General features: G+C 66.6%; 53 protein-coding genes and 1 tRNA gene (2 of these 54 only partly in view). 40 read left to right on the forward strand and 14 right to left on the reverse strand.

Annotated elements, in window-relative coordinates; genetic code table 11:
• The 9 genes from WC597_RS03535 to WC597_RS03575 all read left to right on the forward strand — a co-directional run.
• Window positions 1-143, forward strand: partial view of a TVP38/TMEM64 family protein gene (locus WC597_RS03535; RefSeq protein WP_372691861.1) — the 3' end only. 571 nt of this gene lie to the left of the window's left edge; 143 of the gene's 714 nt are visible here — the last part of the coding sequence; the start codon falls outside the window, past its left edge; its stop codon occupies window positions 141-143.
• A gap of 96 nt (window positions 144-239) precedes the next feature.
• On the forward strand, window positions 240-695 hold the full coding sequence (locus WC597_RS03540; protein WP_372691863.1) for a hemerythrin domain-containing protein: 456 nt from the start codon (window positions 240-242) through the stop codon (window positions 693-695).
• A gap of 223 nt (window positions 696-918) precedes the next feature.
• Window positions 919-1,959, forward strand: a complete 1,041-nt coding sequence (locus tag WC597_RS03545; protein ID WP_017504801.1) for a rod shape-determining protein — start codon at window positions 919-921, stop codon at window positions 1,957-1,959.
• A 150-nt stretch (window positions 1,960-2,109) separates the two neighbouring features.
• Window positions 2,110-3,258 (forward strand): rod shape-determining protein MreC, encoded by a 1,149-nt coding sequence (gene mreC, locus WC597_RS03550; protein WP_372691865.1) that lies wholly within the window; start codon window positions 2,110-2,112, stop codon window positions 3,256-3,258.
• The gene (locus WC597_RS03555) at window positions 3,255-3,773 is read left to right on the forward strand and encodes a hypothetical protein (RefSeq protein ID WP_372691867.1); all 519 of its coding nucleotides are present in this window, start codon (window positions 3,255-3,257) and stop codon (window positions 3,771-3,773) included. Before mreC ends, WC597_RS03555 begins: the two co-directional genes overlap by 4 nt.
• A complete protein-coding gene (gene mrdA / locus WC597_RS03560) occupies window positions 3,770-5,800 on the forward strand; it encodes a penicillin-binding protein 2 (RefSeq protein WP_372691869.1) in 2,031 nt (676 codons plus the stop codon). Before WC597_RS03555 ends, mrdA begins: the two co-directional genes overlap by 4 nt.
• Window positions 5,797-6,951, forward strand: coding sequence for a rod shape-determining protein RodA (gene rodA / locus WC597_RS03565; protein WP_372691870.1), 1,155 nt, complete (start codon window positions 5,797-5,799; stop codon window positions 6,949-6,951). Before mrdA ends, rodA begins: the two co-directional genes overlap by 4 nt.
• Window positions 6,952-7,082: 131 nt before the next feature.
• Window positions 7,083-8,264 (forward strand): acyl-CoA dehydrogenase family protein, encoded by a 1,182-nt coding sequence (locus tag WC597_RS03570; RefSeq protein ID WP_372691872.1) that lies wholly within the window; start codon window positions 7,083-7,085, stop codon window positions 8,262-8,264.
• A 4-nt stretch (window positions 8,265-8,268) separates the two neighbouring features.
• Window positions 8,269-9,387 (forward strand): acyl-CoA dehydrogenase family protein, encoded by a 1,119-nt coding sequence (locus WC597_RS03575; RefSeq protein ID WP_372691874.1) that lies wholly within the window; start codon window positions 8,269-8,271, stop codon window positions 9,385-9,387.
• 7 nt (window positions 9,388-9,394) lie between these two features.
• On the opposite strand, the gene WC597_RS03580 is transcribed toward WC597_RS03575, so the two are convergent.
• Together WC597_RS03580 and WC597_RS03585 are read right to left on the reverse strand one after the other, a co-directional pair.
• Complete coding sequence (locus tag WC597_RS03580) at window positions 9,395-10,714, reverse strand: Hsp70 family protein (RefSeq protein ID WP_372691876.1); 1,320 nt, start codon at window positions 10,712-10,714, stop codon at window positions 9,395-9,397.
• A gap of 80 nt (window positions 10,715-10,794) precedes the next feature.
• Complete coding sequence (locus tag WC597_RS03585) at window positions 10,795-11,247, reverse strand: NINE protein (RefSeq protein WP_372691877.1); 453 nt, start codon at window positions 11,245-11,247, stop codon at window positions 10,795-10,797.
• Between the two features lie 87 nt (window positions 11,248-11,334).
• Here WC597_RS03585 and WC597_RS03590 point away from each other — a divergent pair, with 87 nt between their 5' ends.
• The gene (locus WC597_RS03590; protein ID WP_372691879.1) at window positions 11,335-11,586 is read left to right on the forward strand and encodes a hypothetical protein; all 252 of its coding nucleotides are present in this window, start codon (window positions 11,335-11,337) and stop codon (window positions 11,584-11,586) included.
• Window positions 11,587-11,686: 100 nt separating this feature from the next.
• Here WC597_RS03590 and WC597_RS03595 read toward each other — a convergent pair.
• Window positions 11,687-11,776: transfer RNA gene (locus WC597_RS03595), tRNA-Ser, on the reverse strand.
• A 106-nt stretch (window positions 11,777-11,882) separates the two neighbouring features.
• On the opposite strand from WC597_RS03595, the gene WC597_RS03600 reads away from it, so the two are divergent.
• The 5 genes from WC597_RS03600 to WC597_RS03620 are packed head-to-tail and all read left to right on the forward strand — an operon-like array spanning window position 11,883 to window position 15,975.
• A complete protein-coding gene (locus tag WC597_RS03600; protein WP_372691880.1) occupies window positions 11,883-12,731 on the forward strand; it encodes a septal ring lytic transglycosylase RlpA family protein in 849 nt (282 codons plus the stop codon).
• A gap of 49 nt (window positions 12,732-12,780) precedes the next feature.
• On the forward strand, window positions 12,781-13,413 hold the full coding sequence (gene tmk, locus WC597_RS03605; RefSeq protein ID WP_372691881.1) for a dTMP kinase: 633 nt from the start codon (window positions 12,781-12,783) through the stop codon (window positions 13,411-13,413).
• On the forward strand, window positions 13,410-14,402 hold the full coding sequence (locus tag WC597_RS03610) for a DNA polymerase III subunit delta' (RefSeq protein ID WP_372691882.1): 993 nt from the start codon (window positions 13,410-13,412) through the stop codon (window positions 14,400-14,402). The genes tmk and WC597_RS03610 overlap by 4 nt, the downstream gene beginning before the upstream one ends.
• Window positions 14,402-15,184: a TatD family hydrolase gene (locus WC597_RS03615; RefSeq protein ID WP_372691883.1), complete on the forward strand. Its 783-nt coding sequence runs from the start codon at window positions 14,402-14,404 to the stop codon at window positions 15,182-15,184. The genes WC597_RS03610 and WC597_RS03615 overlap by 1 nt, the downstream gene beginning before the upstream one ends.
• On the forward strand, window positions 15,181-15,975 hold the full coding sequence (locus tag WC597_RS03620) for an MBL fold metallo-hydrolase (protein WP_372691884.1): 795 nt from the start codon (window positions 15,181-15,183) through the stop codon (window positions 15,973-15,975). The genes WC597_RS03615 and WC597_RS03620 overlap by 4 nt, the downstream gene beginning before the upstream one ends.
• A gap of 51 nt (window positions 15,976-16,026) precedes the next feature.
• Here the strand turns inward: WC597_RS03620 and WC597_RS03625 are convergent, their stop codons facing one another.
• On the reverse strand, window positions 16,027-17,640 hold the full coding sequence (locus WC597_RS03625) for an NAD(P)/FAD-dependent oxidoreductase (RefSeq protein WP_372691885.1): 1,614 nt from the start codon (window positions 17,638-17,640) through the stop codon (window positions 16,027-16,029).
• An 89-nt stretch (window positions 17,641-17,729) separates the two neighbouring features.
• Window positions 17,730-19,817 carry an ATP-dependent DNA helicase RecG gene (gene recG, locus WC597_RS03630; protein ID WP_372691886.1) on the reverse strand — a complete coding sequence of 696 codons (2,088 nt, stop codon included), beginning with the start codon at window positions 19,815-19,817 and terminating at the stop codon, window positions 17,730-17,732.
• A 189-nt stretch (window positions 19,818-20,006) separates the two neighbouring features.
• Between recG and WC597_RS03635 the strand changes: the two genes are divergently transcribed.
• Both WC597_RS03635 and mfd read left to right on the forward strand, forming a co-directional pair.
• Window positions 20,007-20,300: a succinate dehydrogenase assembly factor 2 gene (locus WC597_RS03635; protein ID WP_372691887.1), complete on the forward strand. Its 294-nt coding sequence runs from the start codon at window positions 20,007-20,009 to the stop codon at window positions 20,298-20,300.
• Complete coding sequence (mfd, locus tag WC597_RS03640; RefSeq protein WP_372691888.1) at window positions 20,300-23,749, forward strand: transcription-repair coupling factor; 3,450 nt, start codon at window positions 20,300-20,302, stop codon at window positions 23,747-23,749. Before WC597_RS03635 ends, mfd begins: the two co-directional genes overlap by 1 nt.
• Before the next feature lie 4 nt (window positions 23,750-23,753).
• Here the strand turns inward: mfd and WC597_RS03645 are convergent, their stop codons facing one another.
• A complete protein-coding gene (locus WC597_RS03645; RefSeq protein WP_372691889.1) occupies window positions 23,754-25,061 on the reverse strand; it encodes a diguanylate cyclase domain-containing protein in 1,308 nt (435 codons plus the stop codon).
• A 298-nt stretch (window positions 25,062-25,359) separates the two neighbouring features.
• Here WC597_RS03645 and WC597_RS03650 point away from each other — a divergent pair, with 298 nt between their 5' ends.
• Window positions 25,360-26,208: a YihY/virulence factor BrkB family protein gene (locus WC597_RS03650; RefSeq protein ID WP_372692045.1), complete on the forward strand. Its 849-nt coding sequence runs from the start codon at window positions 25,360-25,362 to the stop codon at window positions 26,206-26,208.
• On the opposite strand, the gene WC597_RS03655 is transcribed toward WC597_RS03650, so the two are convergent.
• A complete protein-coding gene (locus WC597_RS03655) occupies window positions 26,162-26,416 on the reverse strand; it encodes a sulfurtransferase TusA family protein (RefSeq protein WP_372691890.1) in 255 nt (84 codons plus the stop codon). The genes WC597_RS03650 and WC597_RS03655 overlap by 47 nt on opposite strands.
• On the reverse strand, window positions 26,413-26,901 hold the full coding sequence (locus WC597_RS03660) for a CinA family protein (protein WP_372691891.1): 489 nt from the start codon (window positions 26,899-26,901) through the stop codon (window positions 26,413-26,415). The genes WC597_RS03655 and WC597_RS03660 overlap by 4 nt, the downstream gene beginning before the upstream one ends.
• Window positions 26,902-26,941: 40 nt before the next feature.
• Here WC597_RS03660 and WC597_RS03665 point away from each other — a divergent pair, with 40 nt between their 5' ends.
• A complete protein-coding gene (locus WC597_RS03665; RefSeq protein ID WP_372691893.1) occupies window positions 26,942-29,230 on the forward strand; it encodes a spermidine synthase in 2,289 nt (762 codons plus the stop codon).
• Here WC597_RS03665 and WC597_RS03670 read toward each other — a convergent pair.
• The gene (locus tag WC597_RS03670) at window positions 29,227-30,366 is read right to left on the reverse strand and encodes a bifunctional 2-C-methyl-D-erythritol 4-phosphate cytidylyltransferase/2-C-methyl-D-erythritol 2,4-cyclodiphosphate synthase (RefSeq protein ID WP_372691894.1); all 1,140 of its coding nucleotides are present in this window, start codon (window positions 30,364-30,366) and stop codon (window positions 29,227-29,229) included. The genes WC597_RS03665 and WC597_RS03670 overlap by 4 nt on opposite strands.
• A 95-nt stretch (window positions 30,367-30,461) precedes the next feature.
• Here WC597_RS03670 and dusB point away from each other — a divergent pair, with 95 nt between their 5' ends.
• From dusB to WC597_RS03705, 7 genes are all read left to right on the forward strand, one after another.
• A complete protein-coding gene (gene dusB, locus WC597_RS03675; protein ID WP_372691896.1) occupies window positions 30,462-31,517 on the forward strand; it encodes a tRNA dihydrouridine synthase DusB in 1,056 nt (351 codons plus the stop codon).
• Window positions 31,514-33,784, forward strand: coding sequence for an ATP-binding protein (locus tag WC597_RS03680; RefSeq protein WP_372691897.1), 2,271 nt, complete (start codon window positions 31,514-31,516; stop codon window positions 33,782-33,784). The genes dusB and WC597_RS03680 overlap by 4 nt, the downstream gene beginning before the upstream one ends.
• A gap of 9 nt (window positions 33,785-33,793) precedes the next feature.
• A complete protein-coding gene (locus WC597_RS03685) occupies window positions 33,794-35,200 on the forward strand; it encodes a sigma-54-dependent transcriptional regulator (protein WP_372691898.1) in 1,407 nt (468 codons plus the stop codon).
• Entirely contained in the window at window positions 35,200-36,060 is an 861-nt protein-coding gene (locus WC597_RS03690) for a D-amino-acid transaminase (protein ID WP_372691899.1), read from the forward strand. The genes WC597_RS03685 and WC597_RS03690 overlap by 1 nt, the downstream gene beginning before the upstream one ends.
• Before the next feature lie 103 nt (window positions 36,061-36,163).
• Complete coding sequence (hfq, locus tag WC597_RS03695; protein ID WP_003164861.1) at window positions 36,164-36,409, forward strand: RNA chaperone Hfq; 246 nt, start codon at window positions 36,164-36,166, stop codon at window positions 36,407-36,409.
• The gene (gene hflX, locus WC597_RS03700; protein WP_372691900.1) at window positions 36,410-37,723 is read left to right on the forward strand and encodes a GTPase HflX; all 1,314 of its coding nucleotides are present in this window, start codon (window positions 36,410-36,412) and stop codon (window positions 37,721-37,723) included.
• Window positions 37,724-37,729: 6 nt separating this feature from the next.
• Entirely contained in the window at window positions 37,730-39,367 is a 1,638-nt protein-coding gene (locus WC597_RS03705; protein ID WP_372691901.1) for a Na+/H+ antiporter, read from the forward strand.
• Between the two features lie 3 nt (window positions 39,368-39,370).
• On the opposite strand, the gene WC597_RS03710 is transcribed toward WC597_RS03705, so the two are convergent.
• Genes WC597_RS03710 through WC597_RS03720 form a run of 3 tightly spaced genes read right to left on the reverse strand, consistent with a single transcriptional unit; the run spans window position 39,371 to window position 42,187 of the window.
• Window positions 39,371-40,027, reverse strand: coding sequence for an HAD family hydrolase (locus WC597_RS03710; protein WP_372691902.1), 657 nt, complete (start codon window positions 40,025-40,027; stop codon window positions 39,371-39,373).
• A gap of 7 nt (window positions 40,028-40,034) precedes the next feature.
• Window positions 40,035-40,829, reverse strand: a complete 795-nt coding sequence (gene mazG / locus WC597_RS03715; protein ID WP_372691903.1) for a nucleoside triphosphate pyrophosphohydrolase — start codon at window positions 40,827-40,829, stop codon at window positions 40,035-40,037.
• The gene (locus WC597_RS03720) at window positions 40,826-42,187 is read right to left on the reverse strand and encodes an MFS transporter (RefSeq protein WP_372691904.1); all 1,362 of its coding nucleotides are present in this window, start codon (window positions 42,185-42,187) and stop codon (window positions 40,826-40,828) included. The genes mazG and WC597_RS03720 overlap by 4 nt, the downstream gene beginning before the upstream one ends.
• Before the next feature lie 105 nt (window positions 42,188-42,292).
• On the opposite strand from WC597_RS03720, the gene WC597_RS03725 reads away from it, so the two are divergent.
• From WC597_RS03725 to ygiD, 4 genes are all read left to right on the forward strand, one after another.
• On the forward strand, window positions 42,293-43,150 hold the full coding sequence (locus WC597_RS03725) for a D-alanyl-D-alanine carboxypeptidase family protein (RefSeq protein ID WP_372691905.1): 858 nt from the start codon (window positions 42,293-42,295) through the stop codon (window positions 43,148-43,150).
• Complete coding sequence (locus WC597_RS03730; protein WP_372691906.1) at window positions 43,126-43,584, forward strand: hypothetical protein; 459 nt, start codon at window positions 43,126-43,128, stop codon at window positions 43,582-43,584. Before WC597_RS03725 ends, WC597_RS03730 begins: the two co-directional genes overlap by 25 nt.
• 97 nt (window positions 43,585-43,681) lie before the next feature.
• Window positions 43,682-44,284 carry an NAD(P)H:quinone oxidoreductase gene (wrbA, locus tag WC597_RS03735; RefSeq protein ID WP_372691907.1) on the forward strand — a complete coding sequence of 201 codons (603 nt, stop codon included), beginning with the start codon at window positions 43,682-43,684 and terminating at the stop codon, window positions 44,282-44,284.
• A 4-nt stretch (window positions 44,285-44,288) separates the two neighbouring features.
• Window positions 44,289-45,047 carry a 4,5-DOPA dioxygenase extradiol gene (ygiD, locus tag WC597_RS03740; RefSeq protein WP_372691908.1) on the forward strand — a complete coding sequence of 253 codons (759 nt, stop codon included), beginning with the start codon at window positions 44,289-44,291 and terminating at the stop codon, window positions 45,045-45,047.
• Here the strand turns inward: ygiD and WC597_RS03745 are convergent, their stop codons facing one another.
• Window positions 45,048-46,601, reverse strand: a complete 1,554-nt coding sequence (locus WC597_RS03745; protein ID WP_372691909.1) for an AMP-binding protein — start codon at window positions 46,599-46,601, stop codon at window positions 45,048-45,050.
• 183 nt (window positions 46,602-46,784) lie between these two features.
• Between WC597_RS03745 and lipA the strand changes: the two genes are divergently transcribed.
• Genes lipA through WC597_RS03765 form a run of 4 tightly spaced genes read left to right on the forward strand, consistent with a single transcriptional unit; the run spans window position 46,785 to window position 49,861 of the window.
• The gene (lipA, locus tag WC597_RS03750) at window positions 46,785-47,747 is read left to right on the forward strand and encodes a lipoyl synthase (protein WP_372691910.1); all 963 of its coding nucleotides are present in this window, start codon (window positions 46,785-46,787) and stop codon (window positions 47,745-47,747) included.
• A gap of 7 nt (window positions 47,748-47,754) precedes the next feature.
• Window positions 47,755-48,207 (forward strand): type II toxin-antitoxin system RatA family toxin, encoded by a 453-nt coding sequence (locus WC597_RS03755; protein ID WP_372691911.1) that lies wholly within the window; start codon window positions 47,755-47,757, stop codon window positions 48,205-48,207.
• Window positions 48,204-49,319 carry an NAD(P)/FAD-dependent oxidoreductase gene (locus tag WC597_RS03760; RefSeq protein WP_372691912.1) on the forward strand — a complete coding sequence of 372 codons (1,116 nt, stop codon included), beginning with the start codon at window positions 48,204-48,206 and terminating at the stop codon, window positions 49,317-49,319. Before WC597_RS03755 ends, WC597_RS03760 begins: the two co-directional genes overlap by 4 nt.
• On the forward strand, window positions 49,316-49,861 hold the full coding sequence (locus WC597_RS03765; protein WP_372691913.1) for a sugar O-acetyltransferase: 546 nt from the start codon (window positions 49,316-49,318) through the stop codon (window positions 49,859-49,861). The genes WC597_RS03760 and WC597_RS03765 overlap by 4 nt, the downstream gene beginning before the upstream one ends.
• On the opposite strand, the gene WC597_RS03770 is transcribed toward WC597_RS03765, so the two are convergent.
• A complete protein-coding gene (locus tag WC597_RS03770) occupies window positions 49,858-50,817 on the reverse strand; it encodes a hypothetical protein (RefSeq protein WP_372691914.1) in 960 nt (319 codons plus the stop codon). The genes WC597_RS03765 and WC597_RS03770 overlap by 4 nt on opposite strands.
• A 251-nt stretch (window positions 50,818-51,068) precedes the next feature.
• Between WC597_RS03770 and rpmF the strand changes: the two genes are divergently transcribed.
• The 6 genes from rpmF to WC597_RS03800 all read left to right on the forward strand — a co-directional run.
• Window positions 51,069-51,251, forward strand: a complete 183-nt coding sequence (rpmF, locus tag WC597_RS03775; protein ID WP_026108365.1) for a 50S ribosomal protein L32 — start codon at window positions 51,069-51,071, stop codon at window positions 51,249-51,251.
• Window positions 51,252-51,361: 110 nt separating this feature from the next.
• Window positions 51,362-51,979, forward strand: coding sequence for a hypothetical protein (locus WC597_RS03780; protein WP_372691916.1), 618 nt, complete (start codon window positions 51,362-51,364; stop codon window positions 51,977-51,979).
• Between the two features lie 88 nt (window positions 51,980-52,067).
• Complete coding sequence (gene eno, locus WC597_RS03785; protein WP_372691918.1) at window positions 52,068-53,345, forward strand: phosphopyruvate hydratase; 1,278 nt, start codon at window positions 52,068-52,070, stop codon at window positions 53,343-53,345.
• Window positions 53,346-53,483: 138 nt separating this feature from the next.
• A complete protein-coding gene (locus WC597_RS03790) occupies window positions 53,484-53,783 on the forward strand; it encodes a septum formation initiator family protein (protein ID WP_135195658.1) in 300 nt (99 codons plus the stop codon).
• 133 nt (window positions 53,784-53,916) lie between these two features.
• Window positions 53,917-54,945: a pyruvate dehydrogenase (acetyl-transferring) E1 component subunit alpha gene (pdhA, locus tag WC597_RS03795; RefSeq protein ID WP_135195511.1), complete on the forward strand. Its 1,029-nt coding sequence runs from the start codon at window positions 53,917-53,919 to the stop codon at window positions 54,943-54,945.
• A 3-nt stretch (window positions 54,946-54,948) separates the two neighbouring features.
• Window positions 54,949-56,255, forward strand: partial view of a pyruvate dehydrogenase complex E1 component subunit beta gene (locus tag WC597_RS03800; protein ID WP_372691919.1) — the 5' portion only. 64 nt of this gene lie beyond the right edge of the window; the window shows 1,307 of its 1,371 coding nt (coding positions 1-1,307); the start codon lies at window positions 54,949-54,951; its stop codon lies beyond the right edge, outside the window.

The raw sequence follows: 56,255 nt of genomic DNA on the forward strand, positions 1-56,255 counted from the left end.
TCGGCGGGTCGTTCATGACGGCGGTCAGCGGCGATGGGATCTGGACCTCGGCCATTCTGGCGGGCGTGGCGTTGGCGTGGCTGGTGCTGATGCTGGTCGTGCGAGAACTGGTGAAGCGGCGCGAGATCGCGCGCGGCGAGTGAGGCCGGACACTGCGTTTACTGAGGGGTTTTGCGTAGTTTTCCCTTTAGACGACCTCCATTCATCGGAGGCATGATGAAGCTTCAGGAGGTGTCGCGATGGATGTCGAGATACTGAAGGCTCAGCATCGTCGGATCATCCGCCTGGCCAGCGCGCTGGGCGGGGTGGCCGAAAGCCTGAAGACGACTGAAGACGCCGGCCGCGCCCGCGAACTGATGGGAGCGCTGAACGCCGCCTTGATCGAACATCTCGTGATAGAGGATGGCGAACTGTACCCGGTGCTGATGACGTCGCACGACCCTGCGGTTCGTCAGTTAGCGCAGGACTATGTCGATGACATGGGCGCGGTCAGCGGGGCCTGGACGCATTATTTCAACGAGTGGACGCAGGCCAAGATCGTTTCGGACCGGAGCCGGTTCGCGACGGCGACCAAGGGCCTGATCGGCGCCCTGGCGCACCGTGTCGCGCGAGAGGACGACACGCTTTATCCGGCGATGGAGGCGGCCGACGCCGGTTCCGGCTCCGTGCGGGGCGAGGGCGTGGGGGAGGCGTGAGGTTTGCATCCACAGGCGGTCGGTCGCCCGATGCGAACCCTATATGACGAGACCGTCATCAGGGCTTGTAATCCCGGTTTCATACAGGCACACCCGCCGCTAGTAGGCGTGGCGAAGACGATCAGGAACTGTCCGGCGTGGGGATGTCGAGACAGTTGGGGCGTCGCCAGGTCGACTGTGAAATCAGAAGACGCCCTGCCAGCTAAGAACGGTATCGATTCCCATGAGTTTTTCCCTTTTCGGCGCGATCTCCAATGACATCGCGATGGACCTGGGCACCGCCAACACCCTGATCTACATGAAGGGCAAGGGCATCGTCCTGAACGAGCCGTCGGTCGTGGCGCTGCGCAATGTCGGGGGACGCAAGGTCGTTCACGCCGTGGGCATAGAGGCCAAGCAGATGCTGGGCCGCACCCCCGGCCACATGGAGGCCATCCGCCCCATGCGCGACGGCGTCATCGCCGACTTCGAAGTCGCCGAAGAGATGATCAAGCACTTCATCCGCAAGGTTCATAACCGCAAGGGTTTCGTGAATCCCAAGATCATCGTCTGCGTGCCGTCGGGCGCCACGGCGGTCGAGCGTCGCGCGATCAACGACAGCTGCCTGAACGCCTCGGCCCGCCGCGTGGGCCTGATCGACGAGCCGATGGCCGCCGCGATCGGCGCCGGCCTGCCGATCCACGAGCCGACCGGTTCGATGGTCGTGGACATCGGCGGCGGCACCACGGAAGTCGCCGTCCTGTCGCTGTCGGGCATCGTCTATTCGCGTTCGGTCCGCGTCGGCGGCGACAAGATGGACGACAGCATCATCAGCTATATGCGTCGCAACCATAATCTGCTGATCGGCGAAACGACCGCCGAGCGCATCAAGAAGGACATCGGCACCGCCCGTATCCCGGCCGACGGCGAAGGCCTGTCGATCGAGGTCAAGGGCCGCGACCTGATGCAGGGCGTGCCGCGCGAAGTCCGTATCTCGGAACGTCAGGCCGCCGAAGCCCTGGCCGAGCCGGTCACCCAGATCATCGAGGCCGTGAAGGTCGCGCTGGAAGCCACGCCGCCGGAACTGGCCGCCGACATCGCCGACAAGGGCATCATGCTGACGGGCGGCGGCGCTCTGTTGCGTGGCCTGGACGTCGAGATCCGCGACCACACCGGCCTGCCGGTCTCGGTGGCGGACGATCCGCTGTCGTGCGTCGCCATCGGTTGCGGCCGCGTGCTGGAACACCCGCGCTGGATGAAGGGCGTGCTCGACTCCGCGCTCTGATCCGTTCGTTGCGGCCAGGCGAAAGCTTGGCCGCAAATCCTTGTCAGGCCTGCGTGATCACGGTTCCATTCCGGCCTTGATTTTGCGATAGGCAGGCTGAGCGGCAGGGGGCGTCCTGCCGATTCCAACCCTTTGAGTGGAAGGTCGCCCGTGGCGTTTCGCGACGGCCCTTTTGAAAACATCAAGGTGCCGCTGGCGTGGACCGCTGCGGTAGTCGTCGTCGTGGCTGTCATCGGGGCGATCGTCCTGTTGCTGGGCGACCGAGCGACGCCCGAGGGCGGCTCCAGCATGGGCGCCGCGCGTGGCGGATTCGAAGCGGCGGCCGGGCCGGTGGGTGGTGTCTTCGCCGCGCCGGTGCGCTGGGCGGGGGCCGCCAGGGACTATGTCGGCGGCTATTTCTTCGCGATCGGCGAGAACCGCCGGCTGAAGGCCGAGATCGTCGAATTGCGCGGCTGGCGCGACGAGGCGATTGCACAAAAGAACATCAATGGTCGGTATGAGGCCCTGCTGGGTCTGCGCACCGAGCCGGCGGTCGCCATGGCGACGGGGCGGGCGATTTCCGACGCCCGCGGGCCGTTCAATCGCGCCAAGCTGCTGGACGTCGGCTCGGCCAAGGGCGTGCGTATCGGCAATCCGGTGATCAGCGAACACGGCCTGGTCGGGCGCATTTCCGGCGTGACCAGCGGCGTCAGCCGGATGGTTCTGCTGACGGACGTGGCGTCGCGCACCCCGGTCATGATCGAACGCACCGATGCGCGGGCCATGCTGACAGGCGACGGTGGCGACAGCCCCCGTCTGGAGTTCATTCGCGGCGTCGGTTCGATCCAGGCGGGCGACCGCGTCCTGAGTTCGGGCGACGGCGGCGGTCTGCCGCGCGGTCTGCCGGTCGGGGTGGCGGCGAAGGGCATCGACGGCGCCTGGCGTGTCAAACTGTTCAGCGACCATGGTGCGGTGGATTATGTCCGTGTGCTGTTGTTCCAGTCCTTTGGTCAGTTGGTCAGCCCCGACGCGCTGAATGCGCCGCCTCTGGCGGGCCTGACGACGGCGCCTGAGCCGAACGCGGCCGAGGTCGGCGCCATCCGCGACGCCGCCGCGCGTCGCCTGACGGCCCAGCAGGCCCAGTCCGAACGGGCGCGTGCTGCAAACGCTGCGGCCGCAGCGGCTGCGACGCCTGCCGCAACGCCGCCGACCGCGACACGCCCGGCAGCGACCACGCCGAGACCGGCGGCCGTGACGCCGCCTCCAGCGCCAGTGGCGACCGCCCCGGCCCCGACTGCGGCTCCGGGAGGCGCGGCGTGAGACGGCCGGTCGCGGTCCGCGTCGTCGGACCTCTGCAATGGATCATCTATCCGGCGCTGATCACCCTGGCCGCCACGGTCGTGCTGGGAACGCCGTTTCATCTGTTCGGCCTGCATCTGCCCGAGCCGGTCATTCCCATGGTGCTGGCCTTCGCCTGGCCGTTGATCCGGCCGTCGATGACCGCGCCGGCGGTGCTGTTCCTTGTGGGGCTGTTTCTCGACCTGTTCTGGAACGGTCCGTTGGGTTTGTGGCCGCTGTGCCTGATGGCGGTCTATGGCGCGGTTCTGCTGTCGCGCAATCTGCTGGCGGGCCACGAAGGCCTGATCCGGTTTTTCGCCTATGCCGCCTGCACCCTGAGCGCCTTCGCCATGGCCTATCTGATCGTGACGGTTCGTGTGACCAATGCGCCAGCGATCCTGCCGCTGATCGGTCAGATCGTGCCGACGCTTCTGCTGTTTCCGATCGCCAACTGGATGCTTGAGCGGTTCGACGACGGGGATATTCGGTTCAGATGAGCGGCGAACCCTCCATCTTCTTTGCGGACGTGAACGAGCGGCAGGGGTCGTTCCTGCGGCGCACTTTCGTGCTGGGCGGGGCGACGGCCCTGGGCATCACGGCGCTGATCGGGCGGTTGGGCCAGCTCCAAGTCGTGCAGGCTCAGGAATATGCGACCCTGTCGTCGCAGAACCAGTTCAACTTCCGCATGGTCCCGCCGCCGCGCGGCCTTATCAAGGATCGCAATGGCGTGGTGATCGCCGGCAACCGGCCCAGTTTCCGGGTGCTTGTCGTGCGCGACGAGACCAAGGATCTGGACCAGACGCTGGACCTGCTGGGGCGGGTGCTGCCCGACACGCTGGAGCGGCGACGGGCCATCATCCGCGACGTCAATGCCGCCTCCAAGTTCAACCCCGTGCCGGTCAAGAGCGACCTGACCTGGGAAGAGTTCGCCAAGGTCAATCAATACGCCAACGAGCTGCCCGGCGTGATGGTCGATATGAACGAGGCCCGATACTATCCGTTCGGCGGGTCGTTCGCCCACGTCATCGGCTATGTGGCAAAGGTGTCGGACCGGGACGTCAAGGCGATCCGCGACAAGGGCGAACAGCCGCCGGCCCTGTTGTTCAACCCCAGTTTCCGCATCGGCCGCCAGGGCGTCGAAAAGGCGCTGGACCTGTCGCTGCGCGGCGAGCCGGGCGGCAACCGGGTCGAGGTCGATGCACGCGGGCGCGTGGTCGCTGAGGACATCGGCGGGTCGCGACCGGCGGTCGCCGGCAAGGAAGTGATCCTGACGCTGGACGCCGACGTGCAGAACCGGGCGCTGGAGGTGTTCGACGACGAGTCGGGCGCCTGTGTCGTCATGGACGTGCGCAATGGCGACATCCTGTGCATGGTCTCGGCGCCGTCGTTCGATCCCAACCTGTTCGTCGGCGGGGTGCCGACCAAGACCTATCGCGCGCTGGCGGACTATGAGCGCAAGCCGCTGCTGGACAAGACGCTGAACGGCACCTTCCCGCCGGGATCGACCTTCAAGCCCACGACGGCGTTGGCCCTGCTAGAGGCGGGCGTCGATCCGAACCTGACGGTCTTCTGCTCGGGTTCGTATCGGACCGGCAACAGGACGCAGCGTTGTTGGGGGCGGCATGGCACCCAGAACATGCACAACGCGATCAAGAACTCCTGCGACGTCTATTTCTACGCCATGTGCAACCGCGCGGGCGTCGACAATATCCGTAAGGCCGGTCTGGCCCTGGGCTTCGAGCACGAGTTCGACATCGGCGTGGGCAACCAGCGCAAGGGCCTGTTGCCGTCCACGGAATGGAAGGCGCGGACCTTCCCGCGCGATCCCGTCTGGCATCCGGGCGAGACGACGTCGGTCGCCATCGGGCAGGGGGCGATCACGGTCAACGCCCTGCAGCTGGCGGTCATGACCTCGCGCCTGGCCAACGGCAAGAAACAGCTTCAGCCGCGCCTGATCAAGTCGATCGGCGGCGTCGAGCAGCCCAGCGGCGCCGAGGCGCCGGACCTGCCGTTCGATCCCGCCCACGTCGAATATGTTCGCCAGGGCATGATCGCCGTGGCCAACGACCGTTCCGGCACCGCCTATCGGCAGAGCCAGCTGGGGCTTGGCGACATCCAGATGGCGGGCAAGACCGGCACGGCCCAGGTCCGCAACTATGGCACCGGGTCGCGAAAGAGCGAGATATGGGCGCTGAAGGACCACAACCTTTTCGTCGCTTTCGCGCCGGTAGATGCGCCGCGATACGCCGTCGCCGTCATCGTCGAGCATGGCGGCAAGGGCGGGGCCACGGCCGGCGCGCCGCGCGCCCGCGAGGTGATGCGCACGGTCCTGTTGAAGGATCCCGACATGCGCGCGCGGATCGAACGGCCGCTGCCGCCCGAACCGACCGGCGCCGCCACCATCGACGAGGGTCTGGTCGGCGCCGCGCCCGAGCCGGATGTTGTCGTGACGCCTCAGGCCGCGCGCCCTGCGCCCTCCGCGACCAGCGGGCCACGTCCCTATCTGTCCGAGCCCGGCCGTTGACCGCCTCGGCTCTTTCACGGCCCGGCGAGCGCGAACGCGTTTCGACCAAGCTCAGTCAGATCGACTGGCGGCTGACGGCGCTGCTGTGCGTCGTGTCCGGCACCGGCGCCCTGATGCTGTATTCGGTGGCGGGCGGGTCGTGGTCGCCGTGGGCGGCGAAGCACCTGATCCGGTTCGGCATGTGTCTGGCGCTGATGCTGGCGCTGTCGATGATCAACATCCGCTACTGGTTCGCCCTGGCCTATCCTATCTATGGGATGGCGTTGTTCCTGCTGGCCTTGGTGGAGACGCCGCTGGGCTATCACGCCCTGGGGGCGACGCGCTGGCTGGACCTGGGGTTCACCCGCATCCAGCCGTCCGAGATCATGAAGATCGGCGTCGTTCTGGCCCTGGCGCGCTGGTATCACGGCGCTTCGGCCAAGGAGGCGAGCCTTCACTGGAAGCTGATCTTCCCGGTCGGGATCATCGGCCTGCCGTTCCTGTTGGTGGCGCACCAGCCAGACCTGGGCTCGGCCATGCTGATCGGCATGACGGGTGCGGCGATGATGTTCGTCGCCGGACTGAGCTGGCGGATCATCGTGCCGCTGATCGTGGCGGCGGCCGTCCTGGTGCCGCCCTATGTCATGTTCGGCATGCACGATTATCAGCGCCACCGCGTGCTGACCTTCCTGAACCCCGAGGCCGACATGTCGGACAAGGGCTATCAGATCGTGCAGTCCAAGATCGCGATGGGATCGGGCGGGCCGCTGGGGCGCGGGTTCGGCCTGGGCAGCCAGAGCCAGCTGGAGTTCCTGCCCGAGCGCCAGACCGACTTCATCTTCGCGGCCTTCGCCGAGGAGTTCGGCTTCGTGGGCACCTTCACCCTGCTGGCCTGTTATGCGGCCATAATCCTGATCTCGTTGAGGATCGCCTCTCTGTCGCATAGTCACTTCGGGCGATTGGCGGCGTCTGGCGTGACGGCGACGTTCGCGCTGTATGTGCTGATCAACGGGGCGATGGTGATGGGGCTGGCGCCCGTGGTGGGCGTGCCGATGCCGTTGTTGTCCTATGGCGGCACCGTCATGCTGACCGTCATGATCGGGTTCGGCCTGGTGATGGCGACGCGGGTTCACCGCTACGCCGAACTGCCCAAGGGCCACGGGCTGATCTGACGTTACGTCAGCTAAGTGATCGGCATTCAGGTTTCGCTTTCTAAGGCGAGGATTTCCCGGATAAGGTCGCGTCCAACGCTGTCTCGCATCGGCTTCGGTCGATCAGCGATGCACGCCAAGGGAGACGACGGATGACTGAGCTGGAGCAATTCCGCGCCGAGACGCGCGCCTGGCTGGAGGCGAACTGCCCGGCCGAATGTCGCGGCCCGTTGGGCGACGACGAGATGATCTGGGGCGGGCGTGACGCCACGTTCAAGACGCCGGCGCACAAGCTGTGGCTGGAGCGGATGGGCGCGCGCGGCTGGACGGCGCCGGAATGGCCGGCGGAGTATGGCGGCGGCGGGCTGAGCCGCGAGCATGCCAAGGTGCTGGCGTCCGAACTGCGGCGCATCAAGGCGCAGCCGGCCTTGGCCAGCTTCGGTGTCTGGATGCTGGGCCCGGCGCTGCTGGCCTTCGGGACCGAGGAACAGAAGAAACGGTTCCTGCCCGAGATCGTGCGGGGAGAAATCCGCTGGTGTCAGGGCTATTCCGAACCCGGCGCGGGGTCGGACCTGGCCGCGATCCAAACGAAAGCTGAAGACAAAGGCGACCACTGGATCGTCAACGGCCAGAAGATCTGGACCTCCTATGCCGACAAGGCCGACTGGATCTTCTGCCTGGTGCGGACGGACCCCGATGCGCCCAAACATCTGGGGATCAGCTTCGTGCTGTTCGACATGAAGACGCCGGGCGTGACGACGCGGCCGATTACCTTGATCAGCGGCAAGTCGCCCTTCTGCGAGACCTTCTTCGATGATGTGCGGGTGGAGAAGGCGAACCTGGTCGGGACGCTGAACCGGGGCTGGGACGTGGCCAAATATCTGCTGGCGCACGAGCGGACCATGATCGGCGCCATGGGCGAGGTCGGGGGCGGGCGGCCCGTGGGGCAGGTGGCGCTGGACGCCATCGGCGCGGACGAGGCCGGGCGGCTGGACGAGCCCATGCTGCGCGCCCGGATCGCCGACCTGGAGATCGACGCCGCCGCCTTCCGCCTGGCGATGGAGCGGGTGGGCGATCAGGTAAAGGCCAAACAGGCGCATCCGGCGATCGCTTCCATGCTGAAATACTATGGGTCCGAGATGAACAAGCGGCGGCACGAGCTGCTGATGGCGGCGGGCGGGGCCGATGCGCTGGAATGGGAGGGCGAGCGGTCGCACGACGGCAAGACGGCTCGCGACTGGCTGCGGACCAAGGCCAACTCCATCGAGGGCGGCACCAGCGAGGTTCAGCTGAACATCATCGCCAAACACCTGCTGCAACTGCCGGGAGCGTGAGACGATGCCGCTGATCCTGACCGAAGAACAGACGATGTTGCAGGACGCCGCCGACGGCTTCCTGAACGAACGGGCGCCGATCGCCCACATGCGCAAGCTGCGGAACGAGCGCGACGCCGACGGGGTGTCGCGCGACCTGTGGCGGGCGTTCGGCGAGATGGGTTTCGCCGGCGTCATCATTCCAGAGGCCCTGGGCGGCATGGGTCTGGGCGCCGTGGAGGCCGGAGTGATCGCCGAGAGCCTGGGGCGCACCCTGACGCCGTCGCCGTATCTGGGGTCGTCGATCCTGTCGGCCAAGGTGCTGATCGAGGGCGGGTCGCAGACGCAGCAGGCCTGGTTGCCCAGGATCGCGGCGGGTGACGCCATTCTGGCGCTTGCAGTGGACGAGGGCGCCAAGCACGCGCCGTCGCGGATCACCACGCGGGCCGATCGGGCCGGCAACGGTTTCAAGCTGAACGGGGCCAAGGCCTTCGTGCTGGACGGCCATGTGGCGGACGCCCTGATCGTTGTGGCCGAAGCGGATGAGGGAACGACGCTGTTCCTGGTCGATCCGGCGACGGCGGGCGTCGTGGTCGAGCGCACGATGATGGTCGATGCGCACAACGCAGCGCGGGTCACGCTGACCGACGTGGCGGTCGATGCGGACGCGGTGATTGGTGCGGTCGGGGGCGGGGAGGCGCTGCTGGACGGGGCGCTGAACCTGGGACGGGCCTGTGCGGCCTCCAGCCTGACCGGCGCGGGGGATCAGGCGTTCAAGACGACGCTGGACTATCTGCGGACCCGCAAACAGTTCGGCAAGCTGATCGGCGAGTTCCAGGCGCTGCAGCACCGGGCCGCGCACCTGTTTTCCGAGCTGGAGCTGGCGCGAGCGGTGACGATCGGCGCCCAGCTGGCTATCGACGAGGGGCGCGAGGATGCGTCGCTGGCGGCCTCCATCGCCAAGGCCAAGGCGGGGCGTGTCGCCGAGCTGGCGGTGCAGGAGGCGGTTCAGATGCACGGCGGCGTCGGCATGACCGACGAGTTCGACGTGGGCCTGTTCATGAAGCGGGTGCGGGTGCTGAACGAACTGCTGGGCGACGCCGGTTTCCATGCCGAACGGGTGGCGCGGGCGCAGGGCTTCTAGTTAGGTTCTAACCCGCCTTCTCGCTCCACAAATCCAGATCCGGCTCGCGGCCGATCAGGGCCAGGCCGGCGGCGATGGATTCGAACTCTCCGCCGGTCTCGATCCGCTCTGCGCCGAAGCGGCTCTGGAAGATCGCGCGCACGGCCGGCACGAAGGAGGTGCCGCCGGTCAGGAAGACCCGGTCGATGGCGTCGGGGCCCAGGCCGCTGCGGCTCATGGCCTCGTCCACCGCGCCTTCGATGGCGGCCAGTTCCGGCGCAATCCAGCGTTCGAAGTCGGCGCGGGCGACCGGTTTTTCGATATGGACGCCGCCGGCCTGGAACAGGAAGGTGGCGGTTTCGTCGGCCGACAGGGCCATCTTCAGCGTGGACACGGCGCGGTAGAGGTCGTGGCCGTGGTTGTCGTCCAGCACCTCGATCAGGCGCTCGATCTTCTCCGGCTCCAGCGCCGTGCGGGCCAGGGAGCGGATGTCGCGCATGTCCCGTGACGCGCGCAGCAGGGCCAGCTGATCCCAGCGCGCAAAGGCGGAATAATAGCGCTGCGGGATCGGCAACTGTTTGCCGACCGAGCTGTAGAGACCGCCCTTGCCCAGTTCGGGCGAGACCAGCTGGTCGATGATCCGATAGTCGAAGGCGTCGCCCGCCACGCCCACGCCCGAGCGGGCCAGAGGCGTCGAACGCAGGCCGTCGTCCGTCCGCTCGAACCGGATGATGGAAAAGTCGCTGGTGCCGCCGCCGAAATCGGCGACCAGAACCGTGGCGTCCTGCTTCAGCGTGCGCGCGAAATAGAAGGCCGCGCCGACCGGCTCGTGCGCATAGCGGATGTCGGTGAAGCCCAGCCGCTCGAACGCCGTCTGATAACGTGACAGGGCCAGAGTCTCGTCAGGATTGCCGCCCGCAAAGGTCACGGGGCGGCCGACGATGACGGCGGGCGGGGTGTTCGCCAACTCGTCGCCCGCATGGTGGCGCAGGCGCAGGAGGAAGGCGGCCAGCAGGTCCTCGAACGCATAGCGACGGTTGTCGATACGGGTCTCGGTGAAGGCGGCGCTGGCGGCGAAGGTCTTGAACGACTGGATGAAGCGGGTCTCCAGCGGATCCTCGACATAGGCGGCGATGGCCCAGGGCCCGGCCTCGACCACGCGCTCGGGCGGCTGACCATCCACGCCCTGATGGATCTGGAAGCTGAGCGCCGAGCGGAATGTGGTGGTCTGGCCCTCGACCGCGTCGAAGGTCACCAGCCGGGCGAGGCCGTCCGCATCGGTCAGGGCCACGACCGTATTGGTCGTGCCGAAATCGATCCCGATCGTCATCGGTTTCGTCGCCGTCATGGCAGGGCTCCAGGCAGGGGAGCCGGGTTCCTAACGTCAGGCGAGGCAATAGCAAGCGTTAATGAGGGCACCCGCCTGTGTCAGACGATGGCGTTGCCGGGGGCGCCCAGAATGCGACGCTTCTGGGCTTCGTATTCGTCGCTGGAGATGGCGCCGCTGTCGCGCAGGGCTGCGAACTTCGTCAGATCGTCCACGGACGCGCTCTCTCGGCGTGGCGTCGCATTTAGCCGCAGCATAAGGTCCGCATTGTAGGCGCTGATGATGCCGCCCAGCAGGAAGACATCGATCAAAAGCCACAGGCCGAGCGCGCCCAAGAAAAAGAAGCCGATACCCAGCAGGATGGTTGTCCAGCCCAGGATCGCCAGAATCAGCTGGCCGACGGCAGAGCCTGTCCGACCCGCATAGAAGCGGTGCCCGCCGATACCGCCCGTGAAGAACCAGAGCAGATAGGCGACGCCTGCCGACTTCTTGTTCGACTCGAACGCCATCAGCGCCTGTGTGTCGGCGCTCAGGCCGTTCGATTGATGTGACATATCCACCCCCGTGAAGAAGAACGTCATTCAACCTGTGGGGCTTGTAGTCAAGACTTTTGGATTGTGTCGAGCGGTCGAGGCAGGTCTATGAACCTGGACCATCGTTGTGGCTTCGTTCTGCGAGGGGAAATCGAAATGGCAAGAGTGGCGACAGAGACGGATTATCTGCAGGTTGAAGGGGACTATGGCTATGTCGATGGAGTCGAAGTGACGTGCAAAAGATGCATGCACTCTGAACAGAGTGGTGGGACTCACGATGGCTCGCTGAAACGCTGCGCATTTCTGCTTCGAGAAAACTGCCCGCTCGGCGAGGACAACTTTTACGATGTGGCTGAATGAACGCGCGGATGCTTAGCGATTTCAAAGTGCCGCAATGACCAGAGGCGCACCTCGCCTGTAATAGCGGCCATCGGCAGTTCCGGCGTCTGTATCGGGCGACTGGCGGAAGCGGTGGGATTCGAACCCACGGACGGCTCTCACCGTCGCTGGTTTTCAAGACCAGTGCCTTAAACCACTCGGCCACACTTCCTCGCCGCCGCAGCGGAGGCGGACGCCATAGCAGGCGAACGGGTCATTAACCAAAGCGGAAATGTCTTCGGTCATCCTGTTTTCGTATTTTTTGCGAAGGCGTTTCGATGACGTTTGGACAGTGGGTGCGCGGCGCCCTGATCCTGGGGCTGTTCTCGCTGCTGGCGGCCTGTTCGACGGCGGGCGGCGTCGATGTCGGCGGATCGCGCGGCGCCGAGCGCCCGCCTGTGGTCAAGAATCCTGCGCCGATCGTGTCGGGAACGATGCGGCCGTATCAGGTGCGCGGGCGCTGGTACACGCCCAAGGAACAGCCGGATTACGAAGAGGTCGGGATGGCGTCCTGGTACGGCGACGCCTTCAACGGGCGGCCGACCTCGACCGGCGAGCGGTTCGACATGCATGCCCTGACGGCGGCGCACAAGACCCTGCCTCTGCCCGGTCTGGTCGAGGTGACGAACCTGGAGAACGGGCGGCGGCTGGTGGTGCGGATCAACGACCGGGGGCCGTTCGTGGACAGCCGGATCATCGACCTGTCGCGCGAGGCGGCGAGCGAACTGGGGATGCTGTCGCAGGGCGTGGGGCGGGTTCGGGTGCGCTATCTGGGCCGGGCGCCGCAGCAGGGCGGGGGCGCGCTGTTGAGGGCGTCGTCGCCCACGCCGCGCGTCTCGGCGATGGTGAGTGCGCCCGTGAGCAACCCTGTGCAGGCGGCCGTCGCGCCGGCTGCGCCTGTGATGACCGAGGTCTCGACCTATTGGGTGCAGGCGGGGAGTTTCTCGGATCAGGGCGAGGCCCGGCGAATCGCCGACAGCCTGAGCGGCTGGGTGCGGGCCGACCTGAACGGCGGACGGTTCAACGTCGTGGTGGGGCCGTGGGACAGCGCCAATGCGGCCGAAGCGGCGCGCCAGTCGGTCGTGGCGCGGGGTTACGCGGGCGCCCTGTTGATATCCGGCAACTGATCGCGCGCGCGGGCTTGCGCCGGGTGGCGCCTGCGCGCCATGAAGGCGCGTGACCCGTGGACAATTCATAAGCTTCGAAGGCGGCGAGGGCGCCGGCAAGTCGACCCAGGTCGGGCGGCTGGTCGCGCGGCTGCAACCCGTGCTTGGCGACCGCAATGTGGTGCGCACCCGCGAGCCGGGCGGATCCAGGGGGGCGGAGGTGATCCGCAACCTGGTGGTGGCCACGGACGCCGAGCCGTGGTCGGCCATGACCGAGACCCTGCTGATGTACGCCTCGCGCTCGGACCATCTGGAGCGGACCATCCGCCCGGCGCTGGCGGTCGGCGACTGGGTGGTGTGCGACCGGTTCGCCGACAGCAGTCGCGCCTATCAGGGCGCGGGCGGCGGCGTGGCCCAGAGCGTCATCGAACAGATCGACGCGGGCGTGGTCGGGGACGATCAACCGGACTTGACCCTGGTGTTCGACCTGCCGGTCGAGGTGGGGCTGGAGCGGGCCTTCGGGCGCGGCCTGTTCGAGACGCGGTTCGAATCGAAGGGCGTGGAGTTCCACCAGCGCCTGCGCGAGGGCTTCCTGCGCATCGTCGAGGCCAATCCGCAGCGGTGCGTGCTGATCGATGCTGTGGGATCGCTGGACGAGGTCGAGGCGCGGGTCTGGCAGGCGGTTCAGGATCGGCTGCTGTGAGCGAAGATCATCCCCGCGACCGGTTCGACCTGATCCCCGACGCGGCGGCGGAGACGGCGTTTCTGGACGCCTGGGAGCGGGGCCGTCTGCACCATGCCTGGCTTTTGTGCGGGGTCGAGGGGACGGGCAAGGCGACCTTCGCCTATCGCGCGGCGCGGCGGTTATTGGGGGCGGCGGCCGATCCGGCGCGCGGGCCGCTGGGCGCGCGGCGCGAGGATCCGGTCAGCCGGCTGATCTCGGCCCAGTCGCACCCTGATCTGCTGGTGCTGGAGCGGTTGGTCGAGGGGGGCAAGACCAAGAAGTCGATCTCGGTCGATCAGTCGCGCGAACTGCCGGAGTTCTTTTCCAAAAGCCCGTCGCAGGCCCAGTATCGGGTGGCGATCATCGACGCGGCCGATGACCTGAACATCAATGCCGCCAATGCCTTGCTGAAAGTTCTTGAAGAGCCGCCCGAGCGTGGTGTGCTGTTTCTGGTGACCCATGCGCCGGGGCGGCTGTTGGCCACGATCCGGTCCCGGTGCCGACGGCTGAGCTTTCCCATCTGGACGCCGGATCGGCTGGAGACCCTGGTGCGTAACCGCACGGGGGCCGAGCCGGAGGACGCCGAACATGCGGCGATCATGGCGGGAGGATCGCCGGGCGCGGCTCTGGCCCTGGCCTCGGGCGCGACCTTCGAGATGGATCAGCTGGCGCGGCGCTGGGTCGAGGGCGATGTGGACCGGGCCGAAGCCCTGGCCATCGCCGACAAGTTCCGGGGCGCGGAGGGGCAGGAGCGGTTCGAGACCCTGATGGACCGGCTGATTGCGGCGGTGCGGATGCGGGCGCTGCAGAGCGCGCCGGGCGCCGGAAATCGTTGGGCCGAGCTGTGGGAACGGCTGCAGCCGCTGCCGGAACGGACGATGGGGCTGAACCTGGACAAGGCCGATGTGCTGGCCGGGGCGCTGGCGGACCTGAAGCGGGTGCAGGCCCAGCAGGAACGGATGGGCTGATGCTGATCGACAGCCATGTGAACCTGCACGCGCCGCAGTTCGACGACGACCGTGATGCGGTCATCGCCCGGGCGCGCGAGGCCGGGGTCGGCCTGATGGTCGAGATCTCCGACAAGCTGACCACCTTCGAGGCCATTCATGGTCTGGCAATGGCGCACGACGACATCTGGTGCACGGTCGGGGTCCATCCGCATGAGGCCAAGGACGCGGCGGGCCTGACGGCGGCGACCCTGATCGAGCTGGCGCAACGGCCAAAGGTGGTCGGGATCGGCGAGTGTGGGCTGGACTTCCACTATGACTTCAGCCCGCGCGAGGTTCAGGCGGCGGTGTTCCGCCAGCATGTGGCGGCGGCGCGCGAGACGGGCCTGCCGCTGGTGATCCACACCCGCGAAGCGGACGAGGTGATGGCGACGATTCTGCGCGAGGAATACGACGCCGGGCCGTTCAAGATGTTGATGCACTGCTACACCAGCGGGGCGGAACTGGCTAAGATCGCTGCGGAAATGGGGGCATGGTTCTCGGTTTCGGGCATCGCCACCTTCAAGGCGGCCGAAGATGTTCGGGCGATGATCCGCGACATGCCGGCGGACCGGATCATCGTCGAGACCGACTGCCCCTATCTGGCGCCCATCCCGCACCGGGGGCGGCGCAATGAGCCGGCCTACGTCCGCCACGTGCTGGACAAGCTGGCCGAGATCCGGGGATGGAGCGCGGAAGAGGCTGATCAGCGCACGACCGAGGCCTTCTTCGGCCTCTTTGACCGGATACCCAGACCCGCATGAGCTTCGAGGTCGTCATCCTGGGCAGCGGATCGTCGGGCGGGGTGCCGCGGGGCGACGGGGACTGGGGCGTCTGCGACCCCGCCGAGCCGAGGAACCGGCGGACACGCTGTTCGATGCTGGCGAGGAAGACCGGGTCGGAGGGGGTGACCAACGTCCTGATCGACACCTCGCCGGACCTGCGTGAACAGATGCTGGCCAGCGGCACGAAGCATGTGGATGCCGTCCTCTATACCCACGATCACGCCGATCAGACCCATGGGATCGACGATCTGAGGACATTCGCCGCGCGGGCGCGGAAGCGAATTTCGGCGTGGATGGATGAGGCGACGCATGGCTCGCTGACGCATCGGTTCGACTATATCTTCGAGAGCAAGTTCGGCTATCCGCCGTTGCTGGACGGGCGGATCATTCCGGCCCACGGGACGGCCTGGTTGGTCGAGGGAGCGGGCGGTGCGATCCCGGTCACGACCTTCGATCAGGCGCATGGGCCGATCCGGTCGGTCGGGTATCGGCTGGGCGACATGGCCTATTCCAGCGACGTATCCGATCTGGACGAGGCGGCGCTGGCGGCTGTGGCCGGGTGCAAGATCTGGATCGTGGACGCCCTGCGTTACGCGCCGCACCCGACCCATGCGCATCTGGACCGGGCGCTGGAGTGGATCGCCGCCGCAGATGTGGAACGGGCGGTGCTGACGAACCTGCATATCGACATGGATTACAACGAACTGTCGGCGATTGTTCCCGCCAACGTCGAGGTCGGGTTCGACGGCTGGAGCCGCATGATCGGCTGAGGCTGGCAGGTTTGGCGGGGCGGACAGCGCAGCCTATGCGCCACCTCTTGTCTACGCCGCCACCTTCGCGACCATCGACCGAGCGACGGCTTCGGCCACCTTGATGCCGTCAACGGCGGCCGACAGGATGCCGCCAGCATAGCCGGCGCCTTCGCCGGCAGGGAACAGGCCGCGTACGTTCAGGCTCTGAAAGTCGGCGCCGCGGGTCATTCGGATCGGGGATGAACTCCGGGTTTCGACGCCCGTCAGAACCGCCTGGGCGTCGTCGTAACGGGCGATCTTGCGGCCGAAGACGGGCAGGGCCTCGCGCATTGCGGCGATCACATAGTCGGGCATCAGCGGCGCGAGGTCGGTTGGGCGCACGCCCGGTTTGTAGCTGGGAACAACCTCCCCCAGCGCGGTCGAGGCGCGGTCCGCCAGGAAGTCGCCGACCAGCTGGCCCGGCGCGAAATAGTCCCCGCCGCCGGCCGCGTAGGCGCGGGTCTCCAGCTCACGTTGCAGTTCGATGCCCGCCAGCGGGTGGTCGCTCCCGTAGTCTTCGGGCGAGATGCCGACCACGAAGCCGGAGTTGGCGTTCCGCTCGTTGCGCGAATATTGGCTCATGCCATTGGTCACGACGCGGCCGGGTTCGCTGGTGGCCGCGACCACGGTGCCGCCCGGGCACATGCAGAAGCTGTAGACGGTGCGACCGTTGCTGCAATGGTGCGAAAGCGTGTAGGCCGCCGCGCCCAGATCGGGGTGGCCGGCGCAAGGACCGAACATCGCCCGATCGATCCACGACTGCGGATGCTCGATGCGGAAGCCGATCGAGAACGGCTTGGCCTCGATATGGACGCCGCGCTCGTAGAGAGTCCGGAAGGTGTCGCGCGACGAATGGCCGATGGCGAAGACCACGTGATCGGCCTCCAGAGTCTCGCCGGTGTGCAGGCGCACGCCCCGGATGGCGCCCTTGTCGAGATCGATGTCAGTGACCCGGTGCTCGAACCGGTACTCGCCGCCCAGGGCCTCGATCTTCTCGCGGATGGCCTCGACCATGGTCACCAGGCGGAAGGTGCCAATGTGCGGGTGGGCGTCGGTAAGGATTTCCTCCGGCGCGCCGGCCGCGACGAACTCGGTCAGCACCTTGCGGGCCAGGAAGCGCGGATCCTTGATCTGGCTGTACAGCTTGCCGTCGGAGAAGGTGCCCGCACCGCCCTCGCCATACTGGACGTTGGACTCCGGGTGCAGCTTTCCCTTGCGCCACAGCTCCCAGGTGTCCTTGGTTCTCTCACGGACCACCTTGCCGCGGTCGAGGATGATCGGCTTGAAGCCCATCTCGGCCAGGATCAGCCCGGCGAACAAGCCGCACGGCCCGGCCCCGATTACGACCGGCCGAAGGCGCCCGGTCTTGGGCGCAACAGCGACCGGGCGATAGGCGACGTCTGGCGTCGGCGCCACGTGCACGTCGTCCGCAAGGCGGGCCAGCACCGCCGATTCATCCCTCACCTCGACGTCGAGGATGTAGACTTTCAGAATCGCAGATTTCCTGCGGGCATCGTGCGCCCGCTTCCATATCGACCAGGACACAAGATCTTGCGGCGGCACGCCCAAGCGGGCGGCGATCGCGGCGGGCAAGGCCTCCGGCGGGTGGTCGAGGGGCAGCTTAAGTTCTGACAGGCGCAACATCCGGGCCGTTCTAGCCGCTCGTGTGTTTTGATCCTAGGCACAAGGCTCAGGATGACGGCGCGGGCGTGGGAGTGGGCGAGGCCGCCCGCTCAGTCCGACCCCGACTTGTGCCCCTTCCAGTCGAACAGCTCCTCCAGCACCTGCAACGCCTGGCCGCGTTCGGAGGTCAGGTCGGGGTCGCGGTTCATGATCAGGCGGGCGTCGTCGGCGGCGACCAGCATCAAGGATCTGTGGCGGATCGGGTCGGCGAAACGATAGGCGGGGAAGCCGCTCTGTTTCAGGCCCAGGGGGTCGCCGCCGCCCCGCAGGCGGAAGTCTTCCTCGGCGATCTCGAAACCGTCCTCGGTGCGGCGCAGGGTTTCCAGCCGTTCTTTCGCGGTTTCACCGAGGGCGCCGTCCTGGCCGCCGTAAAGCAGGATGCAGGAACTGGCCTTCGAGCCCCGGCCGACGCGGCCGCGTAGCTGGTGCAACTGGGCGAGGCCGAAGCGGTCGGCGTGTTCGATGACCATGATCGAGGCGTTGGGCACATCGACACCGACCTCCACCACCGTGGTGGCGACCAGCAGGGGAATGCGGCCGTCGGCGAAGTCGGCCATGACGGTTTCGCGCTCGGCGCCGGGCATCTGGCCGTGGGCCAGGCCGATCTCGACGCCCAGCAGGCGGCGCAGATCATCGGCGCGGTCGACGGCGGCGGCCAGGTCGACGGCTTCGGACTCCTCCACCAGCGGGCAGATCCAGTAGGCCTGGGCGCCGGCGTCGATGGCGGTCTTGAGCCGGGCGGCGACCTCTCCGATGCGGACCAGGGGAACCACTGCGGTCGTGACGGGGGTGCGGCCGGGCGGTTTTTCCAAAAGGCGGCTGACCTCCAGTTCGCCGTACTGGGTCAGCTCCAGCGTGCGGGGGATGGGGGTGGCCGACATGGTCAGCAGGTGGACGGCGCCGATGCGAGGGTCGCCCTTGGCCTGAAGCCGCTGGCGTTCGTTGACGCCGAACCGGTGCTGTTCGTCGATGACGGCGAGGGCCAGGCGGTCGAAGCGGACGGCGTCCTGGAACAGGGCGTGGGTGCCGATGGCGACCTGGGCTTGGCCTGAAGCCAGCGCGGCCAGTTTCTCGCGGCGCTGGCCGTTGGTGTCGCGGCCGGTCAGCAGGACGGCGGTGACGCCGGCCGCCTCCAGCAGGGGGCCGAGCTTTTCGAAATGCTGACGGGCCAGGATCTCGGTCGGGGCCATCAGGGCGGACTGAAAACCGCTGGAGGCCGCGTCGGCCAGGGCCAGGGCGGCGACGGCGGTCTTGCCCGAGCCCACGTCGCCTTGCAGCAATCGGCCCATCTGCTGGCCCGAAGCCAGGTCGCGACGGATTTCGGCGACGGCCTGGTCCTGGGCGTTGGTCAGGGTGAAGGGCAGGGTCTGGAGCAGGTGTTCGGAGGCTGCTCCAGCTGTGATGACGGGCGCGGGCTTGATCTCACGGGCGCGGCGACGGCGTGCCAGGGCCAGTTGGTGAGCCAGGAACTCGTCATAGGCCAGGCGCTGGCGGGCGGGGGCGTCGGGCGACAGGTCGACCTCGCCCGCGGGGGCGTGCAGGGCGTCCAGCGCGGCGCGCCAGGACAGCCAGTCCTGCTTCTTCAGCCAGGCGGCGTCCTGCCATTCCGGCAGGTCGGCGGCGGCGGGCAGGGCGGCCGAGACCAGTTTGCGCAGCTGGCGTGACGTCAAGCCCTGCGTCGCCGGATAGACGGGTTCGGAGGCGGGGATGTCGGCCGCCTTGTCCAGTGTGACGATGTCGGGGTGGACGATCTGGACCTCGCCGTTGAAGCGTTCGACCTTGCCCGAGACCAGCCGCGTCTCGCCGCGCGGCAGCAGACGGTCGATATGCTGGGGCGAGCCGCCGAACCAGACCAGATGGACGAAGCCTGTCGGGTCGCTGGCCCGGACCTTGAGCGGGGCGCCGGGGCGGCTGGGCGGGAACAGCCGGTCGATGGTCACCGTGAAGATCCCGACCTCGCCGTCGACGGCGGTGGCGGCCTCCGTGGCGCGGCGCACGATGACGCCGGAGGGGCTGAGGAAGACAAGGTCGCGCACCAGCGGACCCGCGACCTTCTGCACCAGAGGCAGGACACGGGGCCCCACGCCTTTCAGGGTGGAGACCTCGGCGAACAGGGGAAAGAGAATCTGCGGACGCATCGCCGGGAACATAGCGTGACCATGACGGCTGGCGAAGTGGCCTCAGGAACGCTATTTGCGCTTCTTCCATTCGAGGACGCTAACGCTCGCCACGCGGTGGCTCGCTGCTTGAGCGTCCTTCAACTTTGCCGGGCAAGGATTCTTGTGGCCGAAATCGACGCGCGTCCCCAAAACGAAAGTGGCGGCGAAATGACCCATGAACGCAAGCAGCGGCTGGGCCGCATCCAGTTCCGCGCCTGGCGGCGGGGCTTCCGCGAGGCCGATATGGTGCTGGGCCCGTTCTCGGATCAGGTGGCGCCGACGCTGACGGATGCGGAGCTGGACCAGTTCGAACTGCTGATTGATGAGGAGGATCAGTGGCTCTACGGCTGGATCATCGAACGTGATCCGACGCCGCCCGAGTTCGAGACCCCGGTGATGGCCAAGGTTCGCGCCTTCATGCGCGCCCATGTGGCGGCCGAAGTCGGCAAGGGCATCGGCTGATGGACGCGAAAGTAGTACATCGGACCGACGCCGATCTGGGCGGGGCGCCCGAGGGGTTGGACGCCCTGGTCGTCGCCGAACGCATCAAGGCCGGCGGCGGGGTCGGCGTTTTCGTGGCGCGAGATTATCAGCGGTCGGGCGGCTTCGTTCAGGCGTTCCGCTTCTTCTCGCAAGATATTGAAGTGCTGGAATATCCGGCCTGGGATTGTCTGCCCTATGACCGGCTGAGCCCCACGGCGGGGATCGCGGCGCAGCGGATGGCGACGCTGACAAGGCTTGCGCTGCGCAAGCCCGACGATGCGCCGGTTTTGGTGGTGACGACGGTGTCCGCGGCCATGCAGCGCACACCGCCGAAGTCGGTGACGACACAGGCGGGGTTCGAGACCAAGGTCGGGCGCGACCTCGATATCCAGGCGCTGGAGCGGTATTTCGCCGCCAACGGCTATGTCCGGGCCTCGACCGTGTCGGAGCGGGGCGAGTTCGCGGTGCGCGGCGGGGTGGTCGATGTCTATCCGCCGGGCTTCGAGGAACCGGTGCGACTGGACATGTTCGGCTCCGAACTGGAATCGATCCGCACCTTCGATCCCGAGACCCAGCGCTCGACCGGCCAGATGACGGCGGTGTCGCTGGCGCCCGTTTCCGAAGCCCTGCTGGATGCGGCGGCGATCTCGCGCTTCCGCACCGGCTATCTGAACCTGTTCGGGGCGCCGGGCGACGATCCGCTGTATGCGACCATCAGCGAGGGCGCGCGGCGTCAGGGCATGGAGCAGTGGCTGCCGCTGTTCTACGAGAGCCTGGATTCGCTGTTCGACTATCTGCCGGACCAGGCGCAGATCTTCCTCGACAATCAGGCCGAGAGCGCGCGGGCCGAGCGGTGGGATCTGATCGCAGACGCCTATGACGGACGTGTGGAAGCCGCCAAAACCAAGGGCGCCGCCAGTTCAAATCGCGCCTCGGCGCCCCGGTCGCTCTATCTGGACGCCGGCGACTGGAACCAGGCGCTGGCGGGCCGCGCCGTGCGGCGGTTCACGCCGTTTTCCAGCGGAGGCGAGGATGCGGGCGGCCGGCTGGGCCGGACCTTTGCCGCCGAGCGGGCGCAGGACAGCGTCAATCTGTTCGAGGCGGTGGCGGCCTATGCCCAGACGCTGAAGACCGACGGTAAGCGGGTGCTGTTCGCCTCGTGGACCGAGGGCTCGTCGGAACGATTGGCGACCATGCTGGCGGATCACGGCCTGGATCACATCGTCGCCGTGCGCGACTGGGCCGATGTTCAGGCGGCGCCGAAGGACATCTATCTGCGCGGCGTCTTGCCGGTCGAGCATGGTTTTGCGACGGACGAGGTCGCGGTCATCTCCGAGACCGACATTTTGGGCGACCGTCTTGCGCGGCCGCGCAAGAAGCGGCGGGCGTCGAACTTCCTGGCCGAGGCCTCGGCCCTGACGACCGGGGATCTGGTGGTTCACCTGGATCACGGCATCGGGCGCTACGAAGGTCTGAAGACGCTGGAGATACAGCAGGCGCCGCACGACTGCCTGGAGCTGTTGTATGCCGGTGAGAGCAAACTCTATCTGCCGGTTGAAAATATTGACCTTCTGACCCGATACGGCTCGGATTCAGAAGGCGCGCAGCTGGACCGTCTGGGAGGCGCCGGCTGGCAGGCGCGCAAGTCAAAGGCCAAGGAGCGCCTGCGCGCCATGGCCGAGGGCCTGATCGCCCTGGCCGCCAAACGGGCGCTGCGCGAGACGGACGCTATCGTGCCACCGTCTGGCCTGTTCGCCGAATTCTGCGCTCGCTTCCCCTACGAGGAGACGGACGATCAGCTGAACGCCATCGGGGACGTGCTGGAGGACCTGGGCAAGGGCACGCCGATGGATCGCCTGATCTGCGGCGACGTCGGGTTCGGCAAAACCGAGGTGGCGCTGCGGGCCGCATTCGTGGTGGCCATGACGGGGCAACAGGTGGCCATCGTGGCGCCGACGACTCTGCTGGCGCGCCAGCACTACAAGACCTTCACCGAACGCTTTGCCGGATGGCCGGTGAAGGTGCGGCAACTTTCGCGGATGGTGGGGGCCAAGGAGGCGGCGGAGACGCGGGCGGGCCTGAAGGACGGCTCGGTCGAGATCGTCGTCGGCACCCATGCGGTGCTGTCCGAACAGGTCGGCTTCCGCGACCTGGGTCTGGTCATCGTCGACGAGGAGCAGCACTTTGGCGTCAAGCACAAGGAGAAGCTCAAGTCGCTGCGCGCCGACGTGCATCTGCTGACCCTGACCGCCACGCCGATCCCGCGCACCCTGCAGATGGCGCTGTCGGGCATTCGCGAGATGTCGATCATCGCCACCCCGCCGGTCGATCGCCTGGCGGTGCGGACCTATGTGACGCCGTGGGATCCGGTGCTGGTGCGCGAGGCCTTGTTGCGCGAGAAATATCGCGGGGGTCAGGCCTATTATGTCGCGCCGCGCCTGAAGGACCTGCCGGCCATCGAGAAGTTCCTGCGCGAGCAGGTTCCCGAGATTAAGTTCGTGGTCGGCCACGGCCAGATGGCGCCGACCCAGTTGGAGGAGGTGATGAGCGCCTTCTACGACGGGGAATACGATGTGCTGGTCTCGACCACCATCGTCGAGAGCGGGCTGGACATCCCGACCGCCAACACCTTGGTCGTGCACCGCGCCGACATGTTCGGCCTGGCGCAGCTGTATCAGATCCGGGGTCGGGTCGGCCGGTCCAAGGCGCGGGCCTTCGCCTATCTGACGACCGATGCGGTCAAGCCGATGACCCTTTCGGCCGAGCGGCGGCTGCAAGTGTTGCAGTCGCTGGACAATCTGGGCGCCGGCTTCCAACTGGCCAGCCACGACCTGGACCAGCGTGGCGGAGGCAATCTGCTGGGCGACGAACAGTCGGGCCATATCCGTGAGGTGGGCGTCGAACTGTACCAGCAGATGCTGGAGGATGCGGTCGCCGAGCTGCGCGAGAAGGGCGAGGGGCTGACCGTGGATCGCGGCTGGTCGCCGTCGATCAATGTCGGCGCTTCCGTGCTGATTCCAGAGGAATACGTGCCGGACCTGAACGTCCGTCTCAGCCTGTATCGCCGCCTGTCCGACGCCGAACAGGCCGAGGACCGCGAAGCCCTGGCCGCCGAACTGATCGACCGGTTCGGGCCACTGCCGGACGAGGCGCAGCAACTTCTTAAGATCGTCGGCATCAAATCCAACTGCCGCCGCGCCTGTATCGAGAAGATCGACATCGGGCCGCGTGGCGCGGTGCTGACGCTGCGCGACAACAGCTTCCCCAACCCGATGGGTCTGGTGGGGCTGATCCAGAAGAACCAGGCGTTCTGGAAGATCCGGCCGGATCAGAAGATCGTCGTGACGGGCGACTGGCCCACGGCGGAAGAGCGGCTGAAGGTGGCGGAACGGATCACGGCCGACCTGGCGCGGGTGGCGGGGGCTTAAGCCCTCAGCGCGTCTTTTCGAACAGGTCGGCGGAGGCGCGTTCCAGCAGGGCGGCGGCGCTTTCGTTCGGCTGCATCTCGGCGGCGCCGACGTCGAATTCGGCGACGAAGGGCGAGCGGTCGGGGCCGGCGTCGAAGGCGGTGCAGCCGATGACGGCGGCGATCCGTTCGGCGGCCAGGCGCGCCGGTTCGGCGTGGGTCGCGGGCAGGGCCAGGGCAAAGACTTCCTTGGCCAGGCGGGCGGGCGTGTCCTCGACGCGGACCAGACGCGAGACCATGGCCCCGATCTGAGGCATGGCGCGGTCCAGCCAGCCGCCCTGGCGCGCCCAGGTGACGGATTCGGTTTCGCGAACGCGCAGCACGCAGACGGACAGTGGGCGTTTGCGGGCGCGCGACGCCTCGGCGACGCGGCCCAGATGGCTGGCGAACAGTTCGGGGGTGAACAGGCCCGTCGCGGGGTCCATCAGCTCCAGGCTGCGCACCGAATCCAGCGTCTTGCGGATGCCCAGGTGGGTGCGGTGGGCGCCGGCCAAGGCCAGGATGCGTTCGGCCGTCTCACCTTCGGGCGTATCGGCCGAAGCGACGTCGGCGAAGCCGCGGTTGAACAGCTCCGACAGGCTGATCTCGTTCTTGCCGCGCAGATAGAGCATCAGCGGGATGTGATAGAGGCGCGTGTTGCGCTTCATGCCCGCCGCGATGGAAAGGGCCGGCGCATGATCCTCGGCGCCCCACAGCACGGCAGCGTCGAACGGGCTTTCGTGCAGATAGTCGAAGGCGGTGTAGGGTGTGGGAGCTGCGACGACCTCGACGCCGGCAGCGGTCAGGGCGTTGGACAGGGCCAGGAAGCGGCGATCCGCTATCCCGGCGGCCAGCACTCGCAGCGGGCCGTCGTCGTCGGAACGGGCGTCCAGCTTCACGTCGCGCGTCGCGAAGGTGGTCACCCGCAGATGGAACTCTTCCTCGGCGATGGCGGCGCGACCCAGTTGCTCCAGCCGCAGGGCGGCCTGGGCCGGATGGGGCGGGGTGGACATGGTCAGGTCCGCGCCCTTGATCGAATCGGGGCGGGCGCCGATGACCATGATTGGAAGGCGGCGCGGCTCGGCGGCGGCGCGCAGGCGCATCGCGACGTCCAGGCCGAACGTATCGATATCGATGACGGCGGCTTCCAGCGGGAAATCCTGAAGCGTCAGTTCGGCCGAGACCACGTCGCGCGCCGTCACCGTGCGCCAGCCCAACGCATCCAGACCCGCAGCGAGCGGCCCGATCCGGCCATCGTCAGCCGCCAGGATCAATACACGCGCGTCGAAAGCCAAAACCCGTCGTCTCCGTAAGTCGCCGCGCCCATAGCCGGTCGGAGGCGTGCGGACCATAGCGACGAGGGCGTTAAGGATGCAATGTCATGGCGAATGGAACGAGGGCATCCACGAGAAAGTCCGTCCTCACGCGGATGAGACTTTCACGGCCAACGGAATCCGCTAGGTTCCGCCGCTTGTTGCAACGGTTGTGGGGACCGGCTTGAGTGAACAGCTGACACGATCGGTCCTGAAGGCGCCTGGATTCTGGGGCGGACTGGCCGTGCGGGCCTTTACCCGCAGCTGGGGCCGCGACGTCATGCTCTATACGGGCGGGGTGTCGTTCTTCGCCCTGCTGGCGGTGTTTCCGGCCATCGCCATCCTGATCGGCTTCTATAAGCTGGGTCTGTCGATCAGCGAGGTCAGCGCACAGGCGGCGGCCCTGTCGGACCTGCTGCCCAAGGCCGCGCAGAACATCTTCCAGGGTGAGATCACGCGGCTGAGCAATGCCTCGGCGCGGACGGTGTCGGCACAGAGCGCTTTTGCGTTGTTCGTCGGCGCCTATGCGGCGCATAGAGGATTCAAGGCCTTGTTAGCAGGACTGAACCTGATCCATGACGAGACCGAGCCGCATGGCTTCTTCAAGTTCAACCTGTTGGCCTTCTTCGTCGCCATCTTCGCCTTTGCGCTGTTCACCGTAGTGTCCGGCGCGGTCGTGACGGTGCGGATCCTGGCCCATGCGTCGGCGGCGGCGGGATCGCCGATGCGCAGCGGGATGGCGCCGCTGGACGCCTTTCTGCCCGCCATCGGCCTCGTGATCGGGCTGACGCTGCTGTATCGCTACGCCATGAGCCACCGGACCCCGGTAGCCTGGCTGCCGGCGACGGCGGGCGGGCTGGTGGCGACGCTGATGTCGGTCGTGTCATCGTGGCTGTGCGCCATCTATGTCGAGCAGATCGCGCCACTGGGGGCCACCTATGGGTCGGTCGGCGCCGTGGTGGTGCTGTTGATCTGGCTGTCTTGGAACGTCAACGCCATCTTTTACGGTGGGGCCTTCGCGACTGAGATGGAGCTGGCGGCCAAGAAGCAGGCTGAAGCTCAGGCGGAGCCAGCCAGCGTGGTCAATCTGTCGGAACGTCGGGCGGCGAGCCGCCGGTCTCGACCATAAGGCGCAGCAGACCGTCCGTTTCTTCGACTGCGATCACCCGTCCGTTCTTCTGAGACATCAGGAAGGGTACATCGATCCGTGCCATCGGGTCGGTGGCGAGCAGGATAAAGCGCGAGCCGGGGGCGGCGCCGGTCATCGCCTTCATCAACCTGAGACTGGGTACAGGGCAGCGGTGGCCCTTTGCGTCGACGACTACGGGATCGCTCACGCCAACCTGTCCGCCAGCATGTCCAGGGCGACGCGGACGCTGGCCAGGCGGACGGCGTCGCGGCCGATGTCGCCGAATCGTTCTTCGCGATGGATCAGGCCGGTGGGACCGCAGGCCGCGAAATGCACCAGGCCGACCGGTTTCTCGTCCGATCCACCGCCAGGACCGGCGACGCCTGTGACCGACACGGAGACGGCGGCGCGTGACCGGGCGACGGCGCCCAGGGCCATGGCCCGGGCGGTGGCTTCCGACACGGCGCCGTGGGCGGCCAGGGTCGCCTCCGGTACGTCCAGCATCTGCATCTTGGCGTCGTTGCTGTAGGTGACGAAGCCCCGGTCCAGCGCCGACGACGAACCGGGAACGGCTGTCAGCGCCGCCGCGACCAGGCCGCCGGTGCAGCTTTCGGCCGTGGCCAGCATCAGGCCGCGTTCGGTCGCGGTTGCGACGATCTGTTGCGCCTGGCGCTGGATGTCTTGGTCAAACATGGTCTTTTCATAGGCTGCGAGTCCGGCTCTAACCAGAGCCATGACCGAGGCTGTCGATCCGCTGCGCCCCTCCGCCAAGACATGGGATCGCACCCAGCCGATCCTGTTCGCCGTCGCCATCTTCACCTCGGCCTGTCTGGTCTTCGTCGTTCAGCCGATGGTGACGAAGCTGGTGCTGCCGACGCTGGGCGGGTCGCCGTCGGTGTGGAACGCCTCGATGGTCTTCTTCCAGACCGCGCTTCTGGCCGGATACGCCTATGCTCACCTGCTGCAGCGCATCCCGACGATGCGGGTGCAGGTGGGGGTGCATCTGGGCCTGTTGATCCTGGCGGCCCTGTTCCTGCCGTTGCAGATCAGCGGCCTGTTGGGCGATCCCGACCCGGCGCGGCCGGCGCTGTGGCTGCTGGCGACATTGGCTCTGTCAGTCGGGGCGCCGTTTGCGGTGCTGTCGGCGACTGCGCCGCTGTTGCAGGCCTGGTATGCGCGGGTTCGGGCGGGTCATGCCGACGGAAAGAATCCGTATGTCCTCTATGCCGCGTCCAACCTGGGCAGTTTCCTGGCGCTGCTGGCTTATCCGGTGCTGATCGAGCCGCTGGCCAGTCTGTCGGACCAGCGGATCGGCTGGAGCATAGGCTACGGGCTGTTCGTGCTGATGGTCTTGGGGCTGGGCATTCAGGTCTGGCGGCGGCGTGAGGTCGGGACCGCCGATCCGGCGCCGCTGACCATCAGCGCGCCTATCGCATGGCGCGAAAAGGGAATGCTGGTGCTGCTGGCCGCCGCGCCGTCCAGCCTGATGCTGGGCGTGACGGCGCATCTGACCACGGACGTGGCCTCGGCGCCCTTTCTGTGGGTCATACCGCTTGCACTGTATCTGCTGACCTTCGTGATCGCCTTCCAGACGCGACCGGCCATTCCGCCGGTCCTCGGGCTGGCGCTGCACGCGGCGGCGGCGGCGGCGTGTGCGGCCCTGATCGCGTTCCGCACCGGCGAGTGGCTGCTGGTCTTCACGGTCAATTTGGCGGCCTTCTTCTTCACGGCCCTGATGTGTCACCAGCGGTTGGCGGCGCGGCGGCCGGCGCCCGACCGGCTGACGGAATTCTATCTGCTGCTGTCGCTGGGCGGGGTGGTCGGCGGGGTCTTCAACGGCCTGATCGCGCCGGCGGTGTTCGACATGGTGTGGGAGTATCCGCTGGTGCTGGTCGCGGCGGGCCTGCTGCGGCCGTGGAGCCGGCGCGAGATCCGGCCGTGGGAGATCATCTGCTGCGTTGCTGGCGTGGTCATCGCCTTCCTGGGGCCGCTGTCGATGGAGGCGGTACGCTATGCGCCCGACGTGCGCGCGGCGATCCCCAACGTGCAGCTGATACGGATCGCGCAGGGCGTTCTCGGGATCGCGACTTTATTCGCCTTTCTGGTGCGGGACCGGGCGGTGCTGTTCACCGTGGTTCTGGCCTCGATCGTCTGGTCTGGATATCACCTCGCGCGCGGCTATGACTGGGCGCTGTCGGAGCGCAGCTTCTTTGGCGTAATGCGGGTGGCCAAGATCGACGATCCGCTGATGGGCGGGCCAGTCCATGTGCTGATGCACGGCACGACCCTGCATGGGGCGCAGGCGCGGGCGCCGTCGAAGATGTGTCAGCCCACCCTCTATTACGCAACCTCCACGCCGCTGGGGCAGGCGATGCTGCAGATGCAGGCGCGCCGTCTGGACGGGGCGCGGGTCGGGGTGGTGGGCCAGGGGTCCGGGGCCATGGCGGCCTATAAGCGGGCGCAGGATCAACTGACCTTCTTCGAGATCGATCCGATGGTGGACCGGCTGTCGCGCGATCCCAAATGGTTCAGCTTCATCAACGGGTGCGCGGATGGGCCGGTGCGGACGGTGATGGGGGATGCGCGTCTGACCATGGATCGCGAGCCGGCGGGATCCTACGACCTGCTGGTCATCGACGCCTTCTCGTCCGACGCCGTGCCGACGCACCTGCTGACGGTGGAAGCCATCCGGGGTTATCTGCGGCTATTGGCGCCGGATGGGGTGGTGGTGCTGCACCTGTCGAACCGGAACCTGGAGATCACGCTGCCGGCCGAGGCGGCGGCCCAGGCGCTGAAGGTCCCGCATCTGCATCAGGTCTATATCGAGCAATCAGGCCTGGGACAGATGGCCGAGGCCTCGACCGAGGCCTTGCTGATCGGCAAGAGCCAGGCCTCGCTGGAAGGCTTCAGCGAGGATGGGCGGTGGAGCAAGCTGTCGCCGACTACCGTTCGTCCGTGGACGGATGATTACGTCAATCTGTTCGGATCTCTGGTCCGACAAATGGAGATGGCGGCGCGTTAGGTCGCCGGCAGTTCGACGGTAGCGACCGCCTGAGCGGCCAGGCCCTCGCCGCGCCCGGTGAAGCCCAGGCCTTCGGTCGTGGTGGCCTTGACGCTGACGGCGTCGAGCGGAAGGCCCAGCAGTACGGCGATGCGGTCGCGCATGGCCTGACGATGCGGCTTCACCTTGGGACGTTCGCAAATCAGGGTGACATCGACGTTGACGATGCGCCCGCCACGCTCTGCAACCAGTTCGGCGGCGTGGATCAGGAACTGATCCGACGAGGCGCCCCTCCATTTCGGATCGGTGGGGGGGAAGTGATCGCCGATGTCGCCCGCCGCGATGGCGCCCAGGATAGCGTCGGTCAGGGCGTGAAGGCCCGCGTCGGCGTCGGAATGGCCGATCAGAGTCTGATCGTGCGGCACCTCGATGCCACACAGCCAGACCGAACCGCCCGGTCCCCAGCGATGGACATCGTAGCCGGAGCCGATGCGGATTTGACGGGGCAGTAGGGCCTCGGCCATGGCGAAATCCTCGGGATAGGTCAGTTTCATCAGGCGCGGATCGCCTTGCACCAGAGCGACACGGCCGCCGTTGCGCTGGACGACCACGGCTTCGTCGGCCGGGGCGTCGGCATCGGTCCAGGCGGCGTAAGCCGCCTCGATCACGCGACGGCGGAAGGCCTGGGGCGTCTGGGCGCGCCACAGGGCGTCGCGTTCGACCACATCCGTCATCACCTCGGCCTCGCCGCGTCGCAGGCTGTCGGCGACGGGCAGGACGGGCAGGGCGCCGTCGGCGGTTTCGAGGGCGGACAGCAGGCGGTCGATGACGGCGCGGTCCAGCAGGGGGCGGGCGGCGTCGTGAATCAACACTGGCTGATCCGGCGCGCAGGTCAGGGCCGCCAGACCGGCGCGAACCGAATCGGCGCGGACGTCTCCGCCTGCAACGGCGCGCCAGCGTGGCAGGTCGGACAGCAGGTCCGCCACGCGATCCAAGGCGTCGGGGGCGACGACGACGATCAGTTTGTCGGCGCCGGCGTTCAGCAGGGCCTCGGCTGACCAGCGCAGGACGGGCTTGCCGCCCAGGGTCCGCCACTGTTTGTCGCCGCCGGCGCGCGAACCGGAACCGGCCGCGACGATGATGCCCGAGAATGTCATGGCGGCCTTACTAGAATGCGCCGCGACGGGACGAAACCATCAATCGGCCGCGGTCATGCTTGACGAAGGGGGCTGGGATGCTGCGAAAGACGCCTATGGCCAAGACCTTACAGATCGGCGACGTGACGGTGCACGGCCAGGTGCTGATGGCGCCGATGACCGGGATCACGGACCTGCCATTCCGCGTGCTCGCCTCGCGGCTGGGCGCCGCCTATGTCGCGACCGAGATGGTGGCGGCCAAGGAACTGGCGCGGGCGCGGCCCGACGTGGTGCGGCGCGCGGCGGTGGGGGCGGGGCTGCCGTTGACGGTGATCCAGCTGGTCGGGCGCGATCCCGAACAGATGGGTGAGGGCGCCCGCATGGCCGAGAAGGCCGGGGCGGACATCGTCGATCTGAACTTCGGCTGTCCGGCCAAGGAGGTCACGGGCTCGGCCGCCGGGTCGGCCCTGATGCGCACGCCCGATCTGGCCTGCCGGATCATGGAGGCGGCGGTTCAGGCGACCAGTCGGCCGGTGACGATCAAGATGCGGCTGGGCTGGGACGACGATAGTCGCAACGCCGCCGAACTGGCCAAGCGGGCTGAGGAGATCGGGGTCAAGGCGGTGACGGTTCACGGCCGCACGCGAAAACAGTTCTATACCGGCCAAGCGGATTGGGATGGGGTCGGCGCGGTCAAGGCGGCGGTGGGCATTCCCGTCATCGTCAACGGCGATATCGTCACGGCCGACGAGGCGCGCGAGGCCTTGGCGCGATCGGGCGCCGACGGGCTGATGCTGGGGCGCGGCGTCTATGGTCGTCCGTGGCTGGCGTCGCATCTGGAGCGGGCGCTGATCGACGGCGTGGCGCTGGACGAGCCGGGGCCGGAGGAACGTCTGGCCATCGTGATCGAGCACCTGCGGGCGTCGGTCGAATTCTATGGCCTGCCGCTGGGGCTGAAGATGTTCCGCAAGCATCTGGGCTGGTACATCGAACAGGCGCCTTGGCCGGCCGATCCGCAACACCGACGCGAGGCCAAGGCAAGAATTTGCCGGCTGGACGAGCCGCAGGCCGTGGAGGAGGCAATGAACGACCTCTGGCGACTGGATTTGCCGCAAATCCACAAGTCTGCTGTTGAAAATGCGCCACAGGTGTTGGAGACTGCTGTGGCATGACGGATACGCCTTCAGCGACGACCTCTCCGCCCGACCTCGTGTCGGACGACGAGTCGTTCTGGGGGTGGGTCGATACGGAGCGGGCGCGGACCGGGTTCGGCCTGGCCTATTTCCTGGCGGTGGCGATCACGGCGGCGGCTATCTGGCTGGTGGCGGTTGCGCCCGGCGCCACGTCAGGCGCCGCGCGCGGATCGAGCAGCCAGATTGCGCTGTTCGTGCTGATCGGCAATCTGATCCTGATCTTCGGTCTGGCCTTCATCGTCGGGCGGCGTGTCATTGCCTTGGCGCGCAGCAAGGAAGAGGCGGGGTCGCGCCTGCACCTGCGGTTCGTGACCTTGTTTTCGATGGTGGCTCTGATTCCGTCGGTGCTGATCGCCCTGGTGTTCGGGGTGCTGGTCAATCGAGGCGTGGATCAGTGGTTCAGCGAGAACGTCCAGGCCTCGGTCGAGAACGGCGCCATCGTGGGGCGCGCTTATATTCAGGACGTGTCCTCGGCGATGGACGCCGATCTTGTGACGATTTCGGATCAGTTGGGCAGCGCAAGAAGCCTGTTCGACGATCGCATTCAGTTTAACGACGCCCTGGGTCAGGTCGGCGACATCTTCGGCTATCCCTCCATCTATATTCTGGACAGCAAGGGCGAGGTGCTGGCCCGTGCCGAAAAACCGGGCGCGCCACCATATCTCGCGCCGCCCCATGACGAACTGGCCGCCGCCGCCGACGGTGGACAACCGCCGCAAACCGTCACCCAGCACCCGGACGCCGTCAGGTCGATCATCGCTTTGCCAGCTTACGGCGACGCCTATCTCTATCTGGTGCGTCCGTTGCAGGACGGGTTGGTGGCGCGGATGAATACGTCGATCCAGTCGATCCAGGCCTATCGCGAAGCCCAGGAAAGCCGGGCGCGAATCCAGTCGGCCTTTGTCCTCAGTTATCTGGAAACAGCGCTGCTGGTGCTGGTCGGGGCGGTGTGGCTGGGGATGTCGGCGGCGAGCAGCATCTCGGCTCCTATCGGTAGGCTGGTCCGGGCAGCGGGTCAGGTGGCGGGCGGCGACTTCACCGCGCGAGTGGACAGCGACGGCGCTCCTGCTGAGATCGCCACACTGTCGGACGCCTTCAACCGCATGACCGGAGATCTTCAGGCCCAGCAGGCGGCGCTGAAGGCAGCCAGCGATGAGGCGCACGACCGAAGCCGATTCATCGAGACCGTCCTGTCGGGCGTCAGCGCCGGGGTCATCGGTCTGGACAAGCGCGGGCGGGTGTCGGCCATCAATGACAGCGCCCTGCAACTGTTGCATATCGAGGACGCCGAGGTGCTGGGGCACGAACTGGCGGCCCTTTCGCCCGAACTCAGCGATCTGGTGCGCCGCGCCGAGGCTCATATCGAGGAAGACATCGACGTCAGTCGCGGCGGGGATACGCGCCGTCTACGGGTCCGCATCGAGGGCGGGCTAGGCGGCGAGATGGTTTTGACCTTCGACGACATCACCCGACTGGTGACGGCGCAGAGGAATGCGGCTTGGCGCGACGTGGCCCGCCGCATTGCTCACGAGATCAAGAACCCGCTGACGCCGATCCAACTGTCGGCCGAGCGGCTGAAGCGCAAGTATCGTTCGCGGATCGGCGAAGACGTCGAGATTTTCGATCGCTGCACCGACACCATCATTCGACAGGTCGGGGATATTGGCCGGATGGTGGACGAGTTCTCGTCCTTCGCGCGGATGCCGGCCCCACGCTTCGCCCCCGAAGACCCGGCCGAAATGCTGCGCGAGGCGGTGTTCGCCCAGCGGGTGGCGGCGCCGGATATCGTGGTCGATATCACCGAGCCCCTGCCCAAGGCGACCTTGCAGGCCGACGGCCGCATGGTGGGGCAGGCATTGATCAACATCCTGAAGAACGCCGGCGAATCCGTTGCGGCACGTCGTCTGACGGCCGGGGAAGCTGCGGCGTCGGACAATGCCGGCGTGATCGCTACACTGACGGTCGAAGACGGCGTCGCCACCTTCGTGGTCGAGGACGACGGCGTCGGCTTGCCTGCGCGCGACCGCGACCGCCTGACCGAACCCTATGTCACCACGCGCGAAAAGGGCACGGGCCTGGGCCTGGCCATCGTCAAACGCATCTGCGAGGACCACGGCGGCGAGCTGAAGCTCGCGGATGCCCTGACGCTTCGCGGCGCGCGCGTGTGCATGATCTTCCCCCTGAAACCCCACGGCAAAAGCGGTGACGGTGCGGAGCGCAGGCTCCAGACCCTGGCCGCCGAATAGCGAGGCAAGATGCGACCAACCGGTTCCGACATTCTCGTCGTCGATGACGAGGCCGACATCCGCGACCTGGTGTCCGGTCTGCTGGAGGACGAGGGGCACGCCGTGCGGGTCGCCGCCAACTCCGACGAGGCCTTGGCTGCGATCCGGGCCAGGAAGCCGTCGCTGGCGATCCTGGATATCTGGATGCAGGGCGGCGGTCTGGACGGGCTGGAACTGCTGGAAGTCGTCAAGGAACTGGATCCCGACCTGCCGGTGGTGATGATCTCGGGTCACGGCAATATCGAGACGGCGGTCACTGCGCTGAAGCGCGGGGCCTATGACTTCATCGAAAAGCCGTTCAAGTCGGACCGGCTGGTGGTCGTGGTCGAGCGGGCCATCGAGGCAGCGACCCTGAGGCGCGAGAACCGCCGGCTGCGCGTCCAGACCATGACGCCGTCGGGCCTGATCGGCCGGTCGCAGGCGGCGCAGGCGCTGCGCAGCACCATCGCCAAGGTGGCCCAGGCCAACAGCCGGGTCCTGATCGCCGGCCCTGCTGGATCGGGCAAGGAATTGGTCGCGCGCCAGATCCACGAGGGTAGCCCGCGCGCCCGCGCTGAGTTCGTCGCCATCTCGGCCGCCGGCATGACGCCGGAACGGCTGGATGTGGAACTGTTCGGTGAAGAGGGCCAGGACGGCCGGCCCCGCAAGATCGGCGTGTTTGAACGCGCCCACAACGGCACCCTGTATCTGGATGAGATCAGCGATATGCCCCGCGAAAGCCAGAGTCGCATCCTGCGGGTTCTGGTCGATCAGCGGTTCCGCCGGGTCGGCGGCGAGCAGGACGTTCAGGTCGATGTCCGCGTCGTAACCTCGACCTCGCGCGACCTGAAGACCGAGATCGCGGAGGGCCGTTTCCGCGAAGACCTGTTCCACCGTCTAAATGTGGTGCCGATTCGAGTGCCGGCCCTGTCGGAGCGACGCGAGGACATCACCGAACTGGTCGAATATTTCGTCGAGACGATCAGCGCCTCGCAGGGGTTGCCCAGGCGGATCATCGGCGATGATGCGGTGGCGGTGCTGCAGGTTCATCCATGGCCGGGCAATATCCGGCAGTTGCGCAACAATATCGAACGGCTGCTGATCCTGGCGACCGGCGATCCGGCCGAGACGATCACCGCCGACATGCTGCCGCAAGAGGTGGCGACCTCGAACGGCGGGCCGTCTTCGCTGGGCGGTGAGCGCACCATCGCGCTGCCTTTGAGAGAGGCGCGCGAGGTGTTCGAGCGGGAGTATCTGGCCGCCCAGATCATGCGGTTCGGGGGCAATATCTCGCGCACCGCCGCCTTCATCGGCATGGAGCGGTCGGCTCTGCATAGAAAGCTTAAGTCGTTGGGGGTTTCGCCCGCGCGCGGCGGTGAAGAGGAAGAACCGGCCTGATGTCCCGCGTCGCCTATGTGAACGGCGCCTACAGCGCGCACGGCGAGGCCGTGGTCCATATCGAGGACCGGGGCTTCCAGTTTGCGGACGGCGTCTATGAGGTCTGGTCGGTCTTCGACAGCAGGCTGGCCGATTTCGACGGCCATATGACCCGCCTTCACCGCAGCCTGAACGCGCTTCAGATCGAAATCCCCATGAGCGCAGCGTCCTTGGGCGTGGTTCTGCGCGAGACGATCCGGCGCAACCGGGTGCGCGACGGCCTGGTCTATCTGCAGGTCACGCGCGGGACGGCGTCGCGCAATCACGCCTTTCCGACCGACACCGCGCCCAGCGTGGTAGTCACCGCCAAATCCATCGACCTTTCCCGGAATCAGAAGCTGGCGGAGAACGGTGCGGCCGGCGTCACCCAGCCCGACATTCGATGGGGCCGATGCGACATCAAGACCGTGGGGCTGTTGCCGAACGTGCTGGCCAAACAGGCGGCGCGTGAACGCGGGGCCTATGAGTGTCTGATGTACGACGAGATGGGTCTGATCACAGAAGGGTCGTCCACCAACGCCTGGATCGTCGATGGGGACGGCAGGCTGCGAACGCGTGACACCCAGGCGAACATTCTGCAGGGGATCACCCGTGCGGCGATCCTGAAACTGGTCGAGGCCGAGGGGCTCGAACTGGATGAGCGGCCCTTTTCGGTCGATGAGGCGAAGCAGGCGCGGGAGGTGTTCGTCACCGCCGCCAGTTCCTTCGTCATGCCGCTGGTTTCGCTGGACGGCGTGAAGATCGGCGACGGCAAGCCTGGCCCGATCGCAACCCGCCTGCGCGAACTGTATCTTGAACAGGCGCGCCGAGAGGCCATTTAGGGCGTTGCCCGAGCATGGAGGCGGCGGTTAAGGTCGCGAGTGGCCGCATCGGCCCCGCGCCGCTTCCCCGGCGACGAACAACGAAGAACAGGAAAAACCTGCCATGTCGCAAGACAAACGTCAGAACCTTCAGGACACCTTCCTCAACTCGGTCCGCAAGACCAAGACGCCTCTGACCATCTTTTTGGTCAATGGCGTCAAGCTGCAGGGCATCGTGACCTGGTTCGACAACTTCTGTGTGCTGCTGCGCCGCGATGGCCAGTCCCAGCTGGTGTACAAGCACGCCATCTCCACCATCATGCCGTCCGCGCCCGTGCAACTGTACGAGCCCGACGCCGAAGAAGATTGATTGACCCAAAAACTGATCGACCACGCCGTCCCGCTGATCCGGGCGGTCGTCATCCATCCCGACCGACGTTCCGACAGTCCCCGGCTGGCGAGCGAGCGCCTTGAAGAAGCGGTGGGTCTGGCCCGCGCGCTGGACCTTGACGTGCGCGCCGAAGAGATCGTGCGGCTGCGCGGGGCCACGCCTGCAACTCTGTTCGGGACGGGCAAGGTCGAGGAACTGGCCGCTCTGGTCCGGGCCGCCGATGCCGAGGCGGTCATCATCGACGACGCCCTGACGCCGGTGCAGCAGCGCAATCTGGAAAAGGCGTGGGAGGTGAAGGTCATCGACCGCACCGGTCTGATCCTGGAAATCTTTGGTCGCCGTGCGCGCACCAAGGAAGGCCGGCTGCAAGTCGAGCTGGCGCGGCTGGACTACGAACGGTCTCGGCTGGTGCGGACCTGGACCCACCTTGAGCGGCAACGCGGCGGCACCGGCTCGACGGGCGGTCCCGGCGAAACCCAGATCGAGCTGGATCGGCGTCTGATCGCCGACCGGATCGTGCGGCTGAAGGCCGAACTGGAAGACGTACGCCGAACGCGCGGCCTGCACCGCAAACAGCGCCAGAAGGCGCCGTTCCCGACCATCGCCCTGGTCGGTTACACCAATGCCGGCAAGTCGACGATGTTCAACCGGCTGACGGGATCGGAGGTCTTCGCCAAGGACTTGCTGTTCGCCACCCTGGACACGACCCAGCGCACCATTCGCCTGCCGCAGGGCCGGCCGGCCATCGTTGCGGACACCGTCGGCTTCATTTCCGACCTGCCGCACGAGCTGGTCGAAAGCTTCCGCGCCACGCTGGAGGAGGTGGGCGAAGCCGACCTGATCCTGCACGTCCGCGACATCGCCTCGGCCGACAGCGACGCCCAGGCCAAGGATGTCGAGACGGTGCTGAAACAGATCGAGACACCCGAGGGCAAGACCCGTCGGGTGCTGGAGGTCTGGAACAAGATCGACCTGCTGGACGATGAGGCGCGCGAAGCCGTGTTGGGCCAGGCAGAACGTCTGTCAAAGGAGGGCGAGGCCGTCGCTGTCTCCGCCTGGACAGGCGAGGGGATCGAACCCCTTCGGCAGATCATCGCGGGCCTGATCGACGACGACCCCGAGACTCGGTTGACCCTGGAGCCTGAACACGGCGAGGCCATGGCCTGGCTGTATGAACATGGACGAGTGATTTCGCGCAATACGGACGAGCTTGGCCGTACTGAGGTCACTGTGCGGCTGCACCCTGCGGCGCTCGGGCGATTCGAACGCCTGTATCCCGACCTGGCCGACTGACATCTCATGCATCTGATCGAAACCGTCCTGCTTCTGCTTCTGGCCGTGGTGGTGTCGGGTTCGATCGCGCGGATCACGCGCATCGCCCTGCCTCTGGTGCAGATTGCACTGGGTGCGGCGATCGTGCTGATCACCGGGTCCACGGTGGACCTTGAGCCGGACATCTTCTTCTTGCTGTTCCTGCCGCCGCTGCTGTTCCTCGACGGATGGCGCATTCCCAAGGAAGCCCTGTTCCGTGACCGGGCGGTGATTCTGGAACTGGCCCTGGGGCTGGTGCTGTTCACCGTCGTCGGCCTGGGCTTCATGATCTGGTGGATGATCCCCGAGATGCCGCTGCCGGTGGCCTTCGCCCTGGCCGCCATCCTCTCGCCGACCGATCCCATCGCGGTCCAGGCCATCGCCTCGCGCGCGCCGATCCCGAAGCGGCTGATGCATATCCTGGAAGGCGAGTCGCTGCTGAACGACGCGACCGGCCTGACCTGTATGCGGATCGCGGTGATCGCGGCGACCACCGGCGCCTTCTCCATCGGCAGCGCCATCGGAACCTTCGCCTGGCTGGCTCTGGTCGGGGTGGCGGTCGGCGTGCTGATCACGATGGGGATCAGCTATGCGAAAGGCTTCGTCAGTCAGCGGTGGGGCGAGGATGTCGGCGCTCAGATTTTGGTCAGCCTGCTGATCCCCTTCGCGGCCTATCTGGTGGCGGAAGAACTGAATGCCTCGGGCATTCTGGCGGCGGTGGCGGCCGGCGTGACCATGAGCTTTACCGAACGCAGTCTGTTCGCCGGCCAGTCGATGGCCGTGACGCGCATCCGGCGGGGCGTGGTCTGGGACACGGTTCAGTTCGTCGCAAACGGCATCATCTTCGTGATCCTGGGCGAGCAGATGCCGTCGATCATGTCGCGCGCAGCCGAGGTGGTGGCGGGCACCAGCCGGCCGGAGGTGTGGTGGCTGGCCGTCTATGTGTTCGGCATCGTCGCCGCCTTGGCGACGCTTCGGTTCGTCTGGGTCTGGACCTCGCTGAAGCTGACGCTGTTCCGTCGTCGTCATCGTGGGCCGCCGGCCAAGGTCGGCTTGCGGCTGACAATGGTGATGTCGCTGGCGGGGGTGCGGGGCGCGATCACCCTGGCCGGTATTCTGACCTTGCCGTTCGTCCTGGCGGATGGATCGCCGATGCCGTCACGCAGCCTGGCGATCTTCCTGGCGGCGGGGGTGATCATCGTGTCGCTGCTGGTCGCCACCTTCGCCCTGCCACGCCTGTTGAAAGGTGTGGAGTTGCCGCCTGAGCCCTCGCATGAGCGTGAGGAGGATCGCGGTCGTGTGGCCGCCGCCTCTGCCGCCTTGCGCGCGATCGAGGATGTTTCGCACGCCATGGCCGAGGGCAAGCCGAACCCGGACCTCTATTCCGATATCGCCAGCCGGATCATGGAGACCTATCGCCAGCGGATCGAGACCCACACGCGCACGGACGAGGACGATGCGGCCCTGTCTCGCAAGGTGGATCATGTCGAGCGGCGGCTGTGGCTGGCTGGACTGGCGGCCGAGCGCGACGAACTCGTTCGTCTGGCGCGCGTCAGGCAACTGGACGAGGTGACGGCGAAGAAGATGATCCGAGAAGTGGATCTGCAGGAGTTGCGGTACCTGTAGGCGTCAGCGGTCCATGAAGGCTGCGACCGCCGCGTAGCTGTCGGCGATATGGTGGGCGCCGCGGGCCAGCAGGCGCTCGGCATGTCCGTCGCGGATATGGCCGCCAGCGGTCAGGCCGACGACCGTCATGCCGGCCGCGACGCCTGCGGTGACGCCCGCCTCGCTGTCCTCGATCACCAGAACGCAGGATGGATCGACGCCCATGGTCTTGGCGGCGTGAAGGAAAATGTCGGGATGGGGCTTGCCGCGTTCGACCACCAGACCGGTGAAGACGGCGCCGTCGAAATGTTCGGTCAGGCCGAACAGGTCCAGGCCGACGCCGATCCAGTCGGGGCCGCTGGACGAGGCGATGCACCGGGCCTCGGGACGGGCGCCGACGAAGTCGAGCATCCCCGGCACGGGCTGAAGCTGAAGAGGCGCGCGTTGGCGGCACGTCGCGAACCATGTGGTGTGGAAGTCGTCAGGGCAGGCGCGGCCCAGGGCGGCTTCGACCGTCGGGCGATTGTCGCGCCAGCGTTTGCCCGTATAGGCGGCCAGCACGTCGTCCAGGCTGGTCGGCAGGCCGATGGCGGTCAACTGCTCGGCCATGACGGTGCTGTTCAGCACCTCGCTGTCGGCGACCACGCCGTCGTAGTCGAAGATGATCAGGTCGTAGGTCATGGGCGGCTCAGTTCGCGGGAGCGGCCTTTTCGGCGACTTTTGCGGCGTCCCAGAGGCGGTCCATCTCTTCCAGCGTCGACTGGTCGGGTGTGCGACCGTCTTTGGCCAGTTCCGCCTCGATGAAACCGAAACGACGCACGAACTTGGCGTTGGTGGCGCGCAGGGCGTCTTCGGGCTCGACGTCCAGCTTGCGGGCCAGATTGGCGACGACGAAAAGCAGGTCGCCCAGTTCCTCGCGCGCCTTGGCCTTGTCGCCGGCGGCGATCTCGACCCGCAGCTCCTCGACTTCTTCCGCCAGCTTGTCGAACACTTCGTCGGTCGATGGCCAGTCGAAGCCGACGCGGCCGGCGCGCTTGGTCAGTTTGGCGGCGCGCGTCAGGGCGGGCAGGCCGACGGGGACGTCGTCCAGGACGCCGGGCTTCTTGCGGTCCTTGCGTTCGGCGGCCTTAATGGCTTCCCAGGCTATGGTCTGTTCCTTGGAGGAGCGCTGACCCTCGTCGCCGAAGACGTGGGGGTGGCGACGTTCCAGCTTGTCGGAAATGGCCGTGACTACGTCGTCGAAAGCGAACAGCCCCTGTTCCTCGGCCATGCGGGCGTGGAAGACGACCTGGAACAGCAGGTCGCCAAGCTCGCCCTTCAGCTCGTTCAGGTCGTTTCGCTCGATGGCGTCGGCGACCTCATAGGCTTCTTCGATCGTATAGGGGGCGATGGTGGCGAAGGTCTGCTCCACGTCCCAGGGGCAGCCGCCGTCGGGATCGCGCAGCCGCGCCATGACGCCGAGCAGGCGGTCGATGGGTCTCAAGTGCGGGCTCCGTCGCGAGCTTCGAGGGCCAGGCGGATTTCGTCGTGGCGTTTCGGCGTCAGGGGGTAGCCCTTCAGCACCCAAGCAGCGGCGGCCAGCAGCAAGCCAGGGACCAGGATGAACAGAACCTGGAGCGTCAGCAGGGAGAACTCGCTGTTTCCGCCCGCCTCCGGGATCGCCTTGAAGCCCACCCATTGCAAAATCAGGTAGGGGATCAGGGCCACCACATGGCCGATCTTGGTCGTCGCCGACAGGATGGAGAACATCAGGCCGGTGCGGTCCACGCCCGTCTCCAGCCGCACCTCGTCGCCCGCATCCGCCATCATGGCCCGCAACAGGAACAGGCCGGCGGCATAGGGCAGGCCGGCGATAAACATGGCCCCAGCCGTCAGGGCGAAGTTGCCGCCGGGGACCAGGGTGGCGGCGATATAGAGGCCGGCGAAGATCAGGCTGGCGACCGCCAGGGCCTTGTCCTTGCCGATCCGCGTGGCCAGCCAGGCCCAGATCGGCGCGCCGCACAGGCCCGCGACGAAATAGAACAGCATGAACAGGCCGGCCTGGCTGTGGTCGTAGCCCTTGATCTGGCCGAAGAAGAAGAACAGCAGCGAGCCGGTGATGCCCGGCGCGACGCCCAGCAGCAGGTCGGCGATCAACAGCTTGCGCACCGTCGGCATCTTCAGCAGGGCCAGATAGGCGCCGGCGCCCCCGTGAGGCTGGTCGCCCGCATTGACCGGCTCGGGCACGGCGACCATAGCCAGGCCGATGGTCAGGGGCAGGGCGATCAGGATGGCCCAACCCATGATCCGCACGCCGTCGGCATAGGTTCCCATGCCCGTCTGGACCACCACGGTCGGCAGGACCAGGATCAGGATCACGCCGATGATGTTGAAAACCTGCCACCAGCCATAGACGCGGCTGCGCTGGTCATACTGGGGTGCGAGAACGGCGGCCCAGCCGAGCTGGCCCAGGGTGCCGATCGAGAAGCCGAGATAGAGAACAAGCAGCCAGCCGAACAGATAGGCGGGCCCGGCGCCGGGCTGGACCACCACGAACATCATGAAGGCCGACAGCATGAGGATCGGCGTCGACAGCGCCATCCAGGGGCGATAACGGCCCAGGCGCGTCCGGGTCTTGTCCATGCCCCAGCCGATGAAGGGGTCGAAGACGATGTCGATCAGGCGCACGGCCATGAAGACGGCGGCGACGACGCCTAGCTCCAGCCCCACATGGGTGGCGTAGAACTCCGGCAGGGTGACGGGCAGGGCGACCCCGAAGGCCGCCAGCGGAAGGCAGGGGCCGGAAAAGGCGGCGAGCACCGCATTGGAGCGGCGGGGCGCGGTCGGCGCGGCGGTGGACATGCGTCGGTCCGAAAGGCGCGGCGCGAGTCGGCCGCGCGTCACCATGCCAGCGATCGGCGAAGCATGCACTTGTGAGATCGGCCGGCTTGGGGCTTCCTATGCGCCATGTGGCGAAGCCTTCTTGCGTTCCTGTCCCTTTGCTTTGCGTTGGTCTTCGCCGGCGGCGCGCATGCGGCCGGCCCCTGCCATACCAATGCCGACGGCTGGCAGGCGCAGGCACTGGCGAATGCGGCCTCGGCCTATGGGATGGAGTGGGCGCCGTTCGGTGCGGCGGAGTGGGGGTGGCAGGCCTATCTACCGCTGATCCAGCACGAGTTGCATACGGCGTGCGGTCCTGGCACGCCGATCTTCGCGTCGCAGCTGGCGGGATTTCAGCAGACCTACGGCCTGGCGCCCACAGGCCTGTTCGACGCCGCGACGTTTCAGGTGTTCAGGGGACTATGGCAGGAGCGACGGCCTTTCGTCATGGCGCGCGTCGGCGGGGCCTGTCCCGAGCCACCACCGATCAACCAGCTGGGGTATCTGATCGCCGAGGAGGAACACGCCGACCGGCTGACGCGGTTGCTGCGCCGTGATGTGCTGGACGCCTATCGCCGGCTGGTCGCGGCCGCGCGGGCTGAAGTTCCCGAGGTCGCCGCCAATCCCGAGCTGCTGCAGATCTTCTCCGGCTTCCGCGACCCCGAGGCGGATGCGGCGCGCTGCGCCCAGCAGGGCAATTGCGACGGGCTGCGCCGCGCTGTCTGTTCACCGCACAGGACCGGGACGGCGGTCGATCTCTACGTCGGCCGGGCGCCGGGGCAGGGCGTCGATTCCACCTCGCCGGCCAGCCGCGAACATATGGCGCGGTCGGCGACCTATCGTTGGCTGGTGGCGAACGCCGGCCGGTTCGGGTTTACGCCCTACGTCTATGAGCCCTGGCATTGGGAGTATGTACGGCCGTGGGATCCTTCGTTCGCGCCCTGACCGAGGGGGAGGCGGCGCTGGCGCGAGAGGCGTTCGGCGAGGCCTTGCATCTGGAGACCGTGCGTCTGATCGGCTGGCCGTTTCGTCGCGCCTTCGTCGCCGGGCGCTGGTTCGGGCGCGACTGGATCGTCTGGCCGCACAGGGCGATGGCCGCGGATTTCGCCTCGGCCTCGCTGCATCTGCAGGGCGTGCTGGTGCATGAACTGACCCATGTCTGGCAGGCGCAGCAGGGGGTGAACCTGTTGTTCGCCAAGTTGAAGGCGGGAGACGATGCGGCCGCCTATGCCTATTCGGCCGACCCGAGCTGCCGTTGGGATTCGTTGAACATCGAGCAGCAGGCGATGGTGATGGAACATCGCTTCCATCGGACGCGCGGAGGCAGGGCGCCGGGCAGCGCGGCCTTCTATGACGCGGTCTGTCCTTTCGTGCGTTGAAACCCTGCCGGGGGGCTTGCATAGGCCGAAGGGACACGCCAAGTTAGCAACGGTCGTTGTTGCGAATGACGGCCGGTCATTCAACGGAGTCTCCCCAATGCCCAAAATCCTCGTCCTCTATCACTCGACCTATGGCCACCTCGAAACCATGGCCGAAGCCGTCGCCGAGGGCGCGCGCGAGGTCGAAGGCGCGGTGGTGGACATCAAGCGCGTGCCGGAAACCGTGCCGGAGGAACTGGCCAAGGCGTCGCACTACAAGCTGGACCAGAAGGCGCCGATCGCCAAGATCGACGACCTGAAAGACTATGACGCCATCATCATCGGCGCCGGCACCCGCTTCGGCTCGGCCGCGTCGCAGATGCGCGCCTTCCTGGACCAAGCCGGCGGCCTGTGGTTCAGCGGCGCCCTGATCGGCAAGATCGGCGGCGCCTTCACCGCCACCGCGACCCAGCACGGCGGTCAGGAAACCACCTTCCAGGGGCTGCACAACTTCTTCATGCACCACGGCATGCCGGTCGTGGGTCTGCCCTATTCGTATCAGGCCATGATGACGCTGGACTCGGTCGAGGGCGGTTCGCCCTATGGCGCGACGACCATCACCGGCGGCGACGGTTCGCGTCAGCCCAGCGAGATCGAACTGGGCGGCGCTCGGTTCCAGGGTAAGCATATCGCCGAACTGGCGAAAAAGCTGCACGGCTGATCCGATGCGCCAGCCCGCCGTCTTCTTCGGTCACGGTTCGCCGATGAACGCGCTTGGCGGTCCCTATGGGGCGGCCTGGCGCGCGCTGGGCGAGGCCATTGGAAAGCCCAAGGGCGTGGTGATGATCTCCGCCCACTGGGAGACTCGCGGGCTGGGCGTCACCGCACAGGAAAGACCCGAAACCATCCATGATTTCGGAAACTTCCCGCGAGAACTTCACGAGATGCAGTATCCCGCGCCCGGATCGCCCGAACTGGCGGCTCGGGTGGCGGAACTGACCGGTGCGGTCCAGACCCAGCAATGGGGGCTGGATCACGGGACCTGGTCGGTGTTGGTTCACGTCTGGCCGGACGCCGATGTGCCGGTGGTGCAGCTATCGTTGAACCGCGAGCTGACGGCGCGCCAACATTACGATCTGGCCAAGGCGCTGAAGCCTTTGCGGGACGAAGGGATCGTCATCGCCGGTTCGGGCGACTTCGTCCACAACCTGCGGACCTGGAAGCGCGAGGACGGCGCCGAACCCTATGCCTGGGCGACCGGGTTCAACGAGGCGGTGAAGGCGGCGTTCGAAAGGGGAGACCACGACGCCCTGATCGACTGGGTGGATCTGGCCGAAGACGCCCAGATGAGCGTGCCGACCGACGAACACTATCTGCCGGTCCTCTATGTCGCCGCCCAGCAGGAGCCGGGCGAGGCTGTCAGCTTCTTCAACGACCGCATCGACGGCGGCTCGATCTCGATGACCGGCGTCAGGATCGGCTAATCAGGCCGACTTTTCGGCCTCCACCATCTTCTGGATCGAGACGTAGTCCGTCTTGCCGGTGCCCAGAACCGGCACTTCGGCGACCTTGACGATCTTCTTGGGCACGATCAGCTCGGGTGCGCCGTTGGTGCGAGCCCATTCGGCCAAGGGCGCGACCTCGGCCTCGGCGTGGTCGGTGACGAGCACCAGTTTCTCACCCTTGCGGCTGTCTGGGATCGACACGACGGCGTGGCGCTGGTCCGGCCAGACGGCGCCGGCAATGCCCTCCACGGCGGTCAGGGACACCATTTCGCCGCCGATCTTGGCGAAGCGCTTGGCGCGGCCTCGGATGGTGACATAGCCCTCGTCATCGACATCGACGATGTCGCCCGTGTCCAGCCAGTCGTCGCCGATCGGATCCCAGGCCAGGGGCTCGGCCGAGGTGACATAGCCGCTCATGACGTTGGGCCCGCGCAGCATCAGACGGCCGCCCGCGTCGATGCCCTCGACCGGCTCCAGCTTCCAGTCGATGCCGGGCAGCACTTGGCCGACCGTGCCGGGCGCGTTGCGGTCAGGATGGTTGACGGCGATCACGGGCGAGGCCTCGGTCGCGCCGTAGCCTTCCAGCAGTTCGACGCCGCCGAACTTGGTGTTGAACAGGGTGCGGGTTTCCTCGCGCACCTTCTCGGCGCCGGCCACCACGAACTTCAGCGTCGAGAAGTCGTTCGGCTCGGCGACGCGGCCGTACTGGTTCAGGAAGGTGTCGGTGGCGAACAGGATCGAGGCGTTCACCTGAGGCAGCAGATCGGTGATCTGTTTGGCGTGCAGCGGCGACGGATACTGGAACGCCTTCAACCCTTGCAGCAGCGGCAGGATGACGCCGCCCGTCAGTCCGAAACAGTGGAAGGTGGGTAGAGGATTGAACATCACCCATTCCGGCAGCAGGTCGATATGAGCCGCCACTTGGCGGGCGTTTGCGACGAGGTTCTTCTGGCTCAGCACCACGCCCTTGGGCGTGCCGAAACTGCCGGAAGTGAACAGGACGACGCCCGGCGCATCCGGGTCCGTCTTGACGCGGAACCGCTTGGGCGCAGCGCCGGCGGCCAGTCCGTACAGCTTGTCGGCCAGACCGATGGTCTTGCGAACGTCGTCCAGCCAAACGACCTCGGCGACGGTCTTCAGCTCGACGATCAGGTCGTCCAGCTTGGCCTGGTCGATAAAGCGTTTGGCGGTCAGCACCTTCTTGACGCCCGAAGCCTTGATCGCGGCCTTCAAATTGGTCTCGCCGGCGGTGAAGTTCAGCATGACCGGCACGCGGCCGTGGGCATGCAGGCCAAAGAAGGTGACGACCACGCCCATCGACGACGGCAGCAGGATGGCGACCCGTTCGCCCAGGCTGGTCATATGGGCGATCTTGCGGCCCAGCACGAAGGCGGCGCGGATCAGGCCAGTGTAGCTGAGGGGATGGCGATCCTGGTCCTCCAGGATTTCCTTGTCGCCGAACCGCGCCCGCGCATCGATCAGGGCGTCGATCAGGGACGAGTCGTAAAGCGAGGGATCCAGGGCCTGGCGCAAGCGCGTCTCCTATGGAGGGCGCGGGCGGCCCTCTCTGTTGTTCGGGCGTCTGTCATTAATGACGCCGCGTCATCTTGAAAAGATGCGTAACGTCGCGTGAGTTCCGAGGCGCGATCACGCCTGCGGCAAGTCTGTTACCCTGTGTGCCTTGCCTAAACGCCCTCAAAGTCCGAAATACCGGGAATGGTCACCCTGATCGACACCCTTCAGCGCAAGCCTTCCGAGCTGCGTCACCCCGAAAAACAGAATCGGCCCGAGTCGGTCGTTCTGAAAAAGCCTGACTGGCTGCGCGTCAAGGCGCCCGGTTCGGGACAGTACAATGCGACCAGGGAGATCGTCCGCTCCAAGGGGCTGGTGACGGTCTGTGAAGAGGCGGCCTGCCCGAACATCGGCGAGTGCTGGAGCCAGAAGCACGCCACCCTGATGATCATGGGCGACACCTGCACGCGGGCGTGCGCCTTCTGCAACGTCAAGACGGGCCTGCCCCAGCCGCTGGACCCGGAAGAGGCCGGCAAGGTGGGCCTGGCCGTCCAGCAGATGGGCCTGAACCATGTGGTGATCACCTCGGTCGACCGCGACGACGTGGCGGACGGGGGCGCGGCCCACTTCGCCGAGGTGGTGCGTCAAATCCGCATCCAGGCGCCGGGCGCCACGATCGAAATCCTGACGCCCGACTTCCTGAGGAAGGACGGGGCGGCGGCGGTCATGATCGACGCCAAGCCTGACGTGTTCAATCACAACCTGGAAACCGTGCCGCGCCTGTATCTGAAGATCCGGCCGGGCGCCCGCTACTTCCACAGTCTGCGCCTGTTGCAGATGGTCAAGGAGCGGGACCCGGAGCAGTTCACCAAGTCCGGCATCATGGTCGGCCTGGGCGAGACCAGGGAAGAGGTCATGCAGGTGATGGACGACATGCGGTCCGCCGGCGTTGATTTCATCACCATCGGCCAATATCTGCAGCCGACGCGCAAACACGCCGCCATCGACCGCTTCGTCACGCCGGAAGAGTTCAAGGCCTATGAGGCGATCGCCCGGGCCAAGGGCTTCCTGATGGTGTCGTCCAGCCCGCTGACGCGTTCGTCGCACCACGCCGGCGACGATTTCGCCCGGCTGAAGGCGGCGCGCGAGGCGCAACTGCGCCGCTAAGTTCCTGATGTCCGTCCACCGCGTCACGCGCATCCTTCCCTATGCGCCCGAACAGCTTGCCGATCTCGTCGCCGACGTGCGCGCCTATCCCGACTTCGTGCCTTGGGTCACGTCGATGCGCGTCTGGAACGAGCGGGCCGAGGGCGAGGGCGTCACGGTCTTGGACGCCGAGGCTGGGGTGGGCTTCTCCTTTTTGAAGGAGCGGTTCTCTACCTGGGTCCGGCATGACCGGAACGCGCCCAAGGTCGAGGTCGGCCTGCTGCGCGGCCCGTTCAAGCATCTGAAGAACCGCTGGGAGTTCTTTCCGCATCCCGAGGGGGCGCGGCTGGAGTTCATGATCGACTTCGCCTTCAAATCGAAGATGCTTGACCTGATGCTGTCGGCCAACTTTGACCGGGCGGTGGAAAAGCTGATCGGCTGTTTCGAGGCCGAGGCGAAGCGGAGATACCCCAGGCCATGAGTTTCGATTTCGACGCGACCGTCGTGGGCGCCGGGGCTGTGGGCCTGGCCTGCGGTCGGGCGTTGTCGAAACGCGGTCTGACGGTGCTGGTGCTTGAGAAGGAAGGCCACATCGGTCAGGGCGTCTCGTCGCGCAATTCCGAGGTCATCCACGGCGGCCTCTATTATCCGACTGGGTCGTTGAAGGCCCGTTTCTGCATCGACGGGCGGCGCGCCCTCTATGACTTCTTGGCCAGCCGCAAGATCGACCACCGGAAATGCGGCAAGCTGGTCGTGGTCACGCAGGAGTCGGAGGTCGAGCGGATTGAGGCCATCTTCGAGCAGGCGACGGCGAACGGCGTTGAGGGGCTGGAGCATCTGACCGGCGCCCAGGCGCGGGCGCTGGAGCCTGAACTGAAGGCTCACTCAGCAATCCTGTCGCCCGAAAGCGGCCTGTTCGACAGCCACGGCTATATGCTGGCGCTGCAGGGCGAGATCGAGGACGCGGGCGGATCGGTCGTGGTGTCGGCGCCGTTCGAGGGCGCCGAACCCCTGTCGTGCGGCGGCTTTACCATCCGTGTCGGCGGGGAGGGGGCGATGCAGGTCACCAGCCGCCTGCTGGTCACGGCGCCCGGCCTATCGGCGCAAACCGTGGCGGCGGCCATCGACGGCTATCCGGCCATCGACATTCCCGCCGGTCATTTCGGCAAGGGCGTCTATTTCCGGCTGGTCGGCAAGGCGCCGTTCGACCGGCTGATCTATCCGCCCCCCATCCCGGGCGCCTTGGGCACTCATTACCGCAAGGATCTGGGCGGGCAGGCCGTGTTCGGGCCCGACCTCGCTTATGTCGAGACCGAGGATTACTCGGTCGATCCGGCGAAGGCGGAGGATTTCGCCGCCTATATCCGCCGCTTCTGGCTGGGCCTGCCCGACGGCGCCCTGACGCCCGACTATGCCGGCATCCGGCCCAAGCTGCATGGGCCGGGCGAGCCGCAACCGGACTTTCAACTACATGGACGCGAGCATCACGGCATCGACGGCCTGATGGCCCTGTTCGGCATCGAGAGCCCCGGCCTGACCAGTTCGCTGGCCATTGGCGAGGCCGTGGCCGTCGCCCTGACGGAGACCGCATGACCGAACGCGAGAAGATGCTGGCGGGCCTGCCGTATGATCCGGGCGATCCCGATCTGCGCGACGGTCGCGCCCGCGCGGTCGGCCTGACCGTCGCCATCAACGCCGAGCCGGATCGCGAGCGGCGCGGCGTCCTGGTCAACGAACTGGTGAACGCGGCCGATGGCAAGGCGGTGATCATGCCCGGCTTCTTCTGTGACTATGGCGTCAACATTCACCTGGGCGCGCGGGCCTTTGCGAACGCCAACTGCGTGTTTCTGGACTGCGCCGAAATCCGCATCGGCGACAACTTTCAAGCCGGGCCTGGAGTGCAGCTTTTGACGCCGGAACATCCGCTGGACGCCGTCGCGCGTCGCGGCGAGGAGACGGCGCGGCCCATCGTCATCGGCGACGACGTCTGGATCGGCGGCGGCGCCATCGTTCTGGCCGGGGTCACCGTCGGCGACCGGTCGGTGATCGGGGCCGGCGCCGTGGTGACCAGGGATGTGCCGTCCGATGTCGTCGTGGTCGGCAATCCGGCGAAGATTGCGAAGCGATTGGCTTAATCGAATGCCGACAGCGGGATCGACACCAGGCTGAAGGGAAGAACCGGATCGCCGGTGGCGCGTCGGTTCAGTTGGCTGTTGGCGACGATCAATCGGTCGCCGCTGATGGCCGCTGTCGCGGGCCAGGCCAGTTCGGCGGGCTTGATTCGCTTTGTCTCGACCGCCGTCAGCAGGTCGGACGACAGGTTTAGCGCCACGACCTCGCCCGCCGACTGGCGCACGACAAACAGACGCTGACCGTCCAGGACCAGCCCGTCTCCGCTCGAAAGCTCCGAAGATCCCGCGTCGATGGCCGCGATTTCTCCGGTGTCGGTGGCGATTCGAAACAGGCGGCCGGTCTTGGCGTGGACGACGATCAGGAACCGACCGTCCGGCGTCGCCGCGATACCGTTCAGATTGGGCGCCTCGCCGAAGTCGAGCGCCGTGCCCTCGAAGCTGAGCCACGGCTCCAGCGCTGCGTCGGCGACGGCGCCTCGCGGCACACGCCACATCACCGGCCGCAGGGAATCGGTGAAATAGGCGTGGTCCTGAGTCAGGACGACATCGTTGATCAGCCAAGGGCCTTCAGGCGTCGTGAAGCGCGCCAGGCGGCGACCGGTGGCGCTGTCCACCACATGCATGGAGCCGTCGCGGGCCCCGGCGACCCATATCCGACCCTCACCGTCCGACTTTAGCCCTAGGGCGACCGATTTGGGCGTGGCGGGGCGCGTGTCGGCCATATTCAAAGGATCGCCAAGGATGGCGGCCGCGCCCGTCGTAGGATCCAGTCGCACGATCACGCCGGTGTTGGCGCTGTTGGTATAGAGGGCGCCGGTCGTCGGATCCACGGTCATGCCTTCCGGATAGGCGGCGGCTTCGGGCAGGGGAATGATGCGAATGCCCTCCTGAGCGACTGCAGGCTGCGCCAGTCCAAGGGCGGTGGTCATGGCCGCGCCGACGATCCATCTGGTCTTCATCGTTCGTCTCCCGTAATCGCTTTTGCGCATTGTGCCCGAGCCGTTCAGCCTAGGCCACCGGGGCGGCGATGCGGGTTCGGCATTGGTTTGAAGACCCGCCTTGAAATCCTCGCGAGGTTCATGCATAAGCCGCGCCTCGCGTGGCGGCTCTGCATCCTTTCCAAGGAAGGGTTGGGGGCCGCCGCTATCGTTTTCGCGCTTGATCAGGCTTCGGCTCTGGGCGGCGCCCGACTTAGAAGATTGATACGGACATGGCCGTTCCGAAGCGGAAAGTATCCCCCTCGCGTCGCAACATGCGCCGCGCCCACGACGCCCTGACCTCGAACGTCTATGTCGAGGACAAGGACACCGGCGAGCTGAAGCGCCCTCACCACATCGATCTGAAGACCGGCACCTATCGCGGTCGTCAGGTCATCACGCCGAAGGAAGACTAGTCTTTCGAGTGATCCCGGCTTCGGCCGGACGATGAATTCGACGGCGCGCGGTGACCCGCGCGCCGTTTTCGTGCGTTCAATGCGGTGAAGCTTCCATTTGGAGACGCCGCATGATGATTCGTTTCACCGCCGTCAGCGCCTGCGCGCTGCTCACGCTCGCCGCCTGTGACCGCAAGGAACAGCCCGCTGCCCCGGCTCCAGTGACCGCTGCGCCGGCTGTGGAGACGCCCGCGGCGCCCGCTGCAGACCCTAACGCCCTGACGGCCGAAGGGCTGGGCCCCGTGCGAATCGGCATGACGCGCGGCGAGCTGGTGAAGGTCTGGGGCGATGATTCCCAGCCGAACGCTGTGGGCGCCACCAATCCTGAGACCTGCGACCAGTTCCACCCCGCTAATGCACCGGCGGACGTGCAGGTGATGATCCAGAACGGCGTCCTGACGCGAATCACCCTGGCGCGGGGCGCGACGACCAAGACCGATCGCGGGTTCGGCGTCGGCGATACGGGCATGGCGATCAAACAGGCCTATGGCGGCACCCTCTTCGCCCAGCCGCACAAGTATCAGGATTCGCCGGCCGAGGACCTGTTCGTCTGGTCGCGCGGTGGCTCGACCGCCTATGTCACCGACCCGGCGGCGCGCGGCGTGCGCTACGAGATCGGCAGCGACGGCAAGGTGATGATGGTCCATGCTGGCGACCCGTCGATCCAACTGGTCGAGGGCTGTTCCTGACATCAGGGGCTTCGGCGCCATTGGCGTTTGGCGGGGAGGCGGCTAAACCGTCGGACCTCCCTTGCCCCTTGAGCCAAAGAGCCGAGCCATGACCGACATCGCCGACATCGTCGCCCGCCAGATCCTCGACAGCCGGGGCAATCCGACGGTTGAAGTCGATGTCACGCTGGAAGACGGCTCCTTTGGCCGCGCGGCAGTGCCGTCGGGCGCCTCGACCGGCGCGCATGAAGCGGTCGAACTGCGCGACGGCGACAAGGACATGTGGGGCGGCAAGGGCGTGCAGAAGGCGGTCGACGCCGTCAACGGCGAGATTTTCGACGCCCTGTCCGGCATGGACGCCGAGCAGCAGCGCCGCATCGACGAGGCGATGATCGACCTGGACGGCACGCCCAACAAGGCCCGCCTGGGCGCCAACGCCATTCTGGGCGTGTCCCTGGCCGTCGCCAAGGCTAGCGCTCTGTCGTCCAATCAGGAGCTGTATCGCTATCTGGGCGGCGTCTCGGCACGCGTCCTGCCGACCCCGATGATGAACATCATCAACGGCGGCGCCCACGCCGACAATCCGATCGACATCCAGGAGTTCATGATCCTGCCGACCGGCGCCGAGACCTTCTCGGACGCCGTGCGCATGGGCGCCGAAATCTTCCACGCCCTGAAGAAGCAGCTGAAGGACGCCGGCCATAACACCAACGTCGGTGACGAAGGCGGCTTCGCCCCGAACCTGGCCTCGGCCGACGAAGCCCTGAGCTTCATCACCAAGGCTGGGCAGGCGGCCGGTTATTTGGCAGGCGAGGACTTCCACCTGGGCCTGGACGTCGCCTCGACCGAGTTCTTCAAGGACGGCAAATACATCATGACCGGCGAGGGCAAGACCGTCGACGCCGATGGCATGGCCGCCTACCTGGTCGATCTGTGCGAGCGCTTCCCCATCGTCTCGATCGAGGACGGCATGGCCGAGGACGATTTCGACGGCTGGCGCCTGCTGACCGAGCGTCTGGGCGATCGGGTGCAGCTGGTCGGCGACGACCTGTTCGTGACTAACCCGGCGCGTCTGGCCGCCGGTATCGGCGAAGGCCTGGCCAACTCGATCCTGATCAAGGTCAACCAGATCGGCACCCTGTCCGAGACGCTGGACGCCGTCGATATGGCCCACCGCGCCGGCTATACCGCCGTGATGAGCCACCGTTCGGGCGAGACCGAGGACTCGACCATCGCCGACCTGGCCGTGGCCACCAACTGCGGGCAGATCAAGACCGGCTCGCTGGCGCGTTCGGACCGGGTGGCGAAATACAACCAGTTGCTGCGCATCGAAGAGATGCTGGGCGACCAGGGCGTCTATTTCGGCGACGGCATGCTGCTGAAATAAGAAACCGAATTGTCGGCGGAGAATCAGCGTTCTCCGCCAATTATCTTACGGTCAAGCTACATTTCGTTAGGCATTTTCGGGCACGGTTCCTGAACTGTGTTTTCGCGCTCAGAAGGAGCGTTTTAAGTGCCCGAACGGATGAAACCTTACCGCCTGTCCTTCGCCCTGTTGTTGCTGCTTGCCTATCTTGGGGTGCAGGCTCTGACAGGCGAGCGCGGTTTGTTGAGCGGCTCGTCGCGCGATGCCCTGCTGGGGCAACGCGAGGACCAATTGGCGCATCTTACCGAACAGCGTCGCGACCTTGAGACGCGCGTGCGTTATCTGCGCACCGACAGTCTGTCCCGTGATCTGCTGGAAGAGCGCGCGCGCGCCGTGCTGGGCTTCTCGGACCCGCGCGACTATGTGATCCGCGTGCCGGGGCCTGCCGTTCAAGGGTGAAAACACTCGCCACTTGAACTATTGTTACAGGGCGGCTCGCACCCCTTTGCCTTCCGGGAAGGAAGGCTGCTAAAGCCCCTTTCCGTAACGATAAGAAGGCGTCGGTTCTCGACGCCTAGCCGGGAGATACCGGATGGCGAAAGCCCCAGCCAAATCCGCTCAGACGACTTCGCCTGACAAACTGCCCAACACGCCGACGGCGTCCAAGGAGGACCTGCTTCGCTTCTATCGCGAGATGGTCCTGATCCGCCGCTTCGAGGAGCGTGCAGGTCAGCTCTACGGCATGGGTCTGATCGGCGGCTTCTGCCACCTGTACATCGGCCAGGAAGCCGTGGCCGTCGGCGTTCAGGAGAGCGTCAAACAGGGCCACGACAAGATCATCACCGGCTATCGTGACCACGGCCATATGCTGGCCGCCGGCATGGATCCGAAGGAAGTCATGGCCGAGCTGACCGGCCGCAGCGGCGGTTCGTCCAAGGGCAAGGGCGGGTCGATGCACATGTTCGACGTGCCGACCGGCTTCTACGGCGGTCACGGCATCGTCGGCGCCCAGGTGGCGCTGGGCACCGGCCTGGCCTTCGCCGGCAAATATCGCGGCGACGATTCGGTGGCCTTCGTCTATTTCGGCGACGGCGCTTCGAACCAGGGTCAGGTGTACGAGAGCTTCAACATGGCGCAGCTGTGGAAGCTGCCGGCCATCTACATCATCGAGAACAACCAGTACGCCATGGGCACGAGCATCGAACGCTCGTCTTCGACGACCGAACTCTATCAGCGCGGCGCCAGCTTCGGCATTCCGGGCGAACAGGTCGACGGCATGGACGTGCTGGCCGTGCGCGATGCGACGGCTCGTGCGGTGAAGCGCGCCCGCGAAGGCGGCGGCCCCTTCATCCTGGAAGTGAAGACCTATCGCTATCGCGGCCACTCGATGTCCGACCCGGCGAAATACCGGACCAAGGAAGAGGTGGACGAGGTCAAGAAGACCCGCGACCCGATCGATCACCTGAAGATGCTGCTGTCGGCCGCCAATGCGACCGAGGACGAGCTCAAGGCCATCGACACCGAAATCAAGGCGATCGTCGCCGAAGCTGTTCAATTCGCCCAAGAGAGCCCGGAACCCGATCCGTCCGAGCTCTATACCGACGTCTACGTGGAGGCCTGATCCGTGACCGACATTCTGATGCCGGCGCTGTCCCCCACGATGGAAGAGGGCACGCTGACGAAATGGCACATCAAGGCGGGCGACACCGTGTCGGCCGGCCAAGTGATTGCTGAGATTGAAACCGACAAGGCCACGATGGAAGTCGAGGCCGTGGACGAAGGCGAAGTGCTGGAAATCCTGGTCGCCGAAGGTTCGGAGAACGTGAAGGTCAATACGCCGATCGCGCGGCTTGCCGGCGAAGACGGCGCAGCGGCGCCCGCGCCCAAGGCGGCCGAAGTTGCTGAGGCGCCCAAGGCCGCGGCCGAAGGCAAGACCGGCGATCCCGAGAAGGCCCCGGCACAGACCTCGACCCCCAAGGTCGAATTGCGCGACCCAGAAATCCCGGCCGACGCCAAACTGGTCAAGACGACCGTGCGAGACGCCCTGCGCGACGCGATGGCCGAAGAGATGCGTCGTGACGACCGCGTCTTCCTGATCGGCGAGGAAGTCGCCCAGTATCAGGGGGCCTACAAGGTCAGCCGCGACCTGCTGCAGGAGTTCGGCGACCAGCGCGTCGTCGATACCCCGATCACGGAGCATGGCTTCGCCGGCCTGGGCGTCGGCGCCGCCATGTCGGGCCTGAAGCCGATCGTCGAGTTCATGACGTTCAACTTCGCCATGCAGGCGATCGACCACATCATCAACTCGGCCGCCAAGACCCTGTATATGTCGGGCGGTCAGATCCGCGCGCCGATCGTGTTCCGCGGCCCGAACGGCGCCGCCTCGCGCGTCGGCGCCCAGCACAGCCAGGACTATTCGGCCTGGTATGCTCAGGTTCCGGGCCTGAAGGTCATTGCGCCCTACGACGCGGCCGACGCCAAGGGACTGCTCAAGGCCGCCATCCGCGACCCGAACCCCGTCGTCTTCCTCGAACACGAGATGATGTACGGCCTGGAGTTCGACGTGCCGGACGTCGAGGACTACGTCCTGCCGATCGGCAAGGCCAAAGTCCGTCGCGAAGGCAAGGATGTCACCATCACGGCCCACAGCCGCATGGTCGGCTTCGCCCTTCAGGCCGCCGAGAAACTGGCCGAGGAAGGCATTGAGGCCGAGGTCGTCGATCTGCGCACACTGCGTCCGCTGGACACCGAAACCATCGTCGAGAGCGTCAAGAAGACCAGCCGTCTGGTCTCGGCCGAAGAGGGCTGGGGTCCGATGGGCGTCGGCGCCGAGGTCGTGGCCCGCGTCATCGAACACGCCTTCGACTATCTGGACGCCCCGCCGTTGCGGGTGCATCAGGAAGACGTGCCGCTGCCCTACGCCGCCAACCT

This window comes from Brevundimonas sp. (assembly GCF_041648115.1).
GTDB lineage: Bacteria > Pseudomonadota > Alphaproteobacteria > Caulobacterales > Caulobacteraceae > Brevundimonas.

What these genes read in the sequence shown, in the direction of transcription:
- WC597_RS03540 (WP_372691863.1), top strand. Translation starts at nt 240, where the DNA reads ATGGATGTCGAGATACTGAAGGCTCAGCATCGTCGGATCATCCGCCTG.
- WC597_RS03545 (WP_017504801.1), top strand. Translation starts at nt 919, where the DNA reads ATGAGTTTTTCCCTTTTCGGCGCGATCTCCAATGACATCGCGATGGAC.
- mrdA (WP_372691869.1), top strand. Translation starts at nt 3,770, where the DNA reads ATGAGCGGCGAACCCTCCATCTTCTTTGCGGACGTGAACGAGCGGCAG.
- WC597_RS03570 (WP_372691872.1), top strand. Translation starts at nt 7,083, where the DNA reads ATGACTGAGCTGGAGCAATTCCGCGCCGAGACGCGCGCCTGGCTGGAG.
- WC597_RS03575 (WP_372691874.1), top strand. Translation starts at nt 8,269, where the DNA reads ATGCCGCTGATCCTGACCGAAGAACAGACGATGTTGCAGGACGCCGCC.
- WC597_RS03580 (WP_372691876.1), bottom strand. Translation starts at nt 10,714, where the DNA reads ATGACGGCGACGAAACCGATGACGATCGGGATCGATTTCGGCACGACC.
- WC597_RS03585 (WP_372691877.1), bottom strand. Translation starts at nt 11,247, where the DNA reads ATGTCACATCAATCGAACGGCCTGAGCGCCGACACACAGGCGCTGATG.
- WC597_RS03590 (WP_372691879.1), top strand. Translation starts at nt 11,335, where the DNA reads ATGAACCTGGACCATCGTTGTGGCTTCGTTCTGCGAGGGGAAATCGAA.
- WC597_RS03600 (WP_372691880.1), top strand. Translation starts at nt 11,883, where the DNA reads ATGACGTTTGGACAGTGGGTGCGCGGCGCCCTGATCCTGGGGCTGTTC.
- WC597_RS03615 (WP_372691883.1), top strand. Translation starts at nt 14,402, where the DNA reads ATGCTGATCGACAGCCATGTGAACCTGCACGCGCCGCAGTTCGACGAC.
- WC597_RS03620 (WP_372691884.1), top strand. Translation starts at nt 15,181, where the DNA reads ATGAGCTTCGAGGTCGTCATCCTGGGCAGCGGATCGTCGGGCGGGGTG.
- WC597_RS03625 (WP_372691885.1), bottom strand. Translation starts at nt 17,640, where the DNA reads ATGTTGCGCCTGTCAGAACTTAAGCTGCCCCTCGACCACCCGCCGGAG.
- recG (WP_372691886.1), bottom strand. Translation starts at nt 19,817, where the DNA reads ATGCGTCCGCAGATTCTCTTTCCCCTGTTCGCCGAGGTCTCCACCCTG.
- WC597_RS03635 (WP_372691887.1), top strand. Translation starts at nt 20,007, where the DNA reads ATGACCCATGAACGCAAGCAGCGGCTGGGCCGCATCCAGTTCCGCGCC.
- mfd (WP_372691888.1), top strand. Translation starts at nt 20,300, where the DNA reads ATGGACGCGAAAGTAGTACATCGGACCGACGCCGATCTGGGCGGGGCG.
- WC597_RS03650 (WP_372692045.1), top strand. Translation starts at nt 25,360, where the DNA reads ATGCTCTATACGGGCGGGGTGTCGTTCTTCGCCCTGCTGGCGGTGTTT.
- WC597_RS03660 (WP_372691891.1), bottom strand. Translation starts at nt 26,901, where the DNA reads ATGTTTGACCAAGACATCCAGCGCCAGGCGCAACAGATCGTCGCAACC.
- WC597_RS03665 (WP_372691893.1), top strand. Translation starts at nt 26,942, where the DNA reads ATGACCGAGGCTGTCGATCCGCTGCGCCCCTCCGCCAAGACATGGGAT.
- WC597_RS03670 (WP_372691894.1), bottom strand. Translation starts at nt 30,366, where the DNA reads ATGACATTCTCGGGCATCATCGTCGCGGCCGGTTCCGGTTCGCGCGCC.
- dusB (WP_372691896.1), top strand. Translation starts at nt 30,462, where the DNA reads ATGGCCAAGACCTTACAGATCGGCGACGTGACGGTGCACGGCCAGGTG.
- WC597_RS03680 (WP_372691897.1), top strand. Translation starts at nt 31,514, where the DNA reads ATGACGGATACGCCTTCAGCGACGACCTCTCCGCCCGACCTCGTGTCG.
- WC597_RS03685 (WP_372691898.1), top strand. Translation starts at nt 33,794, where the DNA reads ATGCGACCAACCGGTTCCGACATTCTCGTCGTCGATGACGAGGCCGAC.
- WC597_RS03690 (WP_372691899.1), top strand. Translation starts at nt 35,200, where the DNA reads ATGTCCCGCGTCGCCTATGTGAACGGCGCCTACAGCGCGCACGGCGAG.
- hfq (WP_003164861.1), top strand. Translation starts at nt 36,164, where the DNA reads ATGTCGCAAGACAAACGTCAGAACCTTCAGGACACCTTCCTCAACTCG.
- WC597_RS03705 (WP_372691901.1), top strand. Translation starts at nt 37,730, where the DNA reads ATGCATCTGATCGAAACCGTCCTGCTTCTGCTTCTGGCCGTGGTGGTG.
- WC597_RS03710 (WP_372691902.1), bottom strand. Translation starts at nt 40,027, where the DNA reads ATGACCTACGACCTGATCATCTTCGACTACGACGGCGTGGTCGCCGAC.
- WC597_RS03720 (WP_372691904.1), bottom strand. Translation starts at nt 42,187, where the DNA reads ATGTCCACCGCCGCGCCGACCGCGCCCCGCCGCTCCAATGCGGTGCTC.
- WC597_RS03725 (WP_372691905.1), top strand. Translation starts at nt 42,293, where the DNA reads ATGTGGCGAAGCCTTCTTGCGTTCCTGTCCCTTTGCTTTGCGTTGGTC.
- wrbA (WP_372691907.1), top strand. Translation starts at nt 43,682, where the DNA reads ATGCCCAAAATCCTCGTCCTCTATCACTCGACCTATGGCCACCTCGAA.
- ygiD (WP_372691908.1), top strand. Translation starts at nt 44,289, where the DNA reads ATGCGCCAGCCCGCCGTCTTCTTCGGTCACGGTTCGCCGATGAACGCG.
- lipA (WP_372691910.1), top strand. Translation starts at nt 46,785, where the DNA reads ATGGTCACCCTGATCGACACCCTTCAGCGCAAGCCTTCCGAGCTGCGT.
- WC597_RS03755 (WP_372691911.1), top strand. Translation starts at nt 47,755, where the DNA reads ATGTCCGTCCACCGCGTCACGCGCATCCTTCCCTATGCGCCCGAACAG.
- WC597_RS03760 (WP_372691912.1), top strand. Translation starts at nt 48,204, where the DNA reads ATGAGTTTCGATTTCGACGCGACCGTCGTGGGCGCCGGGGCTGTGGGC.
- WC597_RS03765 (WP_372691913.1), top strand. Translation starts at nt 49,316, where the DNA reads ATGACCGAACGCGAGAAGATGCTGGCGGGCCTGCCGTATGATCCGGGC.
- WC597_RS03770 (WP_372691914.1), bottom strand. Translation starts at nt 50,817, where the DNA reads ATGAAGACCAGATGGATCGTCGGCGCGGCCATGACCACCGCCCTTGGA.
- rpmF (WP_026108365.1), top strand. Translation starts at nt 51,069, where the DNA reads ATGGCCGTTCCGAAGCGGAAAGTATCCCCCTCGCGTCGCAACATGCGC.
- WC597_RS03780 (WP_372691916.1), top strand. Translation starts at nt 51,362, where the DNA reads ATGATGATTCGTTTCACCGCCGTCAGCGCCTGCGCGCTGCTCACGCTC.
- eno (WP_372691918.1), top strand. Translation starts at nt 52,068, where the DNA reads ATGACCGACATCGCCGACATCGTCGCCCGCCAGATCCTCGACAGCCGG.
- WC597_RS03790 (WP_135195658.1), top strand. Translation starts at nt 53,484, where the DNA reads ATGAAACCTTACCGCCTGTCCTTCGCCCTGTTGTTGCTGCTTGCCTAT.
- pdhA (WP_135195511.1), top strand. Translation starts at nt 53,917, where the DNA reads ATGGCGAAAGCCCCAGCCAAATCCGCTCAGACGACTTCGCCTGACAAA.